This is a genomic window from Pseudomonas sp. 10S4, from assembly GCF_034344865.1.
Lineage (GTDB): Bacteria > Pseudomonadota > Gammaproteobacteria > Pseudomonadales > Pseudomonadaceae > Aquipseudomonas.
Map to the genome: position 1 here is coordinate 6316867 of NZ_CP133774.1, position 55603 is coordinate 6372469.

Sequence of the window (55603 nt, forward strand, 5' to 3'; positions counted from 1 at the left end):
TCCCAGAAAACGATCTGATCAGTGGTGAGCAGTGACAATGGATCAACACCAAATCCAACCAGGGTTAGGTTGTCTCCCAGAGCATCATCACTCAGCTTTATCTGCTTTTGCAGGGTGCGAACCCACGCTTGGGGAAACAGGCTGCCGCGCACCAGTTTGTCACCCCGCCGATGCGGCACGAACAGGCCGTGCATGAAAGTGTTCTTCGGCTTGATGTCCAACTGCTCGAAGTACCTTCTGGTAGCTGGAGTCAACGCCAGCATGCGCATTAGGCCATGGATGAAGAAAGCCGCGACCTTGCTCTTGGGCATTACCAGACGGCCCATGAGTTTTGCCAGATTGATCATCGCCTGAGCATGCGGGCGGCGCTCTACGTCATAGGTATCGAGTATCGCAGGCGCGGCATGGCCACGAAGGACCCACGCCAGCTTCCAGGCAAGATTGGCACCATCACGAAGGCCCGCGACGAGACCTTGCCCGACAAAGGGCGGGGTGACGTGTGCCGCGTCGCCGACGAGGAAAGTACGTCCCTTGCTGAATCGGTTGCAGCAACGCGCGTGGAATCGATACACCGCCTTGCGCTCGATTTCCAACTCCAACGGATTAACCCATGGAGCAATGAGCCGGGCGATGCTTTCCGGGCTTTCCAGCTCCTCCCGGGATTCGCCGGGTTGCAGCATGAATTCCCAGCGCTCCCTTCCACCGGGGGCCGGCATATGCGGCGTGGGCCGCCGCGGATCACAGATAAACTCAATGTGATCAATGGCTGACTGATGCCGGTTCTTGGCATCGACAATCAGCCAGTCCTCTGCATAGGTTTGTCCCTCGAACTCCTGGCCGATCAGCGCTCTGACCCTGGAACTAGCACCGTCCGCACCGATTAGGTACTGGGCGCGAACAGAATGCGAGTGCCCATTTTGATCCCGTACGGTGGCGACCACGCAATCCGCTTCCTCAACCAGAGTCTCCAGCTCGAAACCACCCAGACTGGTCACTGATTTCAGTCGGGACACCTGGCCACGCATCGCTCGTTCGAGGTCGGGTTGATAGAACGTCACAAGTTTGGGATGGCCGTCAATACACCCTTCTGTATTGGCTCGACCGAATTGCCCGAGCACCGGAGAGTGCATCTTCACTTCCGGGATCACGATCTTCTCGAAAGCGTCCTCCGACAATCCGGCGAGTTGCAGGATGCGCAGGGCCTCGTTGTCCAGAGCAATGGCACGAGGCATCAGTACGATTTCATGGAGCTTGTCCAGCACCAGGGTCGTAACCCCGTAGCGGCCGAGCAGCGCCGCGATTGTCGCGCCTACCGGACCGTTACCGACGACCAGCACATCGACGGCGTAGGGAGGCAATTCGTAATCTTTCTTGTTGTTGTTCATCTCGAGCCCTTGTTGTGATTGAAGTCGTGAGGCGCGCAGGTCTCATCGTCAGGCATCACCAAGGTATGCAATATTGAGATATATTTCAATATTGAGATTTTAGTCATTAACACTTGAGATCATTACCAAGCCACAAAGGCAGGCATTCCGCGGTGTCAGGGGCTTACGAATCGAACCTGGTCCGAAGCGATGAAAGCCGCTGGCGTGAGGAGTGAGGTAATCATTAGGCAGGTTTAAAACACGCGGTCCCTCCCTGATTGTGGCGGGAAATCAGTGGGTCCAACCTTGTGATGACAATCCGCTTAGGTCGATTACAACCCGTTGCGAAAGACAGCAATCGGCTGTGGATTCAACCGGCCCGCGTTTGCTGGCGCCATCGAGTCGATAGCGATGTGGATAGACCAGAGAGGGTCAATGGGGGGTCGAGTACAGCTCTTCAAGCTATTGGCCGGCTACAACAGAGTGTCATGATGCACAGCCATGAGCTCTTGCATAACCTGGCCAGTAGTGAGCAAAAATCCATTGGACGTCACTCATCGGCGCTGCAGTCGACGTCGCCCGCCCCCATATGATCGAAGCCGGTCAGCACGACCGAAGTAAGCCCTTGGGACGAATCAGCAGGGTCTTTGCCCAGCGAACTATTGATCGTTTCAAACTGGACATTGGTGTCCATGATGTTTGCCGGCAGGGACCGCCGCTCTGTTTCGGATAACTTATAGCCTTCGGTAGCAGGTAATTTAAACGCCTTGCGCACCTCGACCTCGTTCAGTATTCCTTTGAGCATGATCGTGACCTGTTGCAATTCCCCATGCTCCCAGTTCAGTTGCACCTGCGTCGCGAGCGGGTGAATCCTGGCCGCCAGGCTTGCGGGAAAGTCTGGGCCTTCTTCGTAGGCATCGGGGTTGTTGCACGGATCGCCTTGATTTTCGTAGCCCTTCAAGGCGCAGTTGAAGCGCTTGTCCCGATGCCCGAGCGTCTTCTCCATGTAGCAACCAAACTCGCTTGAGGACATGCGCGGCCATGCCAATACGTTGATGTCGGGCGGCGCCAGGTCCGCTCCCAAGGCCTGATTTGCACAGGTGAGCAACACTAATAAGACCGCCATGTCGGTGTTGACTTTGAACATCTTTTTAGACCTGAGGAAAGGCGATTGCGGGCACTGAGAAGGTCCGCGGCGATCAAGGATCCACCTGCCCCATCATTTCAGCCACCGTTTCCGTGCGATTGGCATAGCGCTGCGCCAACACCGCACAGACCATCAATTGAATTTGGTGAAACAACATCAACGGCAGAATCAACACGCCCAACGTACTGCCAGCGAACAGCACCTGGGCCATCGGCACACCGGTTGCCAGGCTTTTCTTCGAGCCGCAGAAGAGGATGGTGATGCGGTCTTCCTGATTGAAGCCGAAGGCTTTACTCAGCACAGTGGACGCGATTAATACCAGCGCGAGTACGACACAGCAAGCGACCACCAGCCCGGCCAGTTCCCAGAGCGGGATTTGGTGCCAGATACCTTCGTTCACGGCCTCGCTGAAAGCACCGTAGACCACCAGCAGGATCGAGCCCTGATCAACGAATTTCAGCCAGGTCTTGTTGCGCGCCACCCAGTTGCCGACCCAGCGCCGAGCGATCTGCCCGGCAACGAACGGCAGCAACAGTTGCACGCTGATTTTCAGAATCGCATCGAGGGTCGAGCTGCCCTCGCCGTGTACGTTCAACAGCAACGTCACCAGCAACGGCGTGAGAAAGATCCCGAACAGGCTGGACGCCGCCGCACTGCAAATCGCCGCCGGCACGTTGCCTCGCGCCAGAGAGGTGAAGGCAATCGCCGACTGTACGGTGGCGGGCAGCGCGCAGAGGTAAAGCATGCCCATGTACAGATCGTTACCGACCAGCGGCGACAGCACAGGTTTGAGTGCCAGGCCCAGCAGCGGGAACAGAACAAAAGTCAGGCTGAACACCAGCAAATGCAGGCGCCAGTGGCCGGCGCCGGCGATGATCGATTCGCGCGACAGCTTGGCGCCATGCAGAAAAAACAGCAGGGCAATGGCGAAGTTGGTCAGCCAGCCAAAGCCGACCGCGACCTGGCCGCTGGCCGGCAGGAAGCTGGCGAGAATCACCACGCTGACCAGGGTCAGGGTGAAGTTGTCCGGTAAGAATCGAGGGCGGGTCATCAGTAGGGTCATCCGGGGCGCCAGGAACATTGCGACCACTCTAACGCGCCGGCCGATGACCGACTAACGCCAATAAGCCAGTAGATAGCGCCAAAAGGACATGAGCGCGCCTCAAAACGAAATCGCCTGACAAATCATGCCGGCCCGGTGATCGGCGCATGCTGCGCCATCAACTCCGCCACCCAATCGATGAATACTCGCAACTTGATGCTGATATGCCGGTTCGGCGGAAACGCCACGTAGATCGGCATTGGATCAAGACGCCAATCCTCGAACAGGCGCACCAGTTCGCCGCGCGCTTCGTGGGCCTTGGACATGTAGTCCGGCATCCAAAGCACGCCCATGCCAGCTAGGCCGGCCGCCAGGTAGGCGTTGCCATCGTCGACCGCCAGCACGTAGCGACCTTTGATATGGACACTTTCGCCGCTGCGGCGCATTGCATAGGGCAAGGCTTTACCGGTGCGCGCCCACAGGAAGCCGACGATACGATGCCCGGAATCTTCCAGCTCCTGCGGGTGCGACGGCGTGCCGAGGCGTTCCAGGTAGCTCGGCGCCGCAAATACGCCAAGCTGAAGGTCCCCTACCCGCCGGGCCATCAGCGACTGATCCGTCAGCTCGCCGCCACGCACAACGCAATCCACGTTTTCGCCGATCATATCGACGATGCGATCGCTAACACCCATGTCGATCTGGATGTCGGGGTATCGCGCGTGAAACGCGGGCAACGCCGGCACCAGAATCATGCTCGCCAGTGGGCTGGGCACGTCCACACGCAAACGGCCTCTTGGCAGCGTCGAGGCGTTAGACAGGCTGGTCTCGGCATCGTCCATGTCGGCCAGCAGCCGGACCACGCGTTCGTAATAGACCGCGCCATCCGCCGTGACGTTGACCTTGCGTGTCGTGCGGTTGAGTAGCTTGACGCGCAACCGTGCTTCCAGCTGCTGCACCAGTTGCGTGACGCTGGTCTTGCTCATGTGCAGGGTGTCAGCGGCCTTGGTGAAACTGCCGGTTTCCACCACCCGGGCAAAGGCCTGCATCGCATCAAAACGGTCCATTGCTGCCCCGGATAACGATTGGATTGTTTGGGATTTGCAAACAGTGATAGCTAGAGTTGCTCGTTTATCGGCCATGCACAAGCTCTTAAAGTCGCTTCATCGTTAATGTCGGGTCGGTTCTGACCCGTTGATGGAGACACTGTATGACACCGCGTGACGTGGTTTTTCCGCCTGGACGCCAGGCACTTTATGAGCGCAATCGCTACTCGCCGGCGATTAAGTCCAATGGCTTTTTGTTCGTCTCCGGACAAGTCGGTAGCACCGAAGATGGCTCGCCCGAACCCGACCTGGAGGCTCAGGTCCGGCTCGCCTTCAACAACCTGAACGCGATTCTGGAAGCGGCCGGTTGCACCTTCGATGACGTGATTGACGTTACTGTCTTCATTGTCGACCCCGCAGAGAAGTTCGAAACGATCTGGAAGATCGTGCCTGAGTTCTGGGGCAATGCGCCGCACCCGACACTAACGGGCGTCGGCGTCACGTGGCTGTATGGCTTTGATTTTGAGATCAAGGTGATTGCCAGACTTCCAGACACCAACGGCAGCTGATCCGACCTGCGAAAGCCATCGCCTGCCGCTTCTTCATGACGACACAACCGGCAGGCGAACCGTTACACCGATTCCGGCTTGGTGTTAAATAGAGCGCTAAGTGTGCAGGCCCAGACCCTGCCAAGAAATCAGTGCAACGAGAGCCAAGATGAGCACCCATTTTCAGAGCAGCATTCCCCGCGTCCTCCGTCAGCCGCCGGCGGTAACAGCATGATCGAGGTCACCGAAGTTTCCATTGCGCAATTGCGTGCCTCGCTCGAATCCGGCCAGACCACGGCGGTTGAACTGGTGCAGGCCTATCTTGCCCGGATCGATGCCTACGACGGCCCCGACACACCCACCGCCCTCAACGCGCTGGTGGTGCGTAATCCCGAGGCGCTGAACGAAGCGCAGGCGTCCGATGCTCGTCGGGCCAAAGGCGAAACGCTCGGTCCGCTCGATGGCATTCCCTACACGGCCAAGGACAGTTATCTGGTGAAGGGGCTCACCGCCGCTTCCGGCAGCCCCGCCTTCGCCAACCTGATTGCGTATCGCGATGCGTTTACCATCGAACGCCTGCGCGCGGCCGGGGCGATTTGCCTGGGCAAGACCAACATGCCGCCGATGGCGAATGGCGGGATGCAACGCGGGGTCTATGGCCGTGCCGAGAGCCCGTACAACGCGCACTACCTGACCGCGCCTTTCGCTTCCGGCTCATCGAACGGCGCCGGTACCGCTACCGCGGCGAGTTTCGCGGCATTCGGTTTGGCGGAAGAGACTTGGTCGAGCGGACGCGGCCCGGCCTCGAACAATGGCTTGTGTGCCTACACGCCTTCGCGCGGCGTAATCTCGGTGCGCGGCAACTGGCCGTTGACGCCGACCATGGACGTTGTCGTACCGTTTGCCAGAACCATGGCTGACCTGCTCGAAGTGCTCGACGTAGTGGTCGCGGAGGATCCCGACACACGGGGCGATTTGTGGCGGATGCAACCGTGGGTGCCGATTCCGAGCGTCGCCTCGGTGCGCCCGGCCTCCTACGCTGAGCTTGCCGTAACGTCCGATGCGCTCGCTGGAAAACGCCTCGGCGTTCCCCGCATGTACATCAACGCGGACCCCGAAGCGGGCACGTCTGAAGCGCCGGGCATCGGTGGCCCGACGGGACAACGGATCAACACCCGCGCTTCGGTGATCGAGCTCTGGAAGCAGGCTCGCCAGGCTCTCGAAGCTGCGGGCGCCGAAGTGATTGAAGTCGACTTCCCGCTGGTCTCCAATTGCGAAGGCGATCGTCCTGGCGCGCCGACAGTGTTCAATCGCGGCATCGTTTCCAAGGAATTCCTGCACCATGAACTGTGGGACCTGACGGCCTGGGCGTTTGATGATTTCCTGCAGGCCAACGGCGATCCGAAACTCAATCGTCTGGTCGACGTGGACGGACCGCTGATCTTCCCGCACGACCCAGGCACCCTCCCCAACCGTGAAGGCGACCTCGCCGCCGGCATGGACGAATACGTGCGGATGGCCGAGCGCGGCATCACCCCGTGGAACCAGATCAGCAGCGTGCCGGACGGACTCCGCGGGCTTGAACAGACCCGTCGACTCGACCTTGAACACTGGATGGATAGGCTCGGCCTCGACGCGGTGCTCTTTCCGACCGTCGCCGACGTCGGCCCGGCGGATTGCGATGTCAATCCGACGTCTGCGGACATCGCCTGGAGCAACGGCATCTGGGTCGCCAACGGCAACCTCGCAATCCGCCACCTCGGTGTGCCTACGGTGACTGTGCCGATGGGTGTCATGGCGGACATCGGCATGCCGGTCGGGCTGACCTTTGCGGGTCGTGCGTATGACGATTCGACGTTGCTGCGGTTGGCTTCGGCGTATGAGTCGACGGGGACGAAGCGCCTGGTCCCTCCTCGCACACCGCCATTGTCGACTGGCAAGTAATAGAACGGGCGGGATTGGGGCGTTATACGCCCCACTCCCACCCTTCACGCCATCTAATCCTCAAAGCGCCCCGGGTTCACTTCGATTTCGTCGGCGGTGCGTGCAAAAACGGTTCTACGAATGAACAACGATAGCCAGTCCCTCTTGCGCCTCAGGAACTTTGAAGTAGCTGGTGATCAGATCAAACTCGGCATCCGTCGCTGCGAAATCGTGATCGCCTGTCGCGTTCCGTACACGTAATCTGGCTCGGCAAGTATCGTCATCCACATCCAGATAATGCAGGCAATGCTGCGCCTGAGCACGCTCTGCCAAGGTACGCAGCCACTCGCGATTCGCGACCGTGTTTGCCGGGAAATCAAGGACCACACAAACACCTGCCGTCAGCATGTCGACGACCAACGGCCCCAATACTTCACGTACACGCAGTGCGTATCGAACGTAATCGGTCACCGAATGAATCTCTTGCGGATAGAGTTGCGAAAGCCATCGGTCCTCGCTGAGAAGAATCGCCGCGTGCTGGTCGGCAAGTGCTTTGGCCAGCGTCGATTTACCCGAAGCGATCTTGCCGCACATCAGATGCAGAGTGGTTGCTGTCATGGGAGCTCTTCCTTGTAGCGGGTGAATAATGATGCCTAAGGCTGGTTGCCGGGGCAATGGACGCGACAGACGAGTCCGCTTTCTGGCCAGAAGCAGCCATTCGAAGGTGCCTACCAATCCAGGGGAGATTCACAGTGTCGATCCGCTGTTTGCACGTTAATCACTGACTTCGCCCCCCGCACGCTCTTGGTTTTTCAAACACCAACTGGTAGCGTGCGGCACCTCGTTGTATTGCCCGATCCCTTTCGTCATCGTTGCCTGTCCAAGGCAGACGTACGCGGGTACCCGCTGCCCCACTCAAGGGCGCTGCGCAGGACGCATCGGGCGATGCACAGTCATTCGCAAATGGAGTTCACAATGACGCAAAACAGCACCGTGCTGTCCGGTATCCAGCTGGATCAATTCATGGACCGTCTTGAGGTCGAGCATCAGGAACACGGTGTCGACTACCTGCTGGGCCAGCTGCGCGCCCAACCGCTCAAGGCGGCCTCGCTGGGGTCGATCGACCGTCTGCACGTGCTGTGGGTCAACGCCGGTGACGCTGACGCGGCCAAAGCGGTACTGGCAGACGACGGCCAGGCACTGATCGAGGCTACGCCTGACGACGCGCGCAACGAACTCAAGGTCAACCTGCTGATCCACCAACTGCGGCTGGGCAACTACTTCAAAGACGAGCAGGGCCTGCTGCAGGCGCTCGACACCCTGCAGCACTTGACCAGCGAGCCGCTGCCGTTCGACATCGAGCAGTACCGGCGCTACCGCATTTTCGACGATCTGCAGCACACCACCCTCGACGTCGCCCTCAAGGCCATCGAGGTGCGTCACACCCTGGCCCTGATCAACCCCGGCCGTCACGCCCTGCGGGCCTGGGACGATGCCGATCAACACCGGCGCCAGGCCCGGGTGCTGGCCGCCCATGAACGTGACGAAGAGGCTCGCGAAGCCGCGCTGGCGGCAATTGCCGCGTTGCGCACCGCCGGCGAAGATCAGGATGTCGACGGTAACGACTGGCTGTGGCTGGGCGATGCGCTGATCGAAATCGTGCCGTTGCGCCTAGCGATGTTCGAGCAACCTGTGGTGCAGTTGATCGCCGAATTGTCGCTGCCCCAGCGCCGGGAATGGGAAGTGCGCCTGGCGCGTCTGGCCGCCCGTTCACTGCAGGCCCAGGGCGACCTGGTCGGCGCATTGAAAATCTGTGAAGTGGCGGCCCTGAGCCTGGAATCCAGCGGCGGTGACAACTTCGTTGATTTCCATTTGCCCTGGCTGCTTGATAACGGTCAGATCGACGAGGCCGGGCAACGTGCGTTCATGGAAATCTATGAAATGCGCGGCGAAATGTGGCCGGGCACGGCCTACTGGGTACACGATCGCCTGCTCGATGCCGAGGACCAGTCCGCATGGTGGCCGTTGTGCGTGATGCGTGCCTGTGACGATCAAGCGGTGCTGGAGCGGTTCATTTCCGGCCTGCCGTGGCGTGACGAGTCGACGCCGTCCCAGGGCCCGCTGCTCGATGCACTGCATGCCGCGCGCCATGACCTTGAGCAAATCGACAACGTCTTCGCCCAGGCCCTTGCAGAAGCCCGGCGCCGCGCGCCGAACCATCCGTGGATCACCCGCCTGATAGCAGTGCGTGAACGCCAGGCCGAGCGCATCGACGCCAACACCGAGCTTACAATGCTGCGCGAGGCCGTCCCGGCCGGCGATATGCAGGACAACCGCAGCGCCTACAGCCTGTTCAGCGCCCATGCCAGTGTGTTCGGCATTATCGATGCCCTGCGCCAACCCTTGCCGCCAATGGCCAGTGGCATGTACTACTACCAGTTCGCGAACGCCATCGAGGACCTGGTCGAAACGCACGTCGAGAAGCTCTCGAGCGAGGAGGCAGATCAGGCCTGGTCGCTGCTGCGCGAAGTTCAAAAGGTTGCCTACGAACACGGCCAGGCCCGTATGGAGCAATGCTTCGCCAGCGGCCGCGGGCACCGCTTCGATGCCTGCGCGCACCTGTACTCGATGCTGTGCAACAACCTGGCGATCAACTACCGCTGCTACAACGACGAACGCATGTATGACCAGGCCCTTGAGCTGCATACCCGCGGCATCGCCGCCAGCTCGTTCGCAGAACATTATCAGGGCATCCTCCACAACCGCATTCTGCTGAAGGATAACCCGGGCATCACCGAAGCCGCCGAACAGCTCTGGCACTACGCAGCCGACTGTGGCTACAGCCGCCACGACCCGGAAGAATACCTGCAGGACGTCACCCGCGCCCTGTACCGCCTGGACCGCGAACGCGAGATTCTGATCTGGCTGGAGCGTATTCTCAAATGGCAGGAAGAGCGCGGAATCAGCGACAAGGAGCTGGAGTACTCGCCACTGTTCGCACGGACGAAAGTTGCCATGTACCTGTCGTACAGCCTGCCGGAGGCGGCCACCAGCCTGTGGCTGCGTTACGCGCCGCACATCAATGAACGCGACGAACCCTCCCTGCTGGGCTGCGCCGGCGATGTGCTCAAGGGCCTCGGGCGCAAGGAAGAGGCCCTGGCCTATTACCAGCGCGCCATCCTGCGCAGTGATCCGAACAACGACGTTGACCAGGGCAACAATGAAATCTTCCGCCAGAGCATCGCCGAGCTGCAGGCTTCGGAAAAACCGGCCGGCAAGGCCTGGTGGCAAATATGGAAGTGACACCGGAGCTGCAACCGTCCGGTTACGCCCCTCGCAATGCGCTCAATGCCAGTGAACTCAAACGCGGCATTGCCGAGCGCAGCAAGGCCCGTGGTGATGCGCCAGAGGTGGGCAAATGGTTGCTCAACCATTTCTACCGTCATCTGGTCGGTAACTTCCAGCCTGCGCGGCGGATCCTGACCCTGGAGCAAGCTGCCGAGGCACTGGGAACCGAGCCGTCGTCATGGGTGGCCAGGCATTTAAGCGACGCCGGTAAAGATTCGCAGCAGGCGCTTGCGCCGCTGGTCTGGGTCGATCCGCAGCAGGCGCCACTGCTGGCCCAGGAGGCCTTGCTGGTGGAGTTCCTGACCTCGCGTCAGGGCACGGCGCTGGCCGGCAAGCTCGACCGTATCAACTGCCCGCAGGCGTTGGCGCTGTGGCAAAAGGAACACGCGCAGATGGCTGCGCGGGTCGAGCAGGGCTGGCGCGTGAGCCAGCCCGAGGCCTTGCTCACGCGGGTGACCACAGCTGAGCACGTATTGCTGGAGCTGCGCCCCGAGAGTTCTTTGCTGCGCGCGGAAATGGCCTTTGAAAGCTACGTGATGCGCCACTGCCTGGGCCAGTTCGCCGATCGACGCGCCTTGACCGGCGGCTACGGCGAGCGCTATGCCGAAGCGGTGGAGCAGCGGCGCATGCGCGTGTTCAGCTTTCGCGACGGCCAGGGCCAGCCACACATCACCATCAGCCTGATCGTCCAGGCCGACGGCACCTTGACCGTCGAGCAGGTCAAGGGCAAGCAGAACCGGCCGCCGGTCGAGCGCTATTACCAGGACCTGCTGCAGTGCCTGAATGCCCTGGGCACCGACCAGCAGACGCCCGCCGACTGCATCGCCATCGGCATCGCGCGCACCGAAGTCGGCTGGCTGCGTATCGAAGAGGTCAGCGACCCGACCGCCCAGACTCGCCTGGTGGCCCGTTATCCGCAACTGTACGAGCGCCTCGATGCGCCTTCGGCCATGGTCGAATGGCTGGTGGCCGGGCGTCAGCCGCAGCAGTTCTTGCAGGTTGCCCCGCAGGCGGTGTCGGTCAAGTACGCCACCCGGCATATCTTCAGCAAGCGCCTTGAGCGTCAGCCCAATGATCCGCTGTACCTCACCGAAGGCGTGCCGTGGCCTGACATGACCTCGCCCCAGGTCGAGGAAATCCAGGCCTGGCAGGCCCGGGCAAGGTAAGGAGAACAACATGTTTTTGTTTATCGCCGTTGTTGTTTCAACCTGGTTGTTGTGGCGAGCATTCCGGCCACGCGCCGCGCCGTTGTTCAGCCAGCGTAAGCACTGGTCGCTGCTGCTGGCCAGGCCCATGGCCGATACGATGGAAATCGAGGGCTTCTACTCGCCGGCGTGCGGTCACTTCACCGAGCAAGCGCAGAAGATCCTGCGGGCAGCGTTGCTGCACCAGGCCGGGATACGCAGCAATTGCAATGACGAGGCGGTGCGGGCGCACTTCAGTGCGACCCTCGAACAGCAATGGTACAGCCTCGACCTGCAGGCGCTGACGGCCGGCGATGAGCCGCGTGCGGCCATGGCCTTTGCCTGCGCGCGGGTGGCGTTTCTGGTCCGTTGTGCGCTGCTGATGCGTTGGCTCGAGCCCGATCTCGCCTGGCGTGTGCTGCTGCTCAATGCGCAGCGGGCGCAGGACTGTTTCGACAGTTGGGAAGATTTCGGCAAAGCCTACAAGCTGGGGCGCGAGCAGTGGGTTGCGGCGTTTCGCGTCGACTCGCTGGGCGAAGCGTTCCACGAGCAGCATCTGCGCCAGTTGCTGGCGCCCGGCAGCGGTGCCTGGGCCGATATACCCTGGCGTACGCCAGCGGCGTTGAACCCGGCTCTGGCGGGGTAGCGGCGCAGCTGTTGGTTCAAGCATCCGAGAGGGGGCATTGCGATGATCGGCTTCACCTTCCGCCAGTTGGAGTATTTCATCGCCGCCGAGCAGGGCAGTGTCAGTGTTGCGCCGCGCACCAAGCACATTTCCCAGCCGTCGGTATCGCTGGCGTTATCACAGTTGGAGGCGAGCCCGGGTGAAAAGCTCTTTCATCGCCAGGTCATCCAAGGCCTGGAATTGACCCAGCGGGGCGCAAAATGCTCGAACAGGCGCGCGACATGCTCAACCTGGCCACGGCCATCAGTGGCAAGGGCGAGCAGCAACAGGTGGTGCGCGGGTCACTGAGCCTGATTGCTTCCAGGACCTGGGATCGTATTACGCGCGCGACTGCTGAGCGGCTTTCGTCGGCGCCATCCGGAAGTCACCCTCGCCCTGTTCGAGGGCAAATCGGCGCCTGGCCGATGGCAAGGTGGAGCTGGCGCTATCAAACTAGCAAGCCTTCAATGTCCTCTCTCGGGTGATCTGCTCATACATCTTGACCCTTCGGTGATTGCGCGAATATCCGCCCATCGCTGAAACGGTGCCACTTTGAATATGATCCAGATAACTAAACATCTTTCGCGGCGATATAAAACCCACCTGATAGCCCCGCGCAACCATTCTATCTTGCAACTCATAACCTGGATTACGATCATCCATTTGAAAGTGAAACCCGCATTTCTTGATAAGCGCCGCGTTCCATAGCGTACAAAAGCTCTTCAGGTGCGTTTCTCTATACGGTTTCGGTGCTCTTGACTTGAAGCCCAGCGCTAACAGACTCCGTCGAGTGTAGTGCTTGAAAAACCGTGAAATCATCCGCCAAGTTGAACGAGCGATGCCTCGATCCAATTGTTCCAGGCATCCCACAGCAGCAACTTTGTGCGGGCCAGTGCACTGACCGATCATCATGGCGAACACCGCCGGGTCGTAAATAAACGTATCGGTGTGCAACAGAAACAGATAGTCGGTTTCAACATGTTCCAAAGCGAGATCCAGTGCCCGGCCATGGGCAATATTTCCCGCCTCAGGGTATGCGCTTTTCCGTTCGATCAGTTGAATCCAGTCCAGTGTTCGCAGGTAATCGCTGCTCGCATCGTTGGAGTTGTTATCAACCACAATCACAGGAACCCCCGTCCCTCGCAACGCCTCCTGCAAAAACGCGAGACAGGTTTTAGTCAGTTCAAGTGTTTTATAGTTAACCAACGCAATGCTGTAGTTTGCTGTCGTGGGAGATGGGCGGTTCATAGCCTGTTAAACCTCGATTATTTAACCGACACACTGTTGGTGGGGTTGAACTCATTCTGTAGCGCTCGACCGTTCACCCTGTTCCCCGCAAAATTAATTTTTATTCAGGTTGGTTATTGAGTAGGTTTTCTGGCTACCTCAAGAGGGACGATTGCTCACAATCGAACCGTCTACGCTCATCGGATCGGCACCTTTTCCTGCCCCTCCGGAGACACCGTCATGATCCGCGCCTTGTCGACCGCTTTTATGCTGTTCGCCCTAAGTCTGCCGGCACAGGCCGAGGTGACGCCCTTCCCCGCCGCCTTCAAAACTCAGGACATCTCCGTAGAAGGCGTCACGATGCATGTGCGCGTCGGAGGCAAAGGCCCAGCCGTGGTGCTGTTGCATGGCTTCGGTGACACCGGTGACATGTGGGCGCCACTGGCCGCCGACCTCGCCAAGGACCACACCGTCGTGGTGCCGGACTTGCGCGGCATGGGCTTGTCGTCGATCCCGGACAGCGGCTACGACAAGAAGACCCAGGGCGGCGATATCCGTGGGGTGTTGGCCGCATTGGGTATTGAGCATTCGGTGGTGATCGGCCACGACATTGGCACCATGGTCGCCTTCGCCTACGCCGCGCGTTACCCGCAGCGAACCGATCGTCTGGTGGTGATGGACGCGCCGGTGCCGGGCATCCCTCCCTGGAACGAGATTGTCCGCTCACCGATGCTTTGGCATTTCGACTTTGGCGGGCCGGATGCCGAACGTCTGGTCGCCGGTCGTGAGCGTATTTACCTGGATCGTTTCTGGAATGAGTTCGCGGGTGATCCCGGCAAAGTGGATGAAGCCACCCGCCAGCATTACGCCAAGCTCTACGCCCGGCCCGGCGCCATGCGTGCGGCGTTCGCGCAGTTCCGCAGCATTCGTCAGGATGCCGTGGACAATGAGGCGTCGATGAAGACGCGACTGACGATGCCGGTATTGGCCGTCGGCGGTGAAAAGTCCTTCGGCAACAACGAAGCTATCGTGATGCGCAATGCCGCAGACACGGTCACGGAAGTCGTGGTGCCGGGGGCCGGCCATTGGCTGATGGAAGAAGCGTCTGCCCAGACCATTCGGGCGATACGCGACTTCATCGCGCCGTGAGGGTGGCGTTCATTTAGCCCGCTTCGTGGTGTTAAGCGTCACGGCGGCACGAATGAGCGCCTTCAACGCACTTTCATTAATCTTTTCGCCCTCATGAATATCGATGGCACGCCGGGTATTGCCTTCCAGGCTGGAGTTGAACAGGCCTGAAGGGTCCTCCAGCGCAGCGCCCTTGGCGAAGGTCATTTTCACCGCTGCCTTGTAGGTTTCACCGGTGCACAGGATGCCCGCGTGGGACCACACCGGGACGCCCCGCCACTTCACTTCTTCGACCACTTCGGGGTCGGCCTTGTGAATGATCGCGCGGATCTGCGCCAGCGTGTCACCCCGCCAATCACCCAGTTCCCTGATTCGCTCGTCGATCAGCGAAGAAGCTGCCTCACCCGCCGCCGCTTCGCTTGCGCCGCTCGTGTCCTTCTTCATGCTTGCCACCTCTTGGTGATGATTGCCGACCCTTGAGTAAAGCTGACAGACGACGTTCCTCCAGGCAATTAACGACCGTTGGGTCGAAAGAAATCCAGTTACCTGGCGCATGATCGATACTCAAAAGGGTTTGCTGTTTGCAAGTCGTGCGCTCCCCCTTTCACCGAGGAACTGAAAGATGCCGCTGACGCTTTACTACCATCCGCTCTCGTCGTTCTGCCACAAAGTGCTGATTGCACTTTACGAAAACGGCTGCGAGTTCGAGAAAAGGGTCATCAATCTGGGGAACGAGGTCGACAGAGCCGAGCTTCAAGCCCTGTGGCCGATCGGCAAATTCCCGGTCATCCGCGATCACGCCCGCCAGCGCAGTGTGCCGGAGAGCACGATCATCATCGAGTACCTGGACCGGTTTTATCCGGGGCAACATCCACTGGTTCCAGCCGATTGGGAGAGCGCGCTGGAGGTGCGTTTGTGGGATCGGTTTTTCGACCATTATGTGCAGGCGCCGATGCAGCGGATCGTGGCGGATCGCCTGTTCGGCACTCATGGCGATTTGACCAAAGAACGCGCCCTGCTGGCGACGGCGTACCGCATGATCGAGCACCAGATGGCGTCCAGAATCTGGGTGGCCAGCGCGGAGTTCAGCATGGCCGACTGCGCGGCGGTCCCGGCGTTGTTTTATGCCAGCACGCTCGTGGAGTTTCCCGACGACGCCGGCCACTTGCGCGCCTATTTTGAAAGGCTGATGAATCGGCCCTCAGTGCAGCGGGTCATCGACGAAGCCAAGCCGTATTTTTTGCACTATCCGTTTGCAGAGGCGATCCCGGCGCGGTTTCGCTAGCGTTCAGATCACTGCGGCTGAAAGGTCTGAAGGTAAGCCAACAGGTTTTCGATCTTTTCCGGATCGCTAATGCCCCAGAAAATCATCCGGGTTCCGGACACCACACCTTTGGGGTTTTCGATGTACGCGGCGAGTTTTTCTCGGGTCCAGACCACGCCAGAGTTTTTCATCGCATCGGAGTATTGGTAATCCGTCGTACTGCCGGCCGTGCGTCCGATGATGCCATTGAGCTGCGGCCCAAAACCGCCCCGTGCGGATTCGCCGACCTGGTGGCAGCCGCCGCAGGTTTTGCTGAACAGTTTGCCGCCCGCTTCGGCATCGCCGGCCGCGACTGCCTGGGTGCTGAGCAGTCCAGAGGTGAGCAATAAGGCGAACGTCAGTACTGCGGCTTGCTTCATGTAACGGCTCCGGTGTGGCTGACAGAAACGGGGTGCTATTTCAGCATGGCAGGCGTTTGTACCGAAGCCCTATATTGCCGGGCTGGCAATAGCACCGTTCCGTCCTGCAACGCTTCGCCTAGAAAACAATCGGTCTAAAAAGGCCCGGCCAGGGATTTAAACCCTTTGCTATGCTCAATGTTGTAGGTGAAGACGCAGACTGATGCGCAAGAGGATAGCGAGGACGCGTGGGGCGCGCTCCGAAGGGTACACGGTTAGAAAGATCTCCGCGCTGAGATCCAGCCCTTATGCCGTGTGAGGCAGGAAAGCACAAAACTTTTCTGTGAGAGGCCTGATAAATCTCGTAAGCCGGAGACCAGCACCGGCCACCTACTCAACTTTCAAAGCCCGCCTTGCGCGGGCTTTTTCATGACCCGGGCAGGCACTTTCTGCGACCTGCCCCGCCTCTTTCAATTAGTCGTGCAGCAACCCGGAACTGTACTCATTGAAGTTGTTGCCAATGGCGCTGCCGCCAAAATTCAGCTTGTTAGCGTTGCGGCCATCAAATTGCTGGCAGCCATCCGAGAAGCAAGTGCTAGTGCTCATACCGGAACCGGAACACGCACTCAGTAGCAAAGCACCGGCGATCAACACGACTTTGAAGAGATTCGATTTCATTTTTCCGTTCCCTTTGGCTGCCAGCATGGCCATACACAACCTGAAGCCATCATCCTAAGCCGCCGGCATACCTGAAACATAATGAAACTTCGAAAGCCGACAGCATTGGTTCAGCTAGCGGGTTGAACGGCTCTGAAACCGCCTCATTTGCGCGCCAACTTATACTTCACGCAGTCTTCATAGAAGCTCTTGCGGATCGCCTCAGGCTTGAAATGCGACTTGCTGTCATACGTTTGCTCGGTGATGCCCATGGCCAGCATTCGCATCCACGACTTGGTAAACGAATAAGCCTGGATTTTCTGTCGCGCGGCATACAGAGAAACACCCGACAACTTGAGTTCCTGAGCCCTCGCCGCCGTCCCCGCACCCCAGCTACACATATACCGATCATTGGCCATCAGCTCTTTGGCCTCGACCGGGATTGCAACGCTCGCCAGGGCAAACGAGATCAATACATTGCGCAATTGAATTCCACCTAACCACCTGAAAGTGCAGCGATTCTGGCGACTAATTTCGAGGTCCGGGGCCAGCAAAATGCCTTACCCGGGATTGAGCGCTTGTAATCAATGCGACTTCACGACAAATCCAGACGCTCGCCTACACTTCTCCCCCAAGTGTTGAGTTTCAAACGATGGTCGACAACCGAGCCATTGGCCTGGACGATAAGTACCTCCCGCCCCGCAGGACTAACGCTAAACCGCTTTTAAAGGTTTCCTGCACGAACTCGTATGCGTTGCTAGTGTTAATAGCTGAAGTGCCCGCCAGTCAGTCGTAGCCGGGATTTACTTTCGGAACCCACCGAGGAGTAAGGCCATGGATGGATCTACAGGCAGTAGACGCCGGACTTATCTGTTCAAGGAAACCCACTTGCAGCCGCTGCAACGCGCCCTGCTCCTCACGGCAATTTTGTTGCTCGTCAATCTGGCCGGCTGGGTCTACATGCTGGAAGTGGCGCGATTCGAACACCCCATCCTGCTGTTTATCATCGTATTGGCCGCGTTCACGACGGTATTGTCTGGCGCCCCGCTCATCATGTTTCTGAGCCTTGGCTGGTTTACCCGCTACAGCGAATTCCAAAACAGTTTGAAAGGCGCAGCCCTGGTGGCCTACCTGCAACGCTTCTGGTCGACCAGCCTGATCCATTCGCTTGAAGATGAAAAGCTGATCAGTCCGGGTAATCCAGCGGATGACTGGAGGACCTGCTCGGAAAGAAACCCGCTGCTGTGCGAGCGCTTGTTTGCGCGGATCTACCATGAACAGTACGGCCTGGTGCCGTTTGTCGTGCCGTTCATTGTTCTGCTCTCAGTGACTTACGCAGCGGCCGCGTTGGTCGCCTCTAATTACTTGGTCCAGAGCTGCGATAACACCTTTCAATTGGCGTGCACCTATAAAATCGACAGCCGTTTGCTGGTGAGTTCAGTGGCGGGGGCCTTCATGTTTGTCGTGAGCGATTCGGTCCTCAGCATCCGCCGAAAATCGCTGAACATCTCCGATGTGTATTGGTACTCCCTGCGCCTGTTTCTCGCCATACCCCTGGCATTGGTCATCGCCAATGTCGATATAGCGGACAGCGGGACACACATTGCCATGGCCTTCGCCCTGGGCACCCTGCCCATCGATCCACTGATGAAAGTCGTGCGCAGGCTGGGGTTTCCTCAACTCACCCAGCAGGACAAGGACGACGGGAGTTCAGACAAATTGCTGGTGCTGGAAGGCGTGACACTGCCGGTGGTGGCGACCCTGGAATCAGAGGGGATCAACTCGATCGAGCAAGTGGCCACGGCAGATCCGGTCCTGCTTTCAATTCGCACCGGGTTCCCTTTCAGGTTCACCTTGCGCCTGGGTTCCCAGGCCATCGTGCGGCGACATCTGGGCGAAAACGCGGCCCGGCTGCTGGTGGTGGGGCTTGCCGATGTCGTTCCGGTTTACCTGTTGGTGCAGGCACTCGATAACCCGGCGGCGCCGCCGGGGCCGTTTCCGCGGATCGAAGCACCGCAAGTGATCATCCAGAACGCCGCCGCCCGGCTCTTCCCCGGTGAAGATCAGGACCAGAGCCAAGCCGTGACCAAAATGAAATTCCGTCAGATTGCCGCCGAAGAATACACGGTGATGCTGGCACGGATAACGCCCCCGGATACCGGGCTGTAATGCTGTAGCTCACGATCATGACGATACACGTCATGGGTAAACGGACTTTTAAATAAGGAATGGACCGTTAGCGGAGAAGGCCATGAAACAAATTGAACATGTCGTCGTTGTGATGCTGGAGAACCGTTCGCTGGATTCGATGCTGGGCTGGCTCTATCCACAAGGCAGCCCGCCGTCGCACGTGTTGCCTGCAACAAGTTCGCCTCAATTTAACGGGTTGAACAGCGACCTGTTCAACCCGTTATCGACGTCTAAGCCGGCACGCCATATTCCGGTGACGACCCAGGCCAGTAGCTTTCAGATCCCTGACCCCGACCCGCAGGAAACGTTTGCCAACGTCACCTTCCAACTGTTCAGGGACGGCCTGGTCGACCCGACGAATACACCACCCTTGGGTTTTGTCGATAACTACGCGACCACACAAACGACTAACCCCGGCCAGATCATGCAATGTCACAGCCCGGCGCAGTTACCCGTGCTGGCCGGGTTGGCTCGCGCCTATGCGGTGAGTGATGCGTGGTTCGCCTCGGTGCCGAGCCAGACCTGGCCGAACCGCGCCTTTGCTCACACCGGAACCTCGAATGGCAATGTCAACAACGGCACACTTCCAGACCCACACGACTGGGATGTCCCCACCATCTTCAACGTCCTGCAATCGGTCGGCTGCAGTTGGGCCGTCTACAGCGATACCATCCTGACCCCGTCGCTGACCCGAACGATGTTCCCGAAATTATGGGACCCCATGCTGAGTCCCAAATTCAGGGGCTTTTCGGCATTTCTGGATGCGTGTGAAACCAACTCGTTACCGCGCTATTCGTTTATCGAACCGAGCTTTCTGGTCGACCCTAACGATCAACATCCCCCCATGATGTGCAGGCGGGCGAAGCCTTTTTGTATTCGATCTGGAACGCTGTCAGTCAGTCGCCGGGCTGGAATGAGACGTTGCTGATCATCACCTACGACGAGCACGGCGGTTGCTACGACCATGTCACACCGCCCTTTAATGCCGTACCACCGGACCTGGTCCGCACCACGGACGGTAGCGGGTTTGACTTCAAGCGCTTTGGCGTACGTGTGCCAGCAGTGGTGATCTCGCCCTATATTCAGGCTGGCACCGTGTTCAGATCAGACACGCCCAACGCACCTTATGACCACACCAGTATTCTGGCCACTTTGCGGGACTGGATCGGCATTGCGCCGCAAAGCATGCTCAACAGCAATCGGATCAAGGCAGCGCCGACCCTCGGTCAGTTGCTCACCCTGAGTACCCCGCGCGCTGACTTGCCCTCTATCCAGGCACCCACAGCCACAACCCAAGTCCAGCCAGCGCTCGCGGCCACGCTCAATGATCTTCAAAAAAGCCTGGTGTCCGGGGCCGCCAAACGTTTCGGACTCGACCTGTCGGGGACGCTGAGCACGGTTGGCACCCGGCAGCAGGCCGTTGATTTCTTCACCAGGCGAATTGTTCACGCGCACTCCTGACGCCTCAGCCAACGGCCCCTCCTGTCGAGGTGCGGGCCGTCAGGTATTAGTTTTCAGCTTGTTCCACAGACGTGTCGTCAACCGTGCGATAGCGGGCGGCAAGTCCTCGACGATGAACAGCTTGTCGAGCACCGTTTTCGGCGGGTAAATCGCCGGGTCCTGCTTCACGTCCGGGGTGACCAGCGCATCCGCCGCGATATTGGGGTTGGCGTAGTGAATGCTGTTGCTGATGTTGGCGATGACCTTGGGCTCAAGCAGGTAGTTCATGTAGGTGTAGCCATTCTTCTCGTGCGGCGCAGCCTTGGGCATGACCACCATGTCCATCCACAGGGTCGAGCCTTCGTCCGGGATCGAATAGGCGATGTTGATACCGTTCTTGGCTTCCTTGGCACTGGCGGCGGCTTGCACGACGTCGCCGTTGAAGCCGATCACTGCGCAGATGTTGCCGTTCGCCAGGTCGCTGACGTACTTGGAGGTGTGGAAATACTGAATGTAAGGCCGGATTTTCAGCAACGCCTGCTCGGCTTTGGCGTAATCCGCCGGCTCGTGACTGTGGTGCGGCAGCCCCAGGTAGTTGAGGGTGATCGGCAGGATCTGCGTCGGGTTATCGATAATCGCCACGCCACACTGGCTTAGCTTCTTGATGTTGTTCTCATCAAAAAACAGGCTCCAGGAATGGGTAACGTCGGTGTTGCCGAAGATCGCTTTGATCTTCTCGACGTTGTAGCCGATACCCGCAGTGCCCCACATGTAGGGATAACCGTACTGGTTGCCCGGGTCGTTGACCTCGAGCTTTTTCATCAGCGCCGGGTCGAGGTTTTTCCAGTTGGACAACTGGCTTTTATCGAGCTTCTGGATCGCCCCGGCCTTGATCAAGCGGGACAGGAAATGGTTCGACGGACTGACCACGTCATAACCGGTATTGCCGGTCATCAACTTCGATTCCAGGACTTCGTTGCTGTCGTGGATGTCGTAAGTCGCCTTGATCCCCGTTTCCTTGGTGAACGTGGGCAACGTGTCGTCGGCGATGTAGCCGCTCCAGTTGGAAATATTGACTTGTTCATCGGCGTACGTGACGGCCGAAAACGTTGTGAGCAGTACCGCCAGGGAAACAGGATGGACGCGCATGTTCGATCACCTTTTGAAGAACTTTTATTGTGTGTGATAGCCGGCTTTCTAGATTTCTGTTCTGGCCCTGACCGCCTCCACGCGCATGCGAAGCATGGCACCGATATCGAGAAAGGGTTTGGGCGGCAGCCAGCCGGGCTGGGCCCTTTGCATGACCGACGTCAACATCGGCGAACGGGTACCCGACGCCAGTTCAGCGAGCAGCCTTCCCCAAAGCGTGCCGCGCGCCACGCCTGAACCATTGCAGCCGGCCACGGCAAATACGCCCTCTTCAACCTGGGCGAAATACGCTTGCCCGGAACGCGAGGCGCTCAGATGACCGGTCCAGGTGTAATCAATGTCTTGCTCGGCCAACCACGGAAATCGGCGCTGCAAACCCAGCACATGGTGTTTTCTGCGCACCTGCAGATCACTGTTGGATAAGTCCCGCGAGCGGTATTCGGCGGTATTGCGGATCATCACGCGCCGATCCGGCGTCAGCCGCACTGTGGCGCCCAGCGGCCGGGTGGACAACACGCCCCAGGGCTCGACATTGCCCATTGCTTGAAATTCTTGCTCAGTCAGCGGCCGTGTGAGGCTGGCGCTGAGTTCCATCGGGAACGTCCCGCTGTTCTCGATGCCCGAACGCGGAATGAAGGCGTTCAGGCAAACCAGCACCTGGTTGGCCTCAATAACGCCCTCGACGGCCCGAGCTCGAACCCGCGCGGTACCCAGCCGCTCAAGGCCGGTGATATCGGTGTTTTCGTAGAGGGTCACATTCGGCGGCAGCGCATCGAGCAAGCCTTTCACGTACTTGGCCGGTTGCAGCAACGCGTTACCGTTGCCGCACCAGATCGCCGCCTGGTAATGGCCGGTGCCGAGTTTTTGCTTGAGTTGTTCACCTTCCAGAAACTGTGCAGAAGCACCGACAGCGTTAAGCGTTTGCAGCTTGGCCTCGACATGGGTCAGCTTGGCCGGATCATTCACGGCGAAGAAATAGCCGGCATCCCGAAAATCGCACTCGATGCCGTGACGGGCAATACGCTGGCGGACTTCCTCGCTGGCGGCGCGTGAAATCGCGGTATCGACTTCATAACCGGCGAACCCTTGATTGCCCAAAAGCTCCTCGGTAGTCGGATGCTCGTGGGCCACGACGAAGCCGGAATTGCGCGCCGACGCGCCCTGCGCCGCGCGCTGCCGGTCGACAATCACGATGCGCGCCTTGGGGTGCATTTCGGCCAGTGAATGAGCGGCGCACAACCCGGTAATCCCGGCTCCGATGATCAGCCAATCGGCTTTTTGCACACCGCTCAGGCGATCACGAACGGGAGAACTCCCCGCCTGCGCAATCCAGCCACATACATTTTCCATGCGTCACCTCATTTGACCGTCGATCGGCGTGCAGCCTCTCTCCTCATATGCGGTAGGCGCATGAGTTGTTTGAGATGGCTGTAGCCAGAGCTAGAATCTATAAGGTCCGTAGTATTACAACCAACGTTATAAAATCATCGGGGCATTCTGAAAACGCATGGATAAAATCCGCCACGTCCCTTCCCTGCAAGGCCTTCAGGCATTGGTGGAGGTCGCTGACTCCGGCAGCTTCACTCAAGCGGCGCAAAAGCTCTGCCTGACCCAAAGTGCCGTGAGCCGAAAAATCCAGCAGTTGGAGACTCACTTCGGCGTACCGCTTTTTGTAAGGAGCAGCCGCAGCCTTCAACTGACTCTGGAAGGCGAGCAGGTGCTGGCGAGTGCGCGCAATATCCTGGGGCAACTGATAACCCTCGAAGATCGACTGTCCCCGCAAAAGCGGCCCTTTCGCATACGCATGCACGTGTCGCTGGCGGTTCGCTGGCTACTGCCAAAACTGAGCGACTTCTACCTGCGTCACCCGGACGTTTCCCTGTCGATCGAAACCGTGGCCACGGAAATCGTCGAACCGGCCAGCGACAGCGACGCCTACATCCTCTACCTGCCCGAGCCGTCGAACGACCCGGCCAGCCTGACCCTGTTCGAGGAAGCGCTGGTGCCAGTGTGTGCGCCGGGGCTGAGCGACTCGGCGCATCCACTGAATTCGATGGACGACCTTGTGCGCTTCGCGCTGCTGCATCGCTCGGCGGACAAGCAAGCGTGGATCGACTGGCTGGCGGCCAATGGTGGAAAACCGCTGGAGGATTACCGGCACATTCCCTTCAACCTTGATGAATTGGCGCTGGATGCGGCGGCGCGAGGTTTGGGGGTGGCAATGACGGATCTGACCCTGGCGCAGGAGTCGCTGGATCGTGGGGTGCTGGTGGTTCCGTTTGGTCAGCCGTTGAAGACTCGGGGGCTCTACTCCTTGTGCCCGCAGCCTTCGGCGGCATCGCATCCGGCGTGTGCTGTGATCATGGAATGGTTTGCGTTGCAGGCTGGGCGGGTTACGGGTTGATCGGGTGAAATCACCGTACTAAAGAGGAGCACTCATGCTGGTCATTACGATGGATTGCGATAGCGTGCATGCCATTGCGAAGCTCGCAACCAAGCCACCGATCGGCCTCCTGGTCGAGGTTGCGGAACATCGAAACGAATATTCTCGAGACAACCCCAAGGGCAGGCCCAACACCGTCTAATCTGAGTAGAGTACGACCACAAACGCACCTCTAACCTCTTTATCCAGGGGAATGGGATGAACGGAAAAACCGAGCATCAATGCACCTCGTGGGTCTTATTCGCCCTGCTCGCCATCAACCTGGCGCTGACAGCGGGATGTTCGAGCAAATCTGCCACGGCTCGCTATTCGACATCAAACACAGGCTCCAGCTGCTATGCAAAAGCGCTACCCACTTCCGGCGAGGGCGGACTGGCTTGGGGTGACACCTTGAGCATGGCTCGCCAAAAATCCCTGGATAATTGCGCGCGCTATGCCGGCCGATCCGGTGGCACGCCGAGTACCTGCCAAGTGGTGTTGGCGAAGTGCAAACATTAATAACCAGACGCGTCGAAGAGAGGCAAAAAAGGGACAAATAGAAAATAAACCTGTCCCCTTTTCATGAAAGCTGCCGATGGCTACCGTCCAGAATCAGCCAGGAACGGACAAGCATCTGTCTGCTCTATGTGTCCCGTAGAGATATCAGATTCCCTGGGGCTGCGACGCGCATTGATACAGCCATTCAATGAATGAAGACACTCGTCGTGGTAACGGCTCAAGTGCCGGATGCACGATGTAGTAATCGTATTCGCCACACCGCGCAAAGCCACCAAACGGCAGGACCAATTTACCTTGCTGGATCGGCCCGCTGACCAGTTGTTCTCGCCCGATCGCCAGCCCCGCATGATTGATTGCGGCGGTCACACACAAATCCGAGCGATCAAAGGTCACCCCCGTTTCGGCATGGGGACACCAGCACCATGGTATCTGACCCACATAGCCCATTCGGAATCAAAGGCTGCATGGTCCCAGGCCAACGAATCATGCAGCAATGTGCAATGCTCCAGTTGCTGCACCGAGTCGAACAACCGATGGCGATCGGCGTATTCAGGGCTACAGACCGGCGCGACCCGTTCTTGCATCAGTTTGTGTGAGATCAGGCCATGGAATTCTCCATTGCCGTAATACAGCGCCAGATCAATCTTTCGAGACCGAAAATCGATGCTGTCATTGCCCACGCGAAGGTCCAGCGTCACCCCGGGGAATCGCGCACCGAACTCCGCCAGGCGCGGCACCAGCCAGGCGTGTGCGATAGAGGGGTGGGCGTAGAGCGTCAGCGGCCCGGCCAGCTCGGCGTCAACTGGCTGGGCGAGGACCTCGGAGAGGTCACCCAGCGTTCGCTGCAAAATCTCGAAGATGCGCTCGCCGGCTTCCGTCAACTGCACCCGGCGGGTCAGCCGCTCGAACAGTTGAATCGACAGCTCCGCTTCCAGCCGGGCGATGCGATGGCTGACAGCGCTGGCGGTCAGGCACAACTCGTCGGCGGCTTTGGTGAAACTGAGATGACGCGCGGCGACCTGAAAGGTGAACAGGTTCGAGAACTGGCTGCTGTTGAGCTTTGCATCCAGTCGAGGCGGTAGGTTGAACAAGTCGCAACTTCCCCTTTTCAATGTATCAACGCCACTTCCCATGCCCCGAACGCCGATCATGCGCCCGGGGCATACCGTCGTTTTCAGCCGTTAAGCACTTGCGCGCCTTGCGCCAGGTAAGCTTGCATCTCGGGTTCGGGGACCATGCTGCCACCCGTGGCCCATATCAGGTGGGTGGCACGGGCGTAAGCCTCTACCCTCAGGCCACTTCGCTGCAAGTACTCGGCGTGATGCGCATGTAGACGTGCAACGCCTGGGACGCCAGCCAAAGCCGACGGTTCCAGATTCAGCCCTTCGCTATCAGCGGTCAGCCAGAGCAAGGCATGCAGTTCGTCATCGCTGACGGTGTAATAACCGTCGATCAAACGTTGCATGGACCGGCCGACAAACCCCGAGGCGCGCCCCACGGCAAGCCCATCGGCTGCGGTAATGTTGTCGATACCAAAATCCTGTACCGACACCTCGTCATGCAGCCCGGTGTAGACACCGAGAAACATGCAGGGCGAATGAGTAGGTTCGGCGAATATACAGTGAACCGCGTCACCGAAGACCAGCTTCAAGCCAAACGCCACTCCGCCAGGGCCCCCACCGACACCGCAAGGCAGGTAGACGAACAGCGGATGCTCGGCATCGACACTCAGGCCCGCCGCGCTCAATTGCCGACTCAGGCGTTCAGCCGCCACCGCGTAGCCAAGAAACAGGTCGGTTGAGTTTTCGTCATCGACGAAATGACAGCCTGGATCGTCCTTCGCTTGCTGGCGCCCCTGTGCCACCGCAATGCTGTAGTCGCTGGCATATTCCATAACGATCACGCCATGGGCGCGCAGTTTGTCCTTCTTCCATTGGCGTGCATCGGCGGACATGTGCACGGTGACCTGAAAGCCCAGTCTGGCCCCCATAAGCCCGATGGATAACCCTAGATTGCCGGTGGAGCCCACAGCAATACGGTATTGACTGAAGAACGCTTGGGCCTGCGGTGTGTCGAGCACTGCATAGTTGCCATCCAGCGTAAGCAATCCGGCTTCAAGGGCGAGTCGTTCAGCATGCTTGAGCACTTCATAGATGCCGCCACGGGCTTTTACAGAGCCCGAGATGGGCAAGTGGCTGTCCTTCTTGATCCAGAGCGCCCCCGGCAGCGCCTGGCCATACCTTGCGCTCAAAGCCGCCCGCAGCGAAGGCAGCGGCTGGATGTCCGACTCTATGATGCCGTGATTTGGCAGTGTTTCGGGGAAGGCAGATTGAAAGTACGCCGCGAAGCGGTTCAACCGGAAACTGGCATCCGCCACATCGTGGGCATTCAACGAAAGGTCTTTCAAGGCTTCGGCGGTCGGTGCACGCACCGGTGTGAACCAGGTGGTTTCACGCAAATCCACCAGATCCTTGATCAGCGGGTGGCTGGTTTTCCAGTTATCCAGCGTTTTGCCTGCAATCATTAATGGTGACTCCTGCATTCAGTGAAAGGGCTGCGAAAGACTTAAACGAAGTGAGAAAGGGTCAGTGTCAGCAACAGGGCAATGATCGACGCCAGCACCGTGGCAGAGGTGAAGGTCTTGAGTGCGTCGGCCAGCGACACGCCCAGGTATTCCTTCACTACCCAGAACGCCGAGTCAGTGACATGGGTCCAGCCGATGGCGCCGGCCCCGATGGCGATTACGATGATTTCCTTGCTGTAGCCCGAGTGCGCTGCCAGCGTCGGCATCACAATTGCTGCGGCGCTCATCATGGCCACGGTCGCGGAGCCCACCGCGAAGTGCATGAGACCCGCCACCAACCAGGCCAAGACCACCGGATTGATGTCCAGCTGAGTCAGAGATTCGGCCAGCACCTTGCCAATGCCACTATCGATGAGGATGCCGTTGAAGGCGCCCCCTGCACCGATGATCAGTAAAATACTGGCCAGCGGCGGCAAGCTTTTCTGGGTGTGCCCCAACAAATCCTGCATCGATAAGCCCCGACGCAGACCCAGCGACCAATAAGCAAAGACCACGGCGATCACCAGCGCTACCAGTGGATGGCCAAGAAACGAGATCAATGCGAACCCTGTCGAGTCTATTGGCAGGGTTACGGCAAACGTTTTGCCGACCATCAGAACCAGCGGTAGGAGGATGGTGAACAACGTCAACCAGAAGCCTGGCAAAAGACGGGCACTGCGTGCCTCGCAACGCTCCTTCAGGAAGGCCTCTTGTGTAGCCGGTGCGTCGATGCGCGCCACCAGCCGAATCCATAACGGTCCCGCCACGATGGCGGTCGGCAGGCCTACCAACAGGCCGTAAAGGATCACCTTGCCGACGTCGGCACCCAGCATATTGGTGATCGCCATGGCCGCCGGATGGGGCGGGAGCATGCAATGCACGCACATAAGCGAAATACCGAGTGGCACACCCAGGTACAACAGATTGATCCTGGTTTCCTTGGCCACGACATAGACCAGAGGGATCAGCAAAATATAACCGACCTCAAAGAACACCGGGATCCCGGCAATGAAGCCGACCAGCATCATGACCCATGAGGCCCGTTGCTTGCCCAGGGCTGCTAACAGAGTCTGTGCAATGCGCTCTGCTCCCCCGGATTCCTCAAGCATTTTACCGAGGATGCTGCCCAGTCCAATGATGGCGGCCAGAAATCCCAGCGTATCGCCCATGCCTTTCTGGAACGAGGTCAGCATGGAGGTCAACGGCATGCCCGAACCGACACCCACCACTGCACTCGCGGCGATCAGTGCCAGGAATGCATGCACCCTGAACCTGACGATCAACACTACGATCATGATGATCGCGGCGAATAACACCCATAGCAACGAAGTACTGCTCACCATCGGTCTACCCTCTTATAGTTTTGTTTCGGGGCTCGTCACAGAACTGTGCGAGGCGCGAGTTAACTACCGGGGCTGCCGACTGACAAAAGATCATTGTTCATCAGACCCATGACGGTGGTTCAACCATGCTGCATGGGGAGGTAAGCAAAGGAGGGAGCTATCCAAACAAGATTCAAAGGCGCGTGATTAACGGTCTCGGAGCAATGTGTATCGTCGGTTTATGGCTGTTAACTGCCCGTCGCGAAGGGGGCAAACGGCCCTGGGCGGACATTCGTCAACGTCCGTTCAGGGTCAAAAGCTGCGCGTCCCACTATTGCAGCGGAACATACACATCCGTTTGCCATTGGTCCTGCGGTGTCTCGGGATAGACGCTCAGGTAATGGAAAAACAACGGCTGGTCACGAAGCTCCTCGCCACTGGCAGGAAGCCAATCACGGTAAATCGGATAGATCGTTTCGCCGATGTGATCCGGTGACCCCACGTGTCGCACCACGACGCAGCGACCGCCAGCAATGACGAGCTCGCGCACGCCGAACTCATTCGGTTTCACCGCCTCGTGAATCTCGCCGCAGATTGCGAAGCGGAATGCTTGCGCAGGTGTGGTATCGGGGTTGCCATAGGGAATGCCAAAGCTGCGACTCGATGCCACCGGCGACTGCCCGCTCTGCTTACGCCACTCGATGAACGTACGCACGCTCTCATTGACGAGCCCGGTGGGGCCGCAGTGCTCAAGCGCTGCGACCCTGAGTTCAGGGAATTCCACGATTCGTACTTGCATGATGATAGTCCTGGAAAAGTGAGGGATGGCAAACACCGCATGCCAGACCTGCCAGTTTGGTTCCTTCCGAAACGCGCTCGGCGCCATACCGAACGCCCGCCTGAACGCCCTGGAAAATGACTCGGGACTTTCGAAGCCGGCACCGAGTGCCGCCTCCAGTACCGAGTGATCCGCAAGGGACGCCAGACAATGCGCCGCGCGTCGTAGCCGCATCAGTTGCACATAACGTGAAACCGGCACACCGACGAACGCGGTGAATTGTCGATGGAAGTGAAACGCCGAAAAATTCGCCACATGGCTCAACGTCTTCACCGACAGGTCACCTTCGAGATTGTCATCAATGTAGGCGAGCACGGCGTTGAAGCGTTTGGTGTAAGCGAAGTGGGTCGGCATGTCAGACACTGGGGCAAGGCTCCTGGAAGTACGGTCGGCAATAGAGTCGACTATAGCGGCGTGAACGTGCCTAGCCGCGCTTGCTCAAGGCGCGTTTTGGATTGGCACATCCCATAAATGAGTGACCGCCCCTTTTCACCCGCACGACGCCTCCCATTGAGCTCGCGTCAGTCCGTAACACTTCGCCGAGGCAGGCGCAGTGGAAATTTTCAACTCGGCGTCATACAAGTGCACTGCACCCAACTTCATCGTGGCTTTTTGCGAACGAGTGTTCGAAGGCGCGATGTGGAAATATACGATTTCGTGGGCCTTGAATGCATGCTCCACCATCAGTCGCTTCAGCTCGCGATTAGAATTGCCCCCCATTTCGCACGCACCAAAAAGGTAAAACCGATGGCGATACTGTCGGGCAGATCCGGCGGCGCGTAGTAGCTTGACGTGCCGACAATCTCTCCCGACTCAATATCGATGACTGCGAGCGCCTTCTTCGTAGCCAGTAGAGAGGCGAAGTACACCTCGAACACCTCGCACTTGTAGCGATCCTTGGCAGGATGGCCGGCCCAAATATCCGGATCAGCCGCCGCCTGATACATGCCTACAAAATCACTGTCGGCCAGAGGTTTAAGTCTCAGGGTGCTCCCGCACAAATTGGGTTGGCAGTCGAAGTCGTGTGCGAGCATGGGTTTGTTTCCGATTGGCCAATGGTTTGGAGCCAGTCTAGAGCGGCAGTTTGATAAGGAAAGATCCAATGCGGCGACTATTGATGGAGCCATCGTGTTCATGAGGGATCCTGCGCCGAAAACGAGAAAAGCCCTGCAAGCGTAAACCTGCAGGGCTTCTCGGTCAGGCTGACCATTTCATTAAACCCGCATTTGCGGGCTTTTTTGCACCATCAGTGCTTACCAAAGCGGTACGACATAACTCACGTAGAGCCGGTTTTCATCCTGCTTGGTCTGGCCCGTCAGGCTCGGGTTGGCCTGGGCGTTTTTCCAGGTCACGCCCAGTCCCTTCAACTTGCCATCAGGCACCTGATAGCTCAGCGCCAAGTCGCGCTCCCATTCGCTGTCGCCGCCTTTAGCTACCTTGATCTTATCGCCGTGCGCGTAGGCGGCCATAAAGCCAAGGCCTTTGATGCCCAACAGACCGAAGTCGTATTTGTATTGAGCCATCCAGGTTTCTTCGCCAGCATGCTGGAATTTGTTCAGTTGCAGGTTGGTCAACGCCGGTGTATCAGCGCCGGAGCCAGGACCTTGTCGGGCATCGCCACTGTTCAGCCCGGAGTCCAGGTAAGGGAAGTCACTGTCACCAGTGTTTTTCTGGGCCCCCAAGCCAATGGTGTGGCCCGCCAGGCTGTAGCTTTCCATCAGGCTGATAGTGGACTGGTTGATACGCCCCTTGGTCGAGCCGTCACCGTAAGAACCCGCGGTGGCAAAGTCGCTGTCGCCATCCGCGTTGCCGCCTACGCCCAAGCTGCGGTAGGCGCGAAAATCACTGAGGAGGCTGCCGACTGGCAGCGCGGTGGTGTGTTTGGCGCCGATGAAGGCTTGTTGGTAGTAGTCCTGAAGATTGGAGTACCACAGGCTTAAGGTGGTGTCCGCCAGGCCTGTGTAGTCAGCACCGCCATAGAGGAAGCGGTCGCTGAGTTTCGCACCGCCGCCAGTGGTCATGTCACTGTCGTTGCTTTCATTGCGGATTTTCGTCCGGACGATGTCGCCACCCGTGAAGGTGAAGTCAGACAGGTCTTTCGACACCAGTTGCACGCCGGTGTTGGTCTGGTGGTACAGACGCCCATCGGTGTTGGCCAGCATCGGGTTATTTTGGTTGAGCATACCCACGCGCAACTCATCCTGGAGGAAGCGCATCTTGAAGGTCGGGCTCAAGACACTAAAGTCGTTGGCGGATTTTCCGTCATCCAGCGGGAACATGCTGCCGGGATAACGACTCTGGTGATCCTTGTCATTCAGGTCACCACCAGAGTCGAGCTTGAGGCCGTAAAACGCCTCAAGATCGAGGCCGAAACCCACAGCACCGTCGGTATAACCGGAGCGGAAATTGAACTGGAAACCCTGGCCCCAGTCGCGGTAACTCTTGGCCTTGGCGGTGCTACCCACCACATCACGGCCTTGTTGATTGAGGTAGCGATTGAGCAGGGTCAAGTCGGCATGGCTGTCGTCGATGAAGTCCGCGTGGGCAGGCAACATCACGCCCCCCAGCAAAGCGCCAACGAGGGGTGCGGCTAGTTTCTTGATCATCATGGATCTCGTTCACAGGGTAATTCACCCTGCCGACGGACTTGTTCATCCAAGGCAATCCGTTACCCATGCATCGGCAGTTTTGCAGCGCTGATGCCAAGCATTTGAGCCGCCGCAATATCTTGAAACGCATTAGAGGCCTCGCATATGACAGTTCGGTTACGCGATCTTGAGATTTACGTTGCATCGAGCAGTTGAACCCACAGCCGATAGCCGACGCTCGAAAAACATCCCGGTAACCGCCCTACCGATCGGCGCAGGGCGGGTACGAAATGAATGACTGCCAGGCCCTACTCCGCCAACTGCAACGGTAACCGGCTACGGCGCGACAACCCTGCCTGCAACGCAAACGCAGCGATTACCGTCGAGGGCGCAGAAAAGCTGCTCAAACCACCACCAGAAAACATCAACGCAAGCCCCAATGCCGTAGCGCCAAACCACGCCGCCAAACCTGCCGGATTAAACGCGGTCACCCGCTCGAGCGCCGCCACGTCACTGCGCCCATAGAGAATCTGCGCCAACGCCACGCCCACCCAGGCCACCACGAAAATCCCCTGATAGGCCAACGCTTTGAGGATGTAGGCAAACACGTCGGCGAGCATCAAGCCGTAGACGATCACACCGACCGCCAATGCCCACATCAAGTACGAACCACGAATGCCAAAGCGCGCAAAGAAGGCCTGCATGTTCAGCGTCGCCAGGTAGTAATTGGCGGTGTTGATCCGGGTTTGCGTGGCCCAGACAAACAGCAATCCCCACAAGCCCATCAACTGCAAAATAGCCATCACCACCGAGACTTCATTCAGTGCGCCTTCGTGGGGAATGCTGCTGACCAGGTAAATGCCGGCCGCGCCATTGAGCAGGAAAGTCACTGCATAGAACGGCATGCCGAAGTTCCAGCGACCGTGATACTCGGCGTCCTCAGGCTTGCCGAAACGGGCGTAATCGAAGGTGAACAGCATCAACACCCAGACGCCCATGTACGCGACGAAGCAGTCCCACCAGCCGAAAGCGCTGGGCGTTGCCGGGCCGAAATCCAGCCATTGCGGCTGATAGCCATAACGGCTGATCGACAGCCCCACCGCCACCAGCAAGCCGCCCAGGTATACCGGCAGCAACACGCCGTTGAGCTTGTCCAGCCAGTGCTGCACGCTGCCCAGGATCATTGGCACGCTGTACAGCACCACGATGAGTGCGGCCAGCGGATAGACAAGTTCCGGGTACAGGTGATGGAGCGCGACGGCAATCACCGAGCCTTCGAACACCGCGTAATAGATCGCCGTGGAGAAGAAGATCAAGGTCGCCAGACACGCCCCGGTGCTGCCGAACAGCAGCCGTGAAAACAGCGCCACCGACAAGCCGCTGCGGATGGCGAAGCGACTAAGCACACTGTTGACCAGACCGTAACTGATCACCGACAGGACCATCCCGATCAGCGCATTGCGCGCACCGAACGACAACGCCAGGGAAGCACCGACCACGATGTAGAACATCGCACTGCACACCGCCCACCAGGCCATGGTCAGGGACAATCGGCCCATGCGCGCTTCGGCGGGAACAGGTTGATTGGCCGGGTCTTGCCCGGTTTGACTCGATTGCGATAAAGCAGCCATATGCGTGAACTCCAGAACCAGTCAAAGGTTGAAGCGCGGGCAGCCGCCACCGCACCGAAGTGCGGCGTTGGCGTACCGTTTGGCATTACCCGCGCGTTGCGGCGGGCAGAATCAGGAAGGGAACAGCTTGCTCAGGCAGCTGAGTTTTTTCTTATAGGAACGTCGCGCTTCCAGCGCCTCTTCGAGGGTGACCGCCACAAAGCGGGCCTTCTGGTTGGGTTGCATCTGGCCGATCAAGTCGAGATCGGCGCTGATCACCGTACCGATCATCGCGTAGCCGCCACCGGACACGGCATCGCGGTGCAACACAATCGGTTCGAGCCCGGCGGGAACCTGGATCGAGCCGATCGGGTAGCAACTGTCGACGATGTTCGACGGATCGGAACCGGCGCCGAACGGTTGTTCGCGCGGCTGAAAGCTCAGCACGCTGCCGCCCTTGAAGCGATAGCCGATGCGGTCGGCTTCCGAGCCGACTGTCCACGGCTCGGCAAAAAACTCTTCGCCGCAGACTCGGTCAAGCGGTGGTAGTACAGACCCGGCACCACTCGCAGGGTGATTTCGCCGCCCAGCGACTGCCGCAACGCCATGGGCAAACTGGCCCCGGCGCGGCTCTTGCCACTGGCGATGCCGACGGGCAATTCGTCGCCCGCGATCAGGCGACGCCCCTGAAAACCGCCCAGTGCGCCGAGCGCATAGGTCGACCGACTGCCGAGTACGATTGGCACATCAATGCCACCGGCCACCGCCAAATACGCACGGGCACCGGCCTTCGGAAAGTCAAAGCGCAGCACTTGCCCGGCCTTCACGGTGAACGCGGTGTCGTGGTGCATTTCCACGCCATCGACCCGTGGCGTCATGTGCGCGCCGCTGACCGCTACCAATGCATCCTGCTGAAACTCCAACTCAGGCCCGAGCAGCGTGCATTCCAGCGCTGCCAAACCTGCCGGGTTGCCGACCAGTTGATTGGCTGCGCTCAAGGCGTATTGATCGAGTGCACCGGAGGGCGGAATGCCCAAGTGGTAATAACCTTCGCGGCCCAAGTCCTGTACCGAGGTGGCGAGACCGGGTTTGATGACCTTGATCATGCCAACACCTCCTGCAGCGACTTGGGGTAGCCGACGGGGTCGGCCAGAAACGCGTCCAGCGAGAACTCCACCGGCCGAATCCGCAGATCAAAGCGCCCCGCTTCCACTTCGGCCACCGCGTGGTCGTAGGCCTCACGGTCCATCGGTTTGAACTGCACGATGTCACCCGGACGGAAAAACACCATGTGTTCCTTCAGGTACGCGAGGTTTTGCTGCGGGTCGTAGATCGGTGCCGGCGTGACGCCAAACATCTGATAACCACCGGCACCGCGCACCGAGTAGATACAGCCGAAGCACCCGCCGTGGCCCAGGGTCAGTTTCGGCGTGTCGGTGCGTGGCCGCAGGTACTTGGGCACCTGCAACTGACGCTCGCGCTTGACCATCTGGAACATGAAAGGCAGTCCCGCGACGAAGCCGACCATCGAGACAAACCATGGTGCACCACTGTGGGCAGCGATAAACGCGTCGACGTCCGCCAGGCCATTGATCCGCGCGGCATATTCAAGATCCGTGGCGCTTGGGTCTTGATGACGATCGCGAAAGCGCATCAGGGTTTCGTGGGTCCAGGGGTCGTTGTAGAGCACCGGAATCTCGATGATCCGCGTCTGCAACGTACGTTCGGCGACCGCCTCGGCCTCGGCGCCTTTCACGGCTTCGAGCAAGGTGTGAGGGGCGATGCGATCCGGGTCAAAACGAATCTGGAATGACGCATTGGCCAGGCACACATCCAGCACACCATCCAGCGCCAGCCGCTCGACCGCACGGGTGACGGCCATGCCTTTGAAGAACGCTTCCAGGGACATGCTGTCGCTGACTTCGGCAAACAAATGCTCATCGGCGCCAAAGCTGTAGCGGATTGGAGTGCTCATGCTTCACCTCCGCTGCGGCGCTCGGCCAGCCAGGTTTCCAGGGTGCCGGTGTGGAAGTCGGCGCTGTGCAGCCACGGTTGCTCCAGCAGTTCGCCGTGCAGCGCCAAGGTGCTGGCCATGCCGGTGAGCGTGGTTTGCGCCACCGCAACCCGCGCGCGGGCCAGGGCTTCGGCGCGGTCCGCTCCGTGAACGATCAGCTTGGCCAGCAACGAGTCATAGTACGGCGGCACGCGATAACCTTGATACAGATGCGTGTCGACGCGAATGCCCTCGCCTTGCGGCCAGATCAGTTCCTCGACCAGACCTGGGCTGGGGAAAAATCCCGCGTCGGGTCTTCGGCGTTCAAACGCATTTGCAACGCGGCGCCGTTGAGCTGGATATCACTTTGCTTGAAGCCCAGCGGTTCACCGCCAGCAATGCGCAGCATCGCCTGGACCAGGTCGATCCCGGTGATCAGCTCACTGACCGGGTGTTCAACCTGAATCCGTGTGTTCATTTCGATAAAGAAGAACTCGCCGGTCGCATCGTCATACAGATACTCCAAGGTCCCGGCGCCCTTATAGCCGAGGGATTCGGTCAGGCGCACGGCGCTGGCGCAGAGGGTTTCGCGTTGCTGCTGACTGAGGACTGGCGACGGCGCTTCTTCGAATATTTTCTGCCGGCGACGTTGCAGCGAACACTCGCGTTCGAACAAATGCACCGCGTGCTGACCGTCACCCAAAACCTGCACTTCAATGTGCCGGGCCTTGCTGATAAACCGTTCCAGGTACACCGCGCCATTGCCGAAGGCAGCCTGGGCTTCGCGCTGGGAACGAGGAAACTCTTCACTCAGTTGTTGGGCGTTTTCCGCCAGGCGAATACCGCGCCCGCCGCCACCGGCCGAGGCTTTGATCAATAGTGGAAAACCGACGGATTCGGCAGCCTTGAGCGTCGATTCAACGTCGAACAGTTCACCGGGGGAACCGGGCACTACTGGCACGCCAGCCTCTTGCGCAGTGCGCCGAGCCTCGGCTTTATCGCCCATGCGCCGGATTGTCTCCGGGCTCGGGCCAACGAAAATAGCGCCCGCAGCGAGGACCGCTTCGGCGAAGTCGGCGTTCTCCGAGAGAAAGCCATAACCGGGGTGCACCGCGTTGGCGCCCGTGGCTTTCAACGCACCCAGCAATGCCTCGACGTTGAGGTAACTTTTGTCGGCGCGGGCCGGACCCAGGACGTGGATTTCATCGGCCATGCGCGCGGCTTGTGAATCGACGTCCGCCTCACTGCACGCGGCAACGGTGGGAATCCCCAGCGCTTTGGCCGCGCGGATAATCCGCACGGCGATCTCGCCTCGATTGGCAATCAGCAATTTATGAATGGCTTGCGTCATGATCGCGCCCTCACTCGTCGTCGAGTGTTGCGACGACTTGACCCGGTTCCACCGGATCACCGTCTTCTACCAGGAATGCGCTGAGGCGACCGGCCGTCCCGGCGGTCAGTTCGGAAAACTGCTTCATGACCTCGATCAGGCCAATCACCGTGTCGGCGTTGACCTGCGCACCCACCTCGACGAAGTTCGCCGATTCGGGGGTGGCTTTGCGGTAGAAGGTCCCGGGCAATGGGGTGATTACAGTGTGTTCGGCCATGTCTGTTCCTCTTGGAATAGTTGTAGAAAGGCAGGCAAAAATGAATCGGTGTGCAAACCCTGGCGTCTGTGTGCCAGGTGTTTTCGTGTGGCATCAGCGCGGTGCGCGCACCTCGATCCCGGCGCTATCGAGCGCATGACGCGTGGCCTCGACCAACGCCAACGCGCCCGGTGTGTCGCTGTGCAAACAGATCGAATCGAATTCAATCGCCAGGTCCTGACCCTCGACCGTGCGCACCACGCCTTCCTGACAGGCGCGCAGCACCCGAGCGGCGACTTGGGCCGGATCGTAAGCACGCACGTTGCGGGTGAAGACGATGGAGCCGCTGAGGTCGTACTCGCGGTCGGCGTAAAACTCGCGGATCACCGGTTGGCCGAGTTCTTTGGCGACACGCCAGATCACAGAGTCGGGCATGCAATACAGCAGCAACTCAGGCTCAAGGCGCTGGAGGTTTTCCACCAGCAAACGGGCGGCCTCCTCGTCTCGGGCCAGGTGCATGTAGAGCGCGCCGTGGGGTTTGATGTGTTGCAGCGCCACGCCTTGAACCCGGGCGAGTTCACGCAGGGCGCCCAACTGATAGAGCATGTCGTCGACCAGCTCCTGGGCCGGGGCATTGATGTGTCGACGGCCAAAACCGACCAGGTCGCGAAACCCCGGATGTGCGCCAATGGCCACGCCCAGGCGCTTGGCCTGTTCGATGGTACGGCGCATGGTGCCGGGGTCGCCGGCATGAAAACCGGTGGCGATATTGGCTGAACTGATGAAGCCCATCAGCTCATTGTCGACGCCATCGCCGATGGTCCATGGGCCGAAGCCTTCACCCATGTCCGAGTTGAAATCTACTGCTTGCATGACGCTTGCTCCTGACGCTTGTGACTTCATGCAAGCCAAGTTAGATTCCTCCCAACCCCTTGGGAAGATCTATTATCAGATAGGCCATCTTCTGAAAAACAGATAGCTTCTGAAGAACAGATAGCTCGTTGTCCGGAGTGTTCATGTCACTGACCCTGCGCCAGGTCCGCTATTTCGTCGCCACCGCCGAGATCGGGCAAATCTCTCAAGCAGCGATTCATCTGAATATTTCCCAGTCGGCGGTGACCACGGCGATCAAGGAACTGGAAGCCATGCTCGGTGCGCTGCTGTTCCAGCGCTCGGCCCAGGGCATGAGCCTGACCGATGCCGGACGGCACTTTCTGAATCGGGCGTACGTGATTTTGCGCAGCGTCGATGACGCGTTGAACAGTCCGTTGCCCGACATACGCGCCAGTGGCCTGTTACGTTTGGCCGCGAGTTACACCGTGATCGGCTATTTTCTGCCGCATCACCTGCAACGGCTGGAACACTGGCACCCGGACGTGGCCATCGAAGTCCATGAACAAGAGCGGACCGCCATCGAGCAAGGCCTGCTGGAAGGTCGATTCGACATGGCGGTGGTGCTCACCGCGAACCTCACCCACCCGGACATCGTCTCGGAAATTCTCTTCAACTCCGAACGCCGGTTATGGCTGCCCAGCCATCATCCGCTGTGCGAACGTTCGGCGGTCAGCCTCGCCGACGTAGCGAAGGAACCCTACATCCTGCTGACCGTCGACGAAGCCGAACAAAGCGCCATGCGTTACTGGGAACATGCACACCAGCAACCGAACGTGCGGGTGCGCACCAGTTCAGTCGAAGCGGTGCGCAGCATGGTCGCCAATGGCAGCGGCGTAGCGATCCTCTCGGACCTGGTGCACCGCCCCTGGTCACTGGAAGGTAAACGCATTGAAACCATGACGATCACCGACAAGGTGACGCCGATGAGTGTCGGACTGGCATGGCATCGCGAACGGGAATTCAGCCCGGCGATGCAGGCGTTTCGTAACTACTTCCACGATGCGTTTCTGGCACCGCAGCAGTTGTCAGCGCGGCGTTGAGGCCCGTTGTATCGAGGACGATCTTGCCGCGAGCATGCCCGCCCCTGCTTTTTTCGAGTGCCGCTTTCACGTCGCTCAAGGGATACGCTTCGACTTCAACCGTGATGCGTCCCTTGTCGAACAACTCAGCGATAAGTGAAAGCTGCTTCCCGTCCGATCGGGTGGTGAAGTTCATGGGGGTCACATCGTAGTCGTTGGCGAGCGACATGTTCGGGGCGCTCACCGACGAGATCAACACACCATTTCGCCTCAGCACCGCAAACGAGCGGTTTTGTGTTTCGCCCCCCACCAGGTCCAGCACCACATCAACGCCGGACACCCACTCCTCGAAGGCCAGGGCGGTGTAATCGATGGTTTGATCCGCGCCGATTTTTTTCAGATAAGCATGATTGCCCGCAGACGCGGTGGCGATGACTTCAGCCCCAAGGTACTTGGCGATCTGCACCGCCATGCTACCCACGCCACCCGCCGCCGCATGGATCAACACTTTCTGGCGCCGTTGCACACACGCGTGCTCGGTCAGCGCCTGCCACGCCGTCAGGGCCGCTGCCGGAACAGCTCCGGCCTGAAGTGCGCTCAGTGACCGGGGTTTTCTGGCCAGTGTTGAAACAGGAGCGAGCGCTTTGCTCGCGTACCCGCCAACAATGTTGATGAAACCAAACACTTCATCGCCGACCTCGAACTCGGTCACTCCCGGCCCCTTCGCGATGACCGTACCGGCCACTTCCACACCCGGGGTGAAAGGTAATGGCAGCGCAATAAACGCTTTTTTCTCCCCGGACAGTATTTTCCAATCGATTGGGTTGACCCCGGCGCCGGCGACTTCGATCAGTACCTCGCCTGCACCCGCAATGGGATCGGCGATGTCTTCCAGGCGCAAAACCTCAGGGTTGCCGTATTCGTATACGCGTATGGCTTTCAGAGTGGCCTCGACTATTCAAAAGACGTGTGATGAGGACTGCATGACGCAGCGAATCAGCGGCGGCGAGCGTCGAGGCTGAAGCGGCCAGCGCCGAAGGCAACGACCTGCAACAGGCCACCGGCCATCGCGATATTTTTGAAGAAGTGAATGAACTGGTTTTGATCCGCCAGTGCGTTATGGAAAGCCAGGGCGGTGGCCACACTGAACAGCGCCAGTACCGAGGCCACGGCGCGGGCGCGATAACCCACCACCAGCGCTACGCCACCGCCGATCTCAATAATGACCGCCAGTGCCAGGGCTAATGCTGGGAAAGGCAGCCCTACGGAGCCGATGTAACCGATCATCATGGCCGGGGCCGCCAGTTTCGAAAAACCCGACAGGATAAAAATGGCGCTGAGTAATACGCGGCCAATCAATGATGCCGACGCTTGGGTAGCGTCGGAGCGGCTCTGTTCAGAGGTGGCTGATTGAGCGATGTTTGCAGACTGAGACATGGAATATTTCCTTCGAGGGTGCGCGATTCGGAACGAACCGCTGCAGTGAAGAAATCTTGCGCCACGCCAGCTAACCTGAATAGCTGACTAATTTAGATCATTAGATTCGACAAAACAGGCAAGGCCACTGCGAGAACCTTGCAATTTCGGACTAATATCGACCGATACGCTCGAGGAAAAACAGACATGATTTCTGAACCCGGCACACCGACGCTGGACCAATTGCGCGTGTTCCTGACGGTCGTAGAAGTCGGCAGTTTTGCGGCGGCGGCAAGAAAACTGCACCGGGCCACCTCGGTGATCAGCTATTCAATCGCCAACCTGGAGATGCAACTCGGCGTGTCGCTTTTCGACCGTCATACGACACGCAAGCCGCAACTGACTGAGGCCGGACTCACGGTGTTGGCCGAAGCCAGAACCATCGCCAACGGTATTCATGGATTACGGGCCAAAGTAAAAGGCCTGCTGCAAGGACTCGAAGCTGAAGTTCACTTGGTGCTTGATGTCATGCTCCCCGCCGAGCGCGTAGTCGATGCACTCAAATCATTTCGAGAAGAATTTCCGACCGTTGCACTCCACCTGCATATGGAGGCGCTCGGCGCCGTCACCCAACTGGTGATTAACGGCGGCGCGGTGGTCGGCGTCAGCGGCCCGATGAATGAAGGGATTGATGGCATTGAAAGAATCGGGGTTGGCAGTGTCGAGTTGATTCCGGTTGCAGCCCCACATCACCCGCTGGTTTCAATGAAACTGAACGTTCCAGGTGCCGGACGTGAGTTCATCCAACTCGTGCTGTCCGATCGTTCGCCGCTGACAAAAGACAAGGATTTCGCAGTCCTCAGTACGCGTACCTGGCGCCTGGCAGACCTGGGGGCAAAACACATGTTGCTGCGTGAAGGCATTGGCTGGGGGAACATGCCCATCACCATGGTCAGGGAAGATTTGGATGCCGGTCGCCTCGTTCGCCTGAACCTGTCGGAATACAGCAGCGGGATCTATGCCTTCGACGTCATCTATCGCACGGATCAACCTCCTGGTCCCGCCGCGAAGTGGCTGGTTGATCGGTTCGTTCAACAATGCACCGAGCCTTAAACAGCAGCGACGCAGGCCCGCGACACCTCCCAGGCTTCGCCGAAAACCCCGTTTCCGGATCCGGCGCGCAGGGTAATACCGCGCGCACCCTCTGTCGCCCTCACCCGATAACGAACGCTCCTCGCCACACCCAAACGGGCTGATACTCTTCACGCTACCAGCGCACGTAACGGGCAGGCTGGCTGATCTGAGGTGCGGGGTCGCCCGACCTGCGTTACGAATGCCAGCTCGCAGTGGCGCAAGGCGATTTCGTCATGCTGCATGGCCGGTTCTCTGGTCTCGGCCAGCCCGCAAACTGGGTCGTGGTCGACATCCTTCGCCTCGAGGACGGCGTGATGGTGGAGCATTGGGACGTTATCCAGGATGAGGCGACCCGCGAAAGTTCAGCCGGTGGCCATCCCATGTTCGGCGATAACTTCCCGGACTGACGGCCCCGAACCTGCACGCAAAAAGCCCCGCGACCCAATGAGTCGCGGGGCAAAAAATTGGTTGGTTGCGGCCAACCAAAGGAGCATCGTTAAAGCATTGAAGGGGTTACAGGCATTCCTGCGCGGCACGCTCGAAACTCGAAGGCATGAAGCTCGATGTCAGCAAGTGGCGTTCATACAAAAACACCTTGCCGCCGTTGGGGGCCTTGTAGGCTTCAAGCACGTTGTCCGCCGCGACTTTGCTCGGCACCACGATCCGATAGCTGCGCTGGGTTTGCGAGACGGTCGGGGCCAGTGCGCCACCCTGTAGCTTCGGCACTACGCAATCAGCGTACTGGGCAGGCGTTTTTTTGGTCTGCAAGATCTGCGTCGGGTCGTTCGGCGCGGAGGCGCAACCAGCCAGCAGCAAAGGCACAACAGCCAGTCGGGTCAATCTCTTCATCGCGCATATTCCTTGAGCAGCGTCTTCAATGGCGGCGATTTTCGATGATTGCCCGGCGAAGCAGAACTTGCGTTTCTTGATTGTCACTATTACTTGAACCGATAGTTGCACCACGCGCAGACTGCATGACAGCCCGACTCCAACTAAAAGGATTTCTCCGTGCGAACGTTTGACCTGATCCGCGATGCCGTCCTGCCAGAATTCCGTGACCGGGTGGCTGAATACCTGATCGAGTACGAAACCGTGCTGGCTGAAAAAGCGCCCGATTCGGAGCAAGTGCGTACCACGGCCCATCAGTTGCGTGGCTATTTGCGCGGTTTGAACACCACACGGGTGTTGGGGATGGCGGATTGGGAGGAACTGGATCGGCGCGTGGTGGGGACCTGGCTGGCGCAGCACGAAGGGCTGTAAGCCGGGCCGACAGTGCAAAAAGCAAAAAAGGGGACTGATTTATTTTCTGTTTAGAAAATAAATCAGTCCCCTTTTCAGGAATATGGCAGGGGCGGCTGGATTTGAACCAACGCATGGCAGGATCAAAACCTGCTGCCTTACCGCTTGGCGACGCCCCTGTAGGTGTTGCGACGAGTGCCTGGCACTCTCTTGCTGATTCTGCAGCGTGTAACAACACGCCCTGTTAGGGGCTCTGCAAGAATGCGCGGAAATTTACCAACTTTTACGCCATCTGGAAAGCCCCTTTACAAAACAATTTTGTTTTAAAACAGCCAGTTAACTTTGATCGAGCGCTGCACGCCCCTGATCAAGCCATCGGCTGATGACTGGTCACGCAGTGAATACCGCCCCCGCCAGCGGAAATCGCATCAATATTGAGCTGCACCACCTCGCGGTCCGGGTAGAGCTCGGACAACAGGCTAAATACCCTCGCATCCGCCGCACGATCACCAAACTCGGGCGCTATGACCGCACCATTGATCACGAAGTAGTTGATGTAGCCCGCCGCAAAGTCCGGGTTGTTCTTGCTGAATTTGCTCGGTCGCGGGTTGAGCGGTGGCGACACGGTGTGCACCTGTAGCTTGCGGCCATCGGCATCCGTGGCGTTTTTGAGGATTTCCAGATGCGCACGGGTGACCTTGGCGCCTTTCGCCGCCGCCTCACGCACCAACTGCTCGGCCTGATCAAGGTTGTGTTGTAAATCCCAGGTGCAGGGCATCTGGGTGGTGGCAATCGTCAACAAGGTCATGGCTTAACCCTCCACCGGCCAGGCCGGCTGCTGTTGGGTGATGCAGTGCACCCCGCCGCCGCCATGGGCCAGGTGATTGATCCGTACCGGCACCACCTCGCGGCCCGGGAAGGCCTGAGCCAGCACTTCGGCCGCCGCGTTGTCGGCATCAATGCCATAGGCCGGCATGATGATCGCGTCGTTGGCGATGTAGAAATTGGTGTACGAAGCGCAGAACACTTCAGCCTCGGTGTCCACGGCGTCGGTGGCTTCATACAGCTCGATCAGCTCGAATTTTCGGCCTAGGGCATCGGTGGCCAGCTCCAGTGCACGACGGTTCTCACGGGCGACTTCGGCATACACCGAATGCTTGTCGTGGGTGGCGTCCACCAGCAACACGCCAGGGCGGGCGAAGGCACAGACGCCATCGACGTGGCCGTCGGTCATATCACCGGTCACGTAATCCGGATCGCCCGGCAGCCAGATGGTTTTCTTCACGCCCAACAGACGGGTGAAGATCTCTTCCATTTCCGCTTTGCTGGTGTCCGGGTTGCGATTGGCGTTGAGCAAGACCGATTCAGTGGTGATCAGCGTGCCCTCGCCATCGACATGAATGGCCCCGCCTTCGTTACTCAACGGTGTGCCAAAGCACGACACGCCCAAGTGATTGAGTGCACGGCGGGCCAAACCTTCGTCGAGGTCGTGCGCCGACTTGCCGCCCCACGCATTGAAGCGCCAGCTCACCCCGGCCAGACCTTGCTGCGGATGGCAGACGAAGCTTGGGCCGGAATCGCGGCACCAACTGTCGTTCACCGCCAAAACGATGAACTCAATGTTGGCGCCGCACAGTGTTTTGGCACTGGCAACCGCCGACGGGCCGACGACCATTTTCACCGGTTCGAAACGCGCAATGGCGTTGGCCACCCGGGCGAAATCCTCTTGCACCAGCGGCAAGGTAACGCCCCAACTCGATTCCCAAAGGGTTTTGTTATGAGGCCACACCATCCAGGTCGCGGCGTGCTTGACCCACTCGGCCGGCATCACCCAACCACTGTTTTGAATTTGATTCTGCTGCATGACACTCCCCATGATAAAAAGCCCTTTGAGTTAAGCCATTGTGTTCAATGAAAACGACCTTGATCGGCTTGCCATGCATGCTACGGTGGGTAAAACAGGCGAACAAACGATGGATTTAGCAGAAAAGTGATTAGAGGAACTTATCAGTATGCTCAAGCACTGGCCCCCGCTCAGCACCCTTCGCGGCTTTGAAGCCGCCGCCCGACTGGGTAGTTTTCACAAGGCGGCCACCGAGCTGAACCTGACCCAATCGGCGATCAGCCAGCAGATCCGCAGCCTTGAGGCGTACCTTGAGCAACCGTTGTTTTTCCGCAGCGGACGCAGCGTCAGCCTGACCGATGCCGGTCATGATTTGCTCAGCACCACCCAGGCGTTGTTGCAGCAACTGGCCGTAGGTATTCGCCGTCTCGGGCAGTACCAGAAACCCAATCAACTGGTGCTCAACACCACACCAGCGTTCGCCCGTCATTGGCTGCTACCGCGCCTGGGGGATTTTCGCCGTCAGCACCCGGAGGTTGATCTGTGGATTTACAGCACCGATGAAGTCCCGGACATGACCACCCAGACCATCGACCTCGCGGTGCGCGATGACATCAGCTCCCAAGCGGAGTGCAGCTTCAAGGTGCTGCACGCCGACCGCCTCTACCCGGTGTGTCACCCGAGCGTGTTGGCGCTGCCACGGGAACAGCGCGCAACCCTGCACGGCGAGCGGGAAATGGACTGGAGTCATTGGGCGGTGGAGGCTGGCATCGATGTTGGCCAGCACGATCAGGGGCTGAACTTCTCCGATCCCGGCCTGCTGCTGGACGCCGCGTGCGCCGGGCTCGGTATCGCCCTGGTCAGCGAACTGCTGAGTCGTCAGTCACGGGCCAACGGGGTGTTGCAACCCTTGGTGGAGCAATCCATCCGCGGCCCGAACTGGGCCGTGCTGACTCACCGTGACAGTGAAAACAACGCACGAAGTTTCAGCGAGTGGTTATTACGTAATCTGGAAGCAGCAATCTGAGGTTGAGAGGATTGATATGGCAGAAGAAAGACTGGAAGACATTCTGACCGAGCATCTGGCCGTGATTTTCTGCGGGATTAATCCGGGAATGCTTGCCGCCGCCCAAGGGCATCACTTTGCAGGCCGCGGCAATCGCTTCTGGCGCACGCTGCATCTCGCCGGTTTTACACCGTCGCAGCTGCTCCCGGAAAACGATCGGACAATCTTGCAGTACCAATGCGGATTAACCGCCGTGGTGGACCGCCCCACGGCGCGCGCAGATCAGCTGTCCTTGGCTGAATTCACCGCCGCCGCCGCGGATTTTGAACAGAAGATCACCCGTTATGCCCCACGCTGCGTGGCCTTTCTCGGCAAAGCAGCCTACTGCGCGCTATCCGGCCAACGAGACATTGCCTGGGGCTTACAGCCAAAAACCTTCGGTAATGCCTCGGTGTGGATCCTGCCCAACCCGAGTGGGCGGAATCTGGCGTTCACCCTTGATCAACTGGTTGGCGCCTACCGCCAGCTCTATTTAGCCGCGCTAAACGAGGCAAGAGTCCGGTAGCATTACCGACAAGGATCAATCCCCTCCAAGGAGCTTCAATGCTGTTCACCCAACGCTCGACCCACACCCCGTTTCTGCTGTGCCTGGCAATTTTCATCACGTTCTGGCTGGTGCAGCTCAGCGTGTTCAACATCATCGTCTGGAGCTACAACTTCTGCCACTTCCTGTACGGCTTCTGCGCGGCGTTGCTGTTGGGCTACGTGACCATCCCGTCCAGACTGTTCAAACGCTCAATCAAAGAGAATTTTCACGCACTGAAAACCGGCATCCCATGGAGTCCTTGGGGGAGCTTGATCATTGTGCTGTTCATCTCGGCGTTCAACGAGATGTACGTAGACCCTCGGCAAAACGGCACCCCGTTCACCTCGGCCTACCAGAATTTTGTCGCGGATATGCTGGGCCTGGGTCTTTGCCTGCTGCTCAGTCATTTCACCTTCCGCGACCGTCAGGGCAGCACGCGGACTGACTATGCAGCCGTTGAGGATTTGAGCGCGGCCGGCGATCAGTGCTGATTCATCAACCCATGCAGCACACCAAACCGTAACCCCGGCTCGGACGGCGTCATGTGTGAGATGCCAAACACCTTGAACGCCGCCAGCATGACCACCAGGCCGCCGGGCAAAATGCTCAACCGATGAGTTTGCAGCCCGGCCAGTTTGAGCTGTTTGACGTGCCCCACTTCGAGCAGTCGCAACGATAGCCGCAACAGTCCGCCGTAGGTGATGCCGCTTTGGCCATCGTCGTTCAAGCCGTTGGCCTTGAGCACTTTGGCCAGCATCCGCGCGGTGCCAGACGAGCCGATGGTCTGCTGCCAACCCAGCGCTCGATAACGTCGGGCGACTTTTTCAAACTGCAGCGAGGCCACGCGCTCGGCCTCAAGCAGCGCCTGAGCGGTGATGCAACCGCCATGGAAGTAACGCGAACCGAAGGTGCCGCTGCCGATGGCAATGCTCTCGGTGATCAGCGGCTGAGTACCACGGCCCAGAATCAATTCAGTCGAGCCGCCGCCAATATCCACCACCAACCGTTGACTCTCCGAACCCGGCAGCGTGTGCGCTACACCGGCGTAAACCAGATGGGCTTCTTCGTGCCCGGAGATGACGTCAATCCGAAACCCCAGGTGGCGCTCGGCGCTGGCCAGGAACAGTTGCGCATTGTCGGCTTCGCGCACCGCACTGGTGGCCACCGCCCGCACTCGGCACGACTCGAAGCCACGCAGCTTTTTGCCAAATCGCGCCAGTGCCTGCCAGCCCCGATCCAGCGCCAATTCGTCCAGCGCCCCACCCTGAAACCCCTCGGCCAAACGCACCGGCTCACGCAGGGTTTTGACTTCCTGGATCACCCGTTGCTGGTTCCGCATGACCGACTGGCCAATCATCATGCGAAACGCATTGGACCCAAGGTCAATGGCTGCAAACAGAGAGGCGTCGCCTTTCATGGTGGGGATTCCTGGCAGATTCATCAGCCCGCCTTCAAGACGGTTTGCGAAGAGCTTGCCACGGCTTAGGTGACACGAAGATGACACCGCCCTCCCGCGCACAAACCTTTGATCGTCACCAGTTCGTCATACCTGCGGGAATACCATCGTCAGCGCCACTTCCACCGGAGCCTCCCGCCATGCTTGCCAACAACGACACCCTGATGCACCGGATCCATCGCGAGCTGATCGATCACAACGACGAAGAACTGGAGCTGGAACTGCTGGAGGACGGACACGACCTCGATGCGCTGTTCGACGGTCACGTCAACGACGGCAGTGAGAAGGAAGATAGACGGCGCTATTTCAGCGAACTGTTCCGCCTGCAAGGCGAGCTGGTGAAGCTGCAAAGCTGGGTGGTCAAGACCGGCGCCAAAGTGGTGATTCTGTTCGAAGGACGCGATGCCGCCGGCAAGGGTGGCGTGATCAAACGCATCACCCAGCGGCTCAACCCGCGGGTCTGCCGCGTCGCCGCCCTGCCGGCGCCCAATGACCGCGAACAAACCCAATGGTACTTCCAGCGTTACGTTTCGCACCTGCCGGCGGCGGGTGAAATCGTCCTGTTCGACCGCAGTTGGTACAACCGCGCCGGGGTCGAGCAAGTCATGGGGTTTTGCAACGCCGACCAATATGAAGAGTTCTTCCGTACGGTGCCGGAGTTCGAACGGATGCTCGCCCGCTCGGGTATTCAGTTGATCAAATACTGGTTCTCGATTTCCGACCAGGAACAGCATCTGCGCTTTCTCAGCCGCATTCATGACCCGCTCAAGCAATGGAAACTCAGCCCGATGGACCTGGAGTCCCGCCGGCGCTGGGAGGCCTACACCAAGGCCAAGGAAATCATGCTCGAACGCACCCACATCGCCGAAGCGCCGTGGTGGGTGGTGCAAGCCGATGACAAGAAGAAAGCGCGCCTCAACTGCATCAACCACCTGCTCGGGCAAATGCCCTATGAAGAAGTGGAACACGCGGTGATCGAGCTGCCGCAGCGCGTGCGTCAGGAAGATTATTCCCGAAGCCCGACGCCGCCGGAACTCATCGTGCCGCCGATCTACTAAACGTCATCATTCTGTAACGTTGCCAGGCCAATACTCAGGCCATACACAACGCGTGCTGTTTTTTATTGCTGCCTTAACCGGCGGCATTTTTTTGCCTGATACTTTTGTGCTGGAAGGCACTTCAGCTCTGCCCATCAAACCGCTTCAACGAAAACGCCGACAAATCCAGCTCACTGCGACCGCGAACACACCATTGCGCCAGCGCTTCGCCCAACGCGGCTGAATGCTTGAAGCCATGACCGGAACAAGCGGACACCACCAGCGTGTTTTTCAGATGTGGATGCTCGTCGATGATGAAGTCGCCGTCCGGCGTGACGGTGTAGGTGCATACCGAAGACGTGGCTACGCGCGAGGTCACGCCGGCAATCTTGCCGCGCACCTGGGTGTCGAACATCTCGCGCTCTTCGGCGGCGCTGATGGTTCGGTCCAAAGCGTCTGGGGACGTGGCTACGCTGTATTGCTCGCTGGCGACTTTCAGGCTGCCTTCGCCAGGCAACGGTGGAAAGCCGTAATGCATGTCGGCATCGCCCGGGCCGTGGTGAAGGATGAAGGTCGGCGATACCTCGGCAAACTGCGCCTGTGGTTCCAGTTCGAACCAAAACAGCTTCTGCCGACACACCCGCAGCAAGCGGTCGAAAGGCTCGCCCAGCAGATCCTGTGACCACATGCCGGCGCTGATTACCACTTTGTCGGCGAGTATCGTGCGCTGGTCAGTGGTGACCGTGACGCCTTGCTCGTCCGAGGTGATGTGCGTGATGGTTTCGCCCTTGTACAAGGTTGCGCCGTGTTGTTCGGCGAGCTGCAGCTGAACGGCGATGCAGCGTTCTGGACGGACGTAACCGCCCGCTGGTTCGAAGTAGCCGATGGCAGTGTCCAGCACCGGTGAAAACTGCGGGAAGCGCTGGCGAATCTGCGTGGCCGACAGCACTTCATGCTCGATGCCGTTGGCTTGCGCGAGATTAACCGTGCGGTGCGTGAAGTCGTTTTGATCCTGCGGGTCATAGTCGGGATTGGAGGTCATGACCAACACACCGCACTGCTCGAACAGCGACTCACCGGACAGCGCTTCGAGTTCACGCCAGATTCTGTGGGAGTTGCGAACGATCGGCAGGTATTGCGCACCTTCACCGACCGAGAGCCGGGTGATGCGCGTATCCCCATGGCTTGAGCCCTGCGTATGCGGCGGATGGTAGCGGTCGACGCCTATCACCTTGACCCCGGCTTTCGCCAGTTGATACACCGTGGCCGCGCCCATCGCGCCCAGACCGAGCACCGCTACTTCACACCGTTCCATCGACTTGCCTTCCGAAAATCGCCCTTTGAGCCGTCAACCCTATGACATTCAGCGGTTGAAAAGCCATCAGACGATGCCGCATTCATTCGCAGCAACTCCCACAGATGAAGGGCCAAAGAAGAAGCTGCGTGGCTTGAAGCATCAAGGCGCGGGGTATTCTTCGACCTGGTCAGGCCAAGACGTCAACACCTCGAACCCGTCATCGGTGACCGCGACCATGTGTTCCCACTGCGCCGAAAGTGAAAGATCCTTGGTAACTACCGTCCAGGCATCGGCCAGGGTTTTCACATGGCGTTTACCAGCGTTGAGCATCGGTTCGATGGTGAAAATCATCCCGGCTTTCAGGGTCAGGCCCTGCCCCGGATAGCCGTAATGCAGGACTTGCGGTTCATCGTGGTAGATCTTGCCGATGCCATGCCCGCAATACTCGCGCACCACGCTGTAGCCGTCGCGTTCGGCAACGCTCTGAATCGCGTGGCCAATGTCGCCCAGGGTTGCGCCGGGGCGCACCAGTCGAATACCGGCGCACATCGCTTCATAGGTCGTCTGCACCAAACGACGCGCCTCGGGGCTTGGTTCGCCGACGAAATACATGCGGCTGGTGTCGCCGAACCAACCGTCCTTGACCACGGCAATATCGATATTGATGATGTCGCCATCGTTCAGGACCCTGGACGAAGGAATGCCATGGCAAACCACCTCGTTGACCGAGGCACAGACGGTTTTCGGGAAGCCGTGGTAGCCGACATTGCCGGGAATGGCTTTCTGCACGTTGACGATGTAGTCGTTGCAGAGCCGGTCGAGTTCATCGGTAGTGACCCCGGCCTTGACGTGGGGCGTGATCATCGCCAGCACTTCAGCTGCCAACTTGCCCGCCACGCCAGACTGGGCGATTTGTTCCCGGTTGTTGATCACGACGCTAGCCTTCATTGCCCGACTCATTGCTCAGCTCCTGCTGCGGCGTGAACCTGGGTGCCTTGCGAACCTTCGGCGAGTGCGCACACCTGTTGCAAATCAAGGCCGCCCGCCTGTTCCGCACGAATCAGCAAGCGGCAGATATCGCTGTGATCCAGATCAGGGTGCAATTCGGCCAGCATCCCGATGCGCATCCAGTGCTCGGCCTGGGCATTGATCGAGCGGCTCAGCGCATTGCTCGCAACGCGTAAGTTCTCGTGCATGTCTTCTGAAATTTTTACGATACCCACCACAACACCCGATATGAAATGCATATGAAACGTATACTACTTTAAAATTCCGACAGCTGCCAAGTGCGGGATTTTTCGTGTCCGCAGATGCTAGATTGATGCGCCCCCAGCATTGCGATTCATTAAACCCTGAGGATATCGGCTTATGACCTTACCGCCTGACGGCTTGCCCATTTACCGGCTACTGACGGGGCGCGATGACGCTGCCTTCTGCCATCGCGTCAGCGAAGCTCTGAAAATGGGCTACGTGTTACATGGCTCCCCCGCCGCCACGTTCAATGGGGAACACGTGATCGTCGCGCAAGCCATTACCTGGCCTGCCAGCGTTGCCTTGTCCCAGTAAGTCGCGAAGAGGTTTTGCCTTATGTTCACCCCGTTACGCCTGACGCAACGTTTGCTAGGTTGTGCCGTACTTGTCTTGTTCGTTGGCAGCACTCAGGCCGCCACGCCCGCCAAGGCACCTGAAGCATTGAAACCGTTGCTGGTGACCCTGAATGAACGCCTGAACATTGGCGACCTGGTGGCGCTGACCAAGTGGGACAGTGGCAAACCGATCCAGGACAGTGTCCGGGAAGCGCAAGTCATCGCCAATGCCAAGGCCTTGGCTGCGGAGCGCAAACTCGACCCGCAAGCCGTCGGCCAATTGCTCGCCGCGCAAATGGAAGCCAACAAACTGGTGCAATACGGATTGCTTGCAAAATGGCGCGCCGCCGGTAAGGCGCCCGACACGCCACGCCCGGACCTCGCCAAGCAAATCCGCCCGCGCCTCGATGAGTTGCAGAACCGTCTGTTGCAGCAATACGCCGACTTCCTGCCCTATAGCAAAGACCCGCACTGCGCGAACTGGCTGGCCAAGTCCCGCGCCAATCTGACCAAGGATCGCCTGCATGAACTGGCACTGATCCGCGCCACCGGGGAGCTGTGCACGGCCGAACAGCCGCATGTCTGATAGCTGAAGAAAGACTCGCTCCCTAGCGACGATTATTCGAATGTGCACCGGACCTGTGGGAGCGGGCTTGCTCGCGAATGCGGTGGTTCAGTCAATATCTATGCTGGCTGACACTCCGTCTTCGCGAGCAGGCTCACTCCCACATTGAATTTTCGTTATCCGAATGTCCCAGGCCTGCACAAAAACCTGTGGCGAGCGAGCTTGCTCCGGGCGGCGATCCGACGCTGGGTGGCGAAGCCGCCCCTGCAATCCTCCAGACACACCGCGTTGCCCGAATTGACGACCGCTGCGCAGCCGAACGGGAGCAAGCTCCCTCGCCACAAATGCCCGCTCGACCGAATATTTTCTGCGGACCATAAAAAACGGCCCGAAGGCCGTTTCCTGCTGATCGTTCCCACGCTCTGCGTGGTCATGCAGCACGGGACGCTGCGTTCCCGTTATGCAGCAGAACCCTGCGGGTCCAGATTATCCAGCGCCCGATTCACCGCCAGCTCACTGAGCATGATGATCTGCTGTAGTGCCAGCATCGTGTTGCGTTGCGGGCCGTCCAGCAGCGCGGCAAAGTCACTGGCCATCACACTCGCCGAGGCCAGGGATTCGCAGGCGTTGACCAGCAGGGTTTCAGTGTCGGTATTGGGGGCAATCATGAAAATCGTACTGGGTTTTCGCGGGGTGTTTTTGACGACGGTCGGCCCGAGGTAGTAGCTGAGTGCGCGGTCAGCGGCTTCCTTGAGCTTTTTTCCTCGAGCGCGGCGCTGGTGTTAGCTGATTCGGTTTCTGGCGGGTTGGGTGTGGCTTTGAACATGGTGAAGCTCCTTGATCACTGGAGCCGCCAAACATCGCTGCTAAACGAAAAAGGGTGGCGACTGTACGCGGGTTAGCAGACCAGGGATCAAGGAACCCGGCGCACCGAAGTGCCCCACGCCCAGCCGCCATAATGCAGATCGACCGACGAAGTAGACGCCAATTGATCGAGAGGCTGTGCTGATGTGCCTTGATATTTGCCGAGCTGCTAAACCCGATCGCTGATTTGTCAGCGACCCGGAAACGATAAAACCCAGGCCAAAAGCGCACAAGCCGGCCGATTCTGGCGTACGTGTAGGCAAAGGCGCAAGGTTGCGTAGCTTTCCGGAAGTAACCCAGCCACAGATTAAACAAGCCTCTTAAACACCACCAAACCGGGTAGGAGCTGCCGAAGGCTGCGCAGCCGAACAGGAGCAAGTTCCCTCGCCACAGGTAACCCATCGTCCTGTCGCCTGGCCACGCTCCCCACATAGCGGTCTGGATATTTTTGCGCTCCGGCCCGCAGTAAGGAGGCAACCGGCCGTTATTGCATCTCGGCCGTTTTACTGTGGAACAGGCCCGTCAGATAGTCGACAACGCGATCCACACGGCCGACACCCTGGGTCGCCGGATTACGCAACAGCCAGATGTCGGAGCGATGCGAAGGCCGATCCGCCAGTACCTGACGCAACCCGGATTGGTGCCCGACATAGGCTGGCAGCGCAGCGATACCCAGGTGGGCTTCAACCGCCTTGAGCTGGGCATTGAGGTTGGATACCCGCATCCAGAGCTTCTGCTCGCCACTCACTTGATCCAGCCATTGCGCCAGCGGCATGTAGGCCATCTCCTCGGTCCAGCCGATCAGGTTGTGCTGTTTCAACCCGGCGGGTTCCGTCGGCACACCATGGACCGCCGCATAACCTTCGGAACAGAACAACCCCTGCATCAGCGTCCCGACCCGGCGTACGGTGAAGTGGCCGTTTTCCGGCCGGCGCAATCGCACAATCCGTCCCCATGACGGTGCGCGCTGACAAACGCCAGAAACTGAAAAGCCCGGCTAAACCGGGCTTTTGCGCTTTTCAGGGCTGCTCGCCAGCCGGCGAAGCATAGCGCTTACTGAACGTTTTTCAACTTGACCACATCACCGGAAACCTTGGTGGTGTAACCGGTCAGGACCCAGGCCCAGAACCAGTTTTCCTGCACTTGGGTGTTGATCATCGCGTCGCCGCCCTTGGCCTGGATCGCCGCGTCTTGAGCGCGAACAAAACGGCTGTTCTGCTTGATCGGGATGACGCCAAACAGCAGCAGGCCGGTAGCGCTTGCTTCACTGTGGCCCAGAACGGTGTACTGGCTGCTGTCGTAGTGCTGGGTTTTCATCGGGGCGCCGGTGCAACCCGCCAGAACCAGACCGAACAGGGCGACGGCAACCACTTTGCTGAGGTAATTCACGGTGTAACTCCATTAGAAAACGCCCGGGATCCAGCTCTCGGGCGGCGCACACTCTAGCGGAGATAGTGGCCAATTGGTATCGCTTGTTGGCAACGTTCAAATTTCTTCACGTACTACGCCCCGCTCTTCTAGCAACCGCACAAACATGGTCAGGCTTTGCGACACCGTGCCCCGGCGCCACACCAGCCAGGTGCGCAAATAACGGAAGGATTCCGACAGCGGCCAGATGCTCACCGTGGTACAGCCGGGCATGCTTTCGAGCATGCTGCGGGGCATCAGCGCCAGACCGGCACCGGCACTGACGCAGGCGAGCATGCCGTGATAGGACTCCATTTCGAAAATCTTGCCAGGCACCGAGGCGTCCTTGCTGAACCAGCTCTCGAAGTGGTGCCGGTACGAGCAGTTGGAGCGGAAGGCATAGATGTTCTCGCCGTTGACGTCCTGCGCACGGTGGATCGGGGCATGGTTGAGCGGCGCGATGACCACCATTTCTTCCTCGAACGCCGGCACGCCTTCCAGTGCCGGGTGCAGCACCGGACCGTCGACGAACGCGGCGGCCAATCGACCAGAGAGCACGCCGTCGATCATGGTGCCGGAAGGACCGGTGGACAGGGCCAGCTCGACCTTGGCGTGCTTCTGGTTGTAGGCGGCCAACAGCTCGGGAATCCGCACCGCCGCCGTGCTCTCCAGCGAACCTAGTGGGAAAGACCCTTGCGGCTCTTCACCCGCCACGGTGGCCCGGGCCTCCTGAACCAGGTCGAGAATACGCCGGGCGTAATCGAGAAAACTCCAACCGGCCGGCGACAGGCGCAAGCGGCTTTTCTCGCGGATAAACAGGTCCACCCCCAGATCCAGCTCCAGTTGCTTGATACGCGTTGTCAGGTTCGAGGGTACCCGGTGGATGTGCTGAGCGGCCGCACTGATGCTGCCGTGTTCGGCAACCGCTTTGAAAATCTCGAGCTGGACCAGATCCAAGTCATTCTCCAAACGTGAACGATACACTCAGTATTATTCAGTTTCCAGAAAACAACCACCCCCGTAATCTGAGCGCATACCCACCCAGCAGGACGGTGCCATGACCCAGGTTTCCAGTCTCACCCATGCCATTTCGATCA

General features: G+C 59.1%; 55 protein-coding genes, 1 tRNA gene and 6 pseudogenes (2 of these 62 running past the window's edge). 24 read left to right on the top strand and 38 right to left on the bottom strand.

The genetic code is table 11. The features are described from left to right. The 4 genes from RHM58_RS29440 to RHM58_RS29455 all read right to left on the bottom strand — a co-directional run. A protein-coding gene (locus RHM58_RS29440) for a bifunctional 3-(3-hydroxy-phenyl)propionate/3-hydroxycinnamic acid hydroxylase (RefSeq protein ID WP_201257598.1) crosses the window boundary here: on the bottom strand, positions 1-1385 show its 5' portion. Its footprint begins 274 nt before the window's first position; only the first 1385 of its 1659 coding nucleotides appear in the window; its start codon is at positions 1383-1385; the stop codon falls past the left edge of the window. A 529-nt stretch (positions 1386-1914) separates the two neighbouring features. Further along, positions 1915-2511 carry a hypothetical protein gene (locus RHM58_RS29445; RefSeq protein WP_322268927.1) on the bottom strand — a complete coding sequence of 199 codons (597 nt, stop codon included), beginning with the start codon at positions 2509-2511 and terminating at the stop codon, positions 1915-1917. Positions 2512-2563: 52 nt separating this feature from the next. Next, complete coding sequence (locus RHM58_RS29450; RefSeq protein WP_201257631.1) at positions 2564-3562, bottom strand: bile acid:sodium symporter family protein; 999 nt, start codon at positions 3560-3562, stop codon at positions 2564-2566. A gap of 134 nt (positions 3563-3696) precedes the next feature. Beyond that, a complete protein-coding gene (locus tag RHM58_RS29455; protein WP_322268928.1) occupies positions 3697-4617 on the bottom strand; it encodes a LysR family transcriptional regulator in 921 nt (306 codons plus the stop codon). Between the two features lie 143 nt (positions 4618-4760). On the opposite strand from RHM58_RS29455, the gene RHM58_RS29460 reads away from it, so the two are divergent. Then, positions 4761-5165 carry a RidA family protein gene (locus RHM58_RS29460; protein ID WP_322268929.1) on the top strand — a complete coding sequence of 135 codons (405 nt, stop codon included), beginning with the start codon at positions 4761-4763 and terminating at the stop codon, positions 5163-5165. Positions 5166-5375: 210 nt separating this feature from the next. Then, the gene (locus RHM58_RS29465; RefSeq protein ID WP_201257594.1) at positions 5376-7088 is read left to right on the top strand and encodes an amidase; all 1713 of its coding nucleotides are present in this window, start codon (positions 5376-5378) and stop codon (positions 7086-7088) included. A 114-nt stretch (positions 7089-7202) separates the two neighbouring features. Here RHM58_RS29465 and RHM58_RS29470 read toward each other — a convergent pair whose 3' ends face one another. Next, positions 7203-7685 carry an AAA family ATPase gene (locus tag RHM58_RS29470; RefSeq protein ID WP_201257593.1) on the bottom strand — a complete coding sequence of 161 codons (483 nt, stop codon included), beginning with the start codon at positions 7683-7685 and terminating at the stop codon, positions 7203-7205. Between the two features lie 357 nt (positions 7686-8042). Between RHM58_RS29470 and RHM58_RS29475 the strand changes: the two genes are divergently transcribed. The 4 genes from RHM58_RS29475 to RHM58_RS29490 are packed head-to-tail and all read left to right on the top strand — an operon-like array spanning position 8043 to position 12572. Further along, positions 8043-10370: a hypothetical protein gene (locus RHM58_RS29475; protein ID WP_322268930.1), complete on the top strand. Its 2328-nt coding sequence runs from the start codon at positions 8043-8045 to the stop codon at positions 10368-10370. Beyond that, positions 10361-11581, top strand: a complete 1221-nt coding sequence (locus RHM58_RS29480) for a hypothetical protein (protein ID WP_322268931.1) — start codon at positions 10361-10363, stop codon at positions 11579-11581. The genes RHM58_RS29475 and RHM58_RS29480 overlap by 10 nt, the downstream gene beginning before the upstream one ends. 10 nt (positions 11582-11591) lie before the next feature. Continuing rightward, positions 11592-12245, top strand: a complete 654-nt coding sequence (locus tag RHM58_RS29485) for a DUF1266 domain-containing protein (protein ID WP_322268932.1) — start codon at positions 11592-11594, stop codon at positions 12243-12245. A 42-nt stretch (positions 12246-12287) separates the two neighbouring features. Then, positions 12288-12572, top strand: a complete 285-nt coding sequence (locus RHM58_RS29490) for a helix-turn-helix domain-containing protein (RefSeq protein ID WP_322268933.1) — start codon at positions 12288-12290, stop codon at positions 12570-12572. A 144-nt stretch (positions 12573-12716) separates the two neighbouring features. On the opposite strand, the gene RHM58_RS29495 is transcribed toward RHM58_RS29490, so the two are convergent. Next, the gene (locus tag RHM58_RS29495) at positions 12717-13511 is read right to left on the bottom strand and encodes a glycosyltransferase (protein WP_201257589.1); all 795 of its coding nucleotides are present in this window, start codon (positions 13509-13511) and stop codon (positions 12717-12719) included. Positions 13512-13730: 219 nt separating this feature from the next. On the opposite strand from RHM58_RS29495, the gene RHM58_RS29500 reads away from it, so the two are divergent. Continuing rightward, positions 13731-14639 carry an alpha/beta fold hydrolase gene (locus tag RHM58_RS29500; RefSeq protein WP_322268934.1) on the top strand — a complete coding sequence of 303 codons (909 nt, stop codon included), beginning with the start codon at positions 13731-13733 and terminating at the stop codon, positions 14637-14639. A 9-nt stretch (positions 14640-14648) separates the two neighbouring features. Here the strand turns inward: RHM58_RS29500 and RHM58_RS29505 are convergent, their stop codons facing one another. Continuing rightward, on the bottom strand, positions 14649-15062 hold the full coding sequence (locus RHM58_RS29505; protein ID WP_201257630.1) for a DUF1801 domain-containing protein: 414 nt from the start codon (positions 15060-15062) through the stop codon (positions 14649-14651). Between the two features lie 178 nt (positions 15063-15240). Between RHM58_RS29505 and RHM58_RS29510 the strand changes: the two genes are divergently transcribed. Beyond that, the gene (locus RHM58_RS29510; protein ID WP_322268935.1) at positions 15241-15903 is read left to right on the top strand and encodes a glutathione S-transferase family protein; all 663 of its coding nucleotides are present in this window, start codon (positions 15241-15243) and stop codon (positions 15901-15903) included. Between the two features lie 8 nt (positions 15904-15911). Here RHM58_RS29510 and RHM58_RS29515 read toward each other — a convergent pair whose 3' ends face one another. The 3 genes from RHM58_RS29515 to RHM58_RS29525 all read right to left on the bottom strand — a co-directional run bounded on the left by RHM58_RS29515 (position 15912) and on the right by RHM58_RS29525 (position 17422). Continuing rightward, complete coding sequence (locus tag RHM58_RS29515; protein WP_201257586.1) at positions 15912-16301, bottom strand: c-type cytochrome; 390 nt, start codon at positions 16299-16301, stop codon at positions 15912-15914. 453 nt (positions 16302-16754) lie between these two features. Continuing rightward, positions 16755-16958, bottom strand: a complete 204-nt coding sequence (locus RHM58_RS29520) for a hypothetical protein (RefSeq protein WP_201197225.1) — start codon at positions 16956-16958, stop codon at positions 16755-16757. 143 nt (positions 16959-17101) lie between these two features. Then, positions 17102-17422: a hypothetical protein gene (locus RHM58_RS29525; protein ID WP_201257585.1), complete on the bottom strand. Its 321-nt coding sequence runs from the start codon at positions 17420-17422 to the stop codon at positions 17102-17104. Between the two features lie 349 nt (positions 17423-17771). Here RHM58_RS29525 and RHM58_RS29530 point away from each other — a divergent pair, with 349 nt between their 5' ends. Both RHM58_RS29530 and RHM58_RS29535 read left to right on the top strand, forming a co-directional pair. Then, positions 17772-19106: a hypothetical protein gene (locus RHM58_RS29530; RefSeq protein WP_322268936.1), complete on the top strand. Its 1335-nt coding sequence runs from the start codon at positions 17772-17774 to the stop codon at positions 19104-19106. 139 nt (positions 19107-19245) lie between these two features. After that, positions 19246-20588: pseudogene (locus RHM58_RS29535) on the top strand (alkaline phosphatase family protein). Between the two features lie 39 nt (positions 20589-20627). Here the strand turns inward: RHM58_RS29535 and RHM58_RS29540 are convergent. Beyond that, positions 20628-21716, bottom strand: coding sequence for a polyamine ABC transporter substrate-binding protein (locus RHM58_RS29540; RefSeq protein ID WP_201257582.1), 1089 nt, complete (start codon positions 21714-21716; stop codon positions 20628-20630). 48 nt (positions 21717-21764) lie between these two features. After that, positions 21765-23066: an NAD(P)/FAD-dependent oxidoreductase gene (locus RHM58_RS29545; RefSeq protein ID WP_201204525.1), complete on the bottom strand. Its 1302-nt coding sequence runs from the start codon at positions 23064-23066 to the stop codon at positions 21765-21767. A 157-nt stretch (positions 23067-23223) separates the two neighbouring features. Here RHM58_RS29545 and RHM58_RS29550 point away from each other — a divergent pair, with 157 nt between their 5' ends. The 3 genes from RHM58_RS29550 to RHM58_RS29560 are packed head-to-tail and all read left to right on the top strand — an operon-like array spanning position 23224 to position 24657. Continuing rightward, a complete protein-coding gene (locus tag RHM58_RS29550) occupies positions 23224-24120 on the top strand; it encodes a LysR substrate-binding domain-containing protein (RefSeq protein WP_322268937.1) in 897 nt (298 codons plus the stop codon). A 34-nt stretch (positions 24121-24154) separates the two neighbouring features. After that, entirely contained in the window at positions 24155-24301 is a 147-nt protein-coding gene (locus RHM58_RS29555) for a hypothetical protein (RefSeq protein ID WP_322268938.1), read from the top strand. Positions 24302-24357: 56 nt separating this feature from the next. Continuing rightward, entirely contained in the window at positions 24358-24657 is a 300-nt protein-coding gene (locus RHM58_RS29560; protein WP_322268939.1) for a hypothetical protein, read from the top strand. A 144-nt stretch (positions 24658-24801) separates the two neighbouring features. On the opposite strand, the pseudogene dsdC reads toward RHM58_RS29560, so the two are convergent. From dsdC to RHM58_RS29620, 12 genes and pseudogenes are all read right to left on the bottom strand, one after another. Further along, positions 24802-25748: pseudogene (gene dsdC / locus RHM58_RS29565) on the bottom strand (DNA-binding transcriptional regulator DsdC). A gap of 83 nt (positions 25749-25831) precedes the next feature. Further along, positions 25832-27181, bottom strand: coding sequence for a D-serine ammonia-lyase (dsdA, locus tag RHM58_RS29570; protein WP_322268940.1), 1350 nt, complete (start codon positions 27179-27181; stop codon positions 25832-25834). Between the two features lie 41 nt (positions 27182-27222). Next, positions 27223-28563 (bottom strand): gluconate:H+ symporter, encoded by a 1341-nt coding sequence (locus RHM58_RS29575; protein ID WP_322268941.1) that lies wholly within the window; start codon positions 28561-28563, stop codon positions 27223-27225. Between the two features lie 310 nt (positions 28564-28873). After that, positions 28874-29743 (bottom strand): AraC family transcriptional regulator, encoded by an 870-nt coding sequence (locus RHM58_RS29580; RefSeq protein ID WP_322268942.1) that lies wholly within the window; start codon positions 29741-29743, stop codon positions 28874-28876. 329 nt (positions 29744-30072) lie between these two features. Next, positions 30073-30414: a GNAT family N-acetyltransferase gene (locus tag RHM58_RS29585; protein ID WP_322268943.1), complete on the bottom strand. Its 342-nt coding sequence runs from the start codon at positions 30412-30414 to the stop codon at positions 30073-30075. A gap of 219 nt (positions 30415-30633) precedes the next feature. Further along, positions 30634-31986 carry an OprD family outer membrane porin gene (locus RHM58_RS29590; RefSeq protein WP_322268944.1) on the bottom strand — a complete coding sequence of 451 codons (1353 nt, stop codon included), beginning with the start codon at positions 31984-31986 and terminating at the stop codon, positions 30634-30636. A 290-nt stretch (positions 31987-32276) separates the two neighbouring features. Continuing rightward, positions 32277-33599 carry a purine-cytosine permease family protein gene (locus RHM58_RS29595; RefSeq protein ID WP_322268945.1) on the bottom strand — a complete coding sequence of 441 codons (1323 nt, stop codon included), beginning with the start codon at positions 33597-33599 and terminating at the stop codon, positions 32277-32279. Positions 33600-33710: 111 nt separating this feature from the next. After that, positions 33711-34684 (bottom strand): annotated as a pseudogene (locus tag RHM58_RS29600) (biotin-dependent carboxyltransferase family protein). Then, positions 34681-35553: a 5-oxoprolinase subunit B family protein gene (locus RHM58_RS29605; RefSeq protein ID WP_201254979.1), complete on the bottom strand. Its 873-nt coding sequence runs from the start codon at positions 35551-35553 to the stop codon at positions 34681-34683. The pseudogene RHM58_RS29600 and the gene RHM58_RS29605 overlap by 4 nt, the downstream one beginning before the upstream one ends. Further along, positions 35550-36922: pseudogene (locus RHM58_RS29610) on the bottom strand (acetyl-CoA carboxylase biotin carboxylase subunit). Before RHM58_RS29610 ends, RHM58_RS29605 begins: the two are co-directional and overlap by 4 nt. Positions 36923-36932: 10 nt before the next feature. Beyond that, the gene (locus tag RHM58_RS29615) at positions 36933-37178 is read right to left on the bottom strand and encodes an acetyl-CoA carboxylase (RefSeq protein WP_201254981.1); all 246 of its coding nucleotides are present in this window, start codon (positions 37176-37178) and stop codon (positions 36933-36935) included. Between the two features lie 93 nt (positions 37179-37271). Beyond that, positions 37272-38030 (bottom strand): 5-oxoprolinase subunit PxpA, encoded by a 759-nt coding sequence (locus RHM58_RS29620; protein ID WP_322268946.1) that lies wholly within the window; start codon positions 38028-38030, stop codon positions 37272-37274. A 143-nt stretch (positions 38031-38173) separates the two neighbouring features. Between RHM58_RS29620 and RHM58_RS29625 the strand changes: the two genes are divergently transcribed. Next, a complete protein-coding gene (locus RHM58_RS29625) occupies positions 38174-39091 on the top strand; it encodes a LysR family transcriptional regulator (RefSeq protein WP_201254983.1) in 918 nt (305 codons plus the stop codon). On the opposite strand, the gene RHM58_RS29630 is transcribed toward RHM58_RS29625, so the two are convergent. Beyond that, positions 39012-40013 carry an NADP-dependent oxidoreductase gene (locus RHM58_RS29630; RefSeq protein ID WP_322270918.1) on the bottom strand — a complete coding sequence of 334 codons (1002 nt, stop codon included), beginning with the start codon at positions 40011-40013 and terminating at the stop codon, positions 39012-39014. The genes RHM58_RS29625 and RHM58_RS29630 overlap by 80 nt on opposite strands. 53 nt (positions 40014-40066) lie before the next feature. Then, positions 40067-40507, bottom strand: a complete 441-nt coding sequence (locus tag RHM58_RS29635) for a DoxX family protein (RefSeq protein ID WP_322268947.1) — start codon at positions 40505-40507, stop codon at positions 40067-40069. A gap of 186 nt (positions 40508-40693) precedes the next feature. On the opposite strand from RHM58_RS29635, the gene RHM58_RS29640 reads away from it, so the two are divergent. Continuing rightward, positions 40694-41599, top strand: coding sequence for a LysR family transcriptional regulator (locus RHM58_RS29640; protein WP_201254985.1), 906 nt, complete (start codon positions 40694-40696; stop codon positions 41597-41599). Between the two features lie 209 nt (positions 41600-41808). Continuing rightward, positions 41809-42027, top strand: coding sequence for a hypothetical protein (locus RHM58_RS29645; RefSeq protein WP_323570172.1), 219 nt, complete (start codon positions 41809-41811; stop codon positions 42025-42027). Between the two features lie 106 nt (positions 42028-42133). Here the strand turns inward: RHM58_RS29645 and RHM58_RS29650 are convergent, their stop codons facing one another. Beyond that, entirely contained in the window at positions 42134-42469 is a 336-nt protein-coding gene (locus RHM58_RS29650; protein ID WP_322268948.1) for a hypothetical protein, read from the bottom strand. Positions 42470-42628: 159 nt separating this feature from the next. Between RHM58_RS29650 and RHM58_RS29655 the strand changes: the two genes are divergently transcribed. After that, on the top strand, positions 42629-42880 hold the full coding sequence (locus RHM58_RS29655; protein ID WP_201254987.1) for a hypothetical protein: 252 nt from the start codon (positions 42629-42631) through the stop codon (positions 42878-42880). Positions 42881-42963: 83 nt separating this feature from the next. Here the strand turns inward: RHM58_RS29655 and RHM58_RS29660 are convergent. The 3 genes and pseudogenes from RHM58_RS29660 to RHM58_RS29670 all read right to left on the bottom strand — a co-directional run bounded on the left by RHM58_RS29660 (position 42964) and on the right by RHM58_RS29670 (position 44723). Next, positions 42964-43038 (bottom strand) — tRNA-Gln (locus RHM58_RS29660). Positions 43039-43226: 188 nt separating this feature from the next. Then, a pseudogene (locus tag RHM58_RS29665) lies at positions 43227-43559 on the bottom strand (agmatine deiminase family protein); the annotation flags it as partial. A gap of 111 nt (positions 43560-43670) precedes the next feature. Beyond that, positions 43671-44723 (bottom strand): agmatine deiminase family protein, encoded by a 1053-nt coding sequence (locus RHM58_RS29670; protein WP_322268950.1) that lies wholly within the window; start codon positions 44721-44723, stop codon positions 43671-43673. A 148-nt stretch (positions 44724-44871) separates the two neighbouring features. Between RHM58_RS29670 and RHM58_RS29675 the strand changes: the two genes are divergently transcribed. Genes RHM58_RS29675 through RHM58_RS29685 form a run of 3 tightly spaced genes read left to right on the top strand, consistent with a single transcriptional unit; the run spans position 44872 to position 46785 of the window. After that, a complete protein-coding gene (locus RHM58_RS29675) occupies positions 44872-45729 on the top strand; it encodes a LysR substrate-binding domain-containing protein (RefSeq protein WP_322268951.1) in 858 nt (285 codons plus the stop codon). 16 nt (positions 45730-45745) lie between these two features. Beyond that, on the top strand, positions 45746-46273 hold the full coding sequence (gene mug / locus RHM58_RS29680; RefSeq protein WP_322268952.1) for a G/U mismatch-specific DNA glycosylase: 528 nt from the start codon (positions 45746-45748) through the stop codon (positions 46271-46273). Positions 46274-46311: 38 nt separating this feature from the next. Continuing rightward, positions 46312-46785: a hypothetical protein gene (locus tag RHM58_RS29685; protein ID WP_322268953.1), complete on the top strand. Its 474-nt coding sequence runs from the start codon at positions 46312-46314 to the stop codon at positions 46783-46785. Here RHM58_RS29685 and RHM58_RS29690 read toward each other — a convergent pair. Beyond that, positions 46776-47711 carry a Ppx/GppA family phosphatase gene (locus RHM58_RS29690; RefSeq protein WP_201255018.1) on the bottom strand — a complete coding sequence of 312 codons (936 nt, stop codon included), beginning with the start codon at positions 47709-47711 and terminating at the stop codon, positions 46776-46778. The genes RHM58_RS29685 and RHM58_RS29690 overlap by 10 nt on opposite strands. Positions 47712-47914: 203 nt before the next feature. Between RHM58_RS29690 and ppk2 the strand changes: the two genes are divergently transcribed. Then, entirely contained in the window at positions 47915-48808 is an 894-nt protein-coding gene (ppk2, locus tag RHM58_RS29695; protein WP_416195346.1) for a polyphosphate kinase 2, read from the top strand. A 121-nt stretch (positions 48809-48929) separates the two neighbouring features. Here the strand turns inward: ppk2 and solA are convergent, their stop codons facing one another. The 3 genes from solA to RHM58_RS29710 all read right to left on the bottom strand — a co-directional run bounded on the left by solA (position 48930) and on the right by RHM58_RS29710 (position 51307). Beyond that, positions 48930-50102 (bottom strand): N-methyl-L-tryptophan oxidase, encoded by a 1173-nt coding sequence (gene solA / locus RHM58_RS29700; RefSeq protein ID WP_322268954.1) that lies wholly within the window; start codon positions 50100-50102, stop codon positions 48930-48932. 141 nt (positions 50103-50243) lie between these two features. Continuing rightward, positions 50244-51032, bottom strand: a complete 789-nt coding sequence (gene map / locus RHM58_RS29705; protein ID WP_322268955.1) for a type I methionyl aminopeptidase — start codon at positions 51030-51032, stop codon at positions 50244-50246. A gap of 8 nt (positions 51033-51040) precedes the next feature. After that, positions 51041-51307 carry a ParD-like family protein gene (locus RHM58_RS29710; RefSeq protein WP_201254994.1) on the bottom strand — a complete coding sequence of 89 codons (267 nt, stop codon included), beginning with the start codon at positions 51305-51307 and terminating at the stop codon, positions 51041-51043. A gap of 145 nt (positions 51308-51452) precedes the next feature. On the opposite strand from RHM58_RS29710, the gene RHM58_RS29715 reads away from it, so the two are divergent. Continuing rightward, positions 51453-51650 (top strand): DUF1737 domain-containing protein, encoded by a 198-nt coding sequence (locus RHM58_RS29715; protein ID WP_201254995.1) that lies wholly within the window; start codon positions 51453-51455, stop codon positions 51648-51650. A 21-nt stretch (positions 51651-51671) separates the two neighbouring features. Beyond that, on the top strand, positions 51672-52256 hold the full coding sequence (locus RHM58_RS29720; protein ID WP_201254996.1) for a chorismate mutase: 585 nt from the start codon (positions 51672-51674) through the stop codon (positions 52254-52256). 437 nt (positions 52257-52693) lie between these two features. Here the strand turns inward: RHM58_RS29720 and RHM58_RS29725 are convergent, their stop codons facing one another. The 4 genes and pseudogenes from RHM58_RS29725 to ptrR all read right to left on the bottom strand — a co-directional run bounded on the left by RHM58_RS29725 (position 52694) and on the right by ptrR (position 55463). Next, positions 52694-52903: a DUF6124 family protein gene (locus RHM58_RS29725; protein WP_322268956.1), complete on the bottom strand. Its 210-nt coding sequence runs from the start codon at positions 52901-52903 to the stop codon at positions 52694-52696. A 680-nt stretch (positions 52904-53583) separates the two neighbouring features. Then, a pseudogene (locus RHM58_RS29730) lies at positions 53584-54045 on the bottom strand (LysR substrate-binding domain-containing protein); the annotation flags it as partial. A 107-nt stretch (positions 54046-54152) separates the two neighbouring features. Beyond that, complete coding sequence (locus RHM58_RS29735; RefSeq protein ID WP_201204521.1) at positions 54153-54488, bottom strand: hypothetical protein; 336 nt, start codon at positions 54486-54488, stop codon at positions 54153-54155. 96 nt (positions 54489-54584) lie between these two features. After that, a complete protein-coding gene (gene ptrR, locus RHM58_RS29740) occupies positions 54585-55463 on the bottom strand; it encodes a putrescine utilization regulator PtrR (RefSeq protein ID WP_322268957.1) in 879 nt (292 codons plus the stop codon). A gap of 100 nt (positions 55464-55563) precedes the next feature. On the opposite strand from ptrR, the gene RHM58_RS29745 reads away from it, so the two are divergent. Then, positions 55564-55603 carry the 5' portion of an aldehyde dehydrogenase family protein gene (locus RHM58_RS29745; RefSeq protein ID WP_201254999.1) on the top strand. Its footprint extends 1352 nt past the window's final position, so 40 of the gene's 1392 nt are visible here — the first part of the coding sequence; its start codon is at positions 55564-55566; its stop codon lies off the right edge, out of view.

Excerpts from the sequence above, each read along its gene's own strand:
- RHM58_RS29675 (WP_322268951.1), top strand. The coding sequence starts at position 44,872 with ATGCTCAAGCACTGGCCCCCGCTCAGCACCCTTCGCGGCTTTGAAGCC.
- RHM58_RS29455 (WP_322268928.1), bottom strand. The coding sequence starts at position 4,617 with ATGGACCGTTTTGATGCGATGCAGGCCTTTGCCCGGGTGGTGGAAACC.
- RHM58_RS29530 (WP_322268936.1), top strand. The coding sequence starts at position 17,772 with ATGGATGGATCTACAGGCAGTAGACGCCGGACTTATCTGTTCAAGGAA.
- solA (WP_322268954.1), bottom strand. The coding sequence starts at position 50,102 with ATGGAACGGTGTGAAGTAGCGGTGCTCGGTCTGGGCGCGATGGGCGCG.
- RHM58_RS29550 (WP_322268937.1), top strand. The coding sequence starts at position 23,224 with ATGGATAAAATCCGCCACGTCCCTTCCCTGCAAGGCCTTCAGGCATTG.
- RHM58_RS29575 (WP_322268941.1), bottom strand. The coding sequence starts at position 28,563 with ATGGTGAGCAGTACTTCGTTGCTATGGGTGTTATTCGCCGCGATCATC.
- RHM58_RS29515 (WP_201257586.1), bottom strand. The coding sequence starts at position 16,301 with ATGAAGCAAGCCGCAGTACTGACGTTCGCCTTATTGCTCACCTCTGGA.
- RHM58_RS29715 (WP_201254995.1), top strand. The coding sequence starts at position 51,453 with ATGACCTTACCGCCTGACGGCTTGCCCATTTACCGGCTACTGACGGGG.
- RHM58_RS29500 (WP_322268934.1), top strand. The coding sequence starts at position 13,731 with ATGATCCGCGCCTTGTCGACCGCTTTTATGCTGTTCGCCCTAAGTCTG.
- RHM58_RS29495 (WP_201257589.1), bottom strand. The coding sequence starts at position 13,511 with ATGAACCGCCCATCTCCCACGACAGCAAACTACAGCATTGCGTTGGTT.
- dsdA (WP_322268940.1), bottom strand. The coding sequence starts at position 27,181 with ATGATTGCAGGCAAAACGCTGGATAACTGGAAAACCAGCCACCCGCTG.
- RHM58_RS29445 (WP_322268927.1), bottom strand. The coding sequence starts at position 2,511 with ATGTTCAAAGTCAACACCGACATGGCGGTCTTATTAGTGTTGCTCACC.
- RHM58_RS29635 (WP_322268947.1), bottom strand. The coding sequence starts at position 40,507 with ATGTCTCAGTCTGCAAACATCGCTCAATCAGCCACCTCTGAACAGAGC.
- RHM58_RS29470 (WP_201257593.1), bottom strand. The coding sequence starts at position 7,685 with ATGACAGCAACCACTCTGCATCTGATGTGCGGCAAGATCGCTTCGGGT.
- map (WP_322268955.1), bottom strand. The coding sequence starts at position 51,032 with ATGAAGGCTAGCGTCGTGATCAACAACCGGGAACAAATCGCCCAGTCT.
- RHM58_RS29540 (WP_201257582.1), bottom strand. The coding sequence starts at position 21,716 with ATGCGCGTCCATCCTGTTTCCCTGGCGGTACTGCTCACAACGTTTTCG.
- RHM58_RS29555 (WP_322268938.1), top strand. The coding sequence starts at position 24,155 with ATGCTGGTCATTACGATGGATTGCGATAGCGTGCATGCCATTGCGAAG.
- RHM58_RS29615 (WP_201254981.1), bottom strand. The coding sequence starts at position 37,178 with ATGGCCGAACACACTGTAATCACCCCATTGCCCGGGACCTTCTACCGC.
- RHM58_RS29450 (WP_201257631.1), bottom strand. The coding sequence starts at position 3,562 with ATGACCCGCCCTCGATTCTTACCGGACAACTTCACCCTGACCCTGGTC.
- RHM58_RS29560 (WP_322268939.1), top strand. The coding sequence starts at position 24,358 with ATGAACGGAAAAACCGAGCATCAATGCACCTCGTGGGTCTTATTCGCC.
- RHM58_RS29505 (WP_201257630.1), bottom strand. The coding sequence starts at position 15,062 with ATGAAGAAGGACACGAGCGGCGCAAGCGAAGCGGCGGCGGGTGAGGCA.
- RHM58_RS29640 (WP_201254985.1), top strand. The coding sequence starts at position 40,694 with ATGATTTCTGAACCCGGCACACCGACGCTGGACCAATTGCGCGTGTTC.
- RHM58_RS29720 (WP_201254996.1), top strand. The coding sequence starts at position 51,672 with ATGTTCACCCCGTTACGCCTGACGCAACGTTTGCTAGGTTGTGCCGTA.
- RHM58_RS29625 (WP_201254983.1), top strand. The coding sequence starts at position 38,174 with ATGTCACTGACCCTGCGCCAGGTCCGCTATTTCGTCGCCACCGCCGAG.
- RHM58_RS29595 (WP_322268945.1), bottom strand. The coding sequence starts at position 33,599 with ATGGCTGCTTTATCGCAATCGAGTCAAACCGGGCAAGACCCGGCCAAT.
- RHM58_RS29670 (WP_322268950.1), bottom strand. The coding sequence starts at position 44,723 with ATGCAGCAGAATCAAATTCAAAACAGTGGTTGGGTGATGCCGGCCGAG.
- RHM58_RS29490 (WP_322268933.1), top strand. The coding sequence starts at position 12,288 with ATGATCGGCTTCACCTTCCGCCAGTTGGAGTATTTCATCGCCGCCGAG.
- RHM58_RS29510 (WP_322268935.1), top strand. The coding sequence starts at position 15,241 with ATGCCGCTGACGCTTTACTACCATCCGCTCTCGTCGTTCTGCCACAAA.
- RHM58_RS29590 (WP_322268944.1), bottom strand. The coding sequence starts at position 31,986 with ATGATCAAGAAACTAGCCGCACCCCTCGTTGGCGCTTTGCTGGGGGGC.
- RHM58_RS29480 (WP_322268931.1), top strand. The coding sequence starts at position 10,361 with ATGGAAGTGACACCGGAGCTGCAACCGTCCGGTTACGCCCCTCGCAAT.
- RHM58_RS29460 (WP_322268929.1), top strand. The coding sequence starts at position 4,761 with ATGACACCGCGTGACGTGGTTTTTCCGCCTGGACGCCAGGCACTTTAT.
- RHM58_RS29725 (WP_322268956.1), bottom strand. The coding sequence starts at position 52,903 with ATGATTGCCCCCAATACCGACACTGAAACCCTGCTGGTCAACGCCTGC.
- RHM58_RS29465 (WP_201257594.1), top strand. The coding sequence starts at position 5,376 with ATGATCGAGGTCACCGAAGTTTCCATTGCGCAATTGCGTGCCTCGCTC.
- ppk2 (WP_416195346.1), top strand. The coding sequence starts at position 47,915 with ATGCACCGGATCCATCGCGAGCTGATCGATCACAACGACGAAGAACTG.
- RHM58_RS29485 (WP_322268932.1), top strand. The coding sequence starts at position 11,592 with ATGTTTTTGTTTATCGCCGTTGTTGTTTCAACCTGGTTGTTGTGGCGA.
- RHM58_RS29520 (WP_201197225.1), bottom strand. The coding sequence starts at position 16,958 with ATGAAATCGAATCTCTTCAAAGTCGTGTTGATCGCCGGTGCTTTGCTA.
- mug (WP_322268952.1), top strand. The coding sequence starts at position 45,746 with ATGGCAGAAGAAAGACTGGAAGACATTCTGACCGAGCATCTGGCCGTG.
- RHM58_RS29585 (WP_322268943.1), bottom strand. The coding sequence starts at position 30,414 with ATGCTCGCACACGACTTCGACTGCCAACCCAATTTGTGCGGGAGCACC.
- RHM58_RS29685 (WP_322268953.1), top strand. The coding sequence starts at position 46,312 with ATGCTGTTCACCCAACGCTCGACCCACACCCCGTTTCTGCTGTGCCTG.
- RHM58_RS29545 (WP_201204525.1), bottom strand. The coding sequence starts at position 23,066 with ATGGAAAATGTATGTGGCTGGATTGCGCAGGCGGGGAGTTCTCCCGTT.
- RHM58_RS29620 (WP_322268946.1), bottom strand. The coding sequence starts at position 38,030 with ATGCAAGCAGTAGATTTCAACTCGGACATGGGTGAAGGCTTCGGCCCA.
- RHM58_RS29475 (WP_322268930.1), top strand. The coding sequence starts at position 8,043 with ATGACGCAAAACAGCACCGTGCTGTCCGGTATCCAGCTGGATCAATTC.
- RHM58_RS29650 (WP_322268948.1), bottom strand. The coding sequence starts at position 42,469 with ATGAAGAGATTGACCCGACTGGCTGTTGTGCCTTTGCTGCTGGCTGGT.
- RHM58_RS29605 (WP_201254979.1), bottom strand. The coding sequence starts at position 35,553 with ATGAGCACTCCAATCCGCTACAGCTTTGGCGCCGATGAGCATTTGTTT.
- RHM58_RS29690 (WP_201255018.1), bottom strand. The coding sequence starts at position 47,711 with ATGAAAGGCGACGCCTCTCTGTTTGCAGCCATTGACCTTGGGTCCAAT.